Origin of the sequence: Hydrogenophaga sp. PML113, from assembly GCF_001777155.1 — a bacterium.
Classification (GTDB): domain Bacteria; phylum Pseudomonadota; class Gammaproteobacteria; order Burkholderiales; family Burkholderiaceae_C; genus Hydrogenophaga; species Hydrogenophaga borbori.
Genome location: NZ_MIYM01000010.1, coordinates 109,018 through 164,459, shown reverse-complemented (window position 1 = coordinate 164,459; position 55,442 = coordinate 109,018). Strand labels below are relative to the sequence as shown.

49 protein-coding genes (1 of these 49 running past the window's edge) are annotated in these 55,442 nt (G+C 71.3%); 17 read left to right on the top strand and 32 right to left on the bottom strand.

Features of this window, described 5'->3' with window-relative positions; translation table 11 throughout:
- Positions 1-126: 126 nt before the first annotated feature.
- Entirely contained in the window at positions 127-1,848 is a 1,722-nt protein-coding gene (locus BHU06_RS18390) for a hypothetical protein (RefSeq protein WP_070400661.1), read from the top strand.
- A gap of 36 nt (positions 1,849-1,884) precedes the next feature.
- Here the strand turns inward: BHU06_RS18390 and BHU06_RS18385 are convergent, their stop codons facing one another.
- Positions 1,885-4,221 (bottom strand): penicillin-binding protein 1A, encoded by a 2,337-nt coding sequence (locus BHU06_RS18385; protein ID WP_070400660.1) that lies wholly within the window; start codon positions 4,219-4,221, stop codon positions 1,885-1,887.
- Positions 4,222-4,315: 94 nt separating this feature from the next.
- Positions 4,316-5,353 carry a LacI family DNA-binding transcriptional regulator gene (locus tag BHU06_RS18380; protein ID WP_070400659.1) on the bottom strand — a complete coding sequence of 346 codons (1,038 nt, stop codon included), beginning with the start codon at positions 5,351-5,353 and terminating at the stop codon, positions 4,316-4,318.
- Between the two features lie 182 nt (positions 5,354-5,535).
- Here BHU06_RS18380 and BHU06_RS18375 point away from each other — a divergent pair, with 182 nt between their 5' ends.
- From BHU06_RS18375 to BHU06_RS18360, 4 genes are read left to right on the top strand one after another with little or no spacing between them, the layout of a single operon-like run.
- Entirely contained in the window at positions 5,536-6,072 is a 537-nt protein-coding gene (locus BHU06_RS18375) for a gluconokinase (protein WP_070400658.1), read from the top strand.
- A complete protein-coding gene (locus BHU06_RS18370) occupies positions 6,069-6,548 on the top strand; it encodes a TRAP transporter small permease (RefSeq protein WP_070400657.1) in 480 nt (159 codons plus the stop codon). Before BHU06_RS18375 ends, BHU06_RS18370 begins: the two co-directional genes overlap by 4 nt.
- Positions 6,545-7,822: a TRAP transporter large permease gene (locus tag BHU06_RS18365; protein WP_070400656.1), complete on the top strand. Its 1,278-nt coding sequence runs from the start codon at positions 6,545-6,547 to the stop codon at positions 7,820-7,822. Before BHU06_RS18370 ends, BHU06_RS18365 begins: the two co-directional genes overlap by 4 nt.
- Positions 7,823-7,877: 55 nt before the next feature.
- The gene (locus BHU06_RS18360) at positions 7,878-8,894 is read left to right on the top strand and encodes a TRAP transporter substrate-binding protein (protein ID WP_070400655.1); all 1,017 of its coding nucleotides are present in this window, start codon (positions 7,878-7,880) and stop codon (positions 8,892-8,894) included.
- A 59-nt stretch (positions 8,895-8,953) separates the two neighbouring features.
- On the opposite strand, the gene BHU06_RS18355 is transcribed toward BHU06_RS18360, so the two are convergent.
- Complete coding sequence (locus tag BHU06_RS18355) at positions 8,954-9,613, bottom strand: hypothetical protein (protein WP_070400654.1); 660 nt, start codon at positions 9,611-9,613, stop codon at positions 8,954-8,956.
- 227 nt (positions 9,614-9,840) lie between these two features.
- Here BHU06_RS18355 and BHU06_RS18350 point away from each other — a divergent pair, with 227 nt between their 5' ends.
- Positions 9,841-10,338: a VOC family protein gene (locus BHU06_RS18350; protein WP_070400653.1), complete on the top strand. Its 498-nt coding sequence runs from the start codon at positions 9,841-9,843 to the stop codon at positions 10,336-10,338.
- 22 nt (positions 10,339-10,360) lie between these two features.
- Here BHU06_RS18350 and BHU06_RS18345 read toward each other — a convergent pair whose 3' ends face one another.
- The 3 genes from BHU06_RS18345 to BHU06_RS18335 all read right to left on the bottom strand — a co-directional run bounded on the left by BHU06_RS18345 (position 10,361) and on the right by BHU06_RS18335 (position 13,850).
- Positions 10,361-10,789, bottom strand: a complete 429-nt coding sequence (locus BHU06_RS18345) for a VOC family protein (RefSeq protein ID WP_070400652.1) — start codon at positions 10,787-10,789, stop codon at positions 10,361-10,363.
- A gap of 87 nt (positions 10,790-10,876) precedes the next feature.
- Positions 10,877-11,863 (bottom strand): FAD:protein FMN transferase, encoded by a 987-nt coding sequence (locus BHU06_RS18340; RefSeq protein ID WP_070400651.1) that lies wholly within the window; start codon positions 11,861-11,863, stop codon positions 10,877-10,879.
- Positions 11,844-13,850 carry a PepSY domain-containing protein gene (locus BHU06_RS18335; RefSeq protein ID WP_254668200.1) on the bottom strand — a complete coding sequence of 669 codons (2,007 nt, stop codon included), beginning with the start codon at positions 13,848-13,850 and terminating at the stop codon, positions 11,844-11,846. The genes BHU06_RS18340 and BHU06_RS18335 overlap by 20 nt, the downstream gene beginning before the upstream one ends.
- Positions 13,851-13,981: 131 nt before the next feature.
- Between BHU06_RS18335 and BHU06_RS18330 the strand changes: the two genes are divergently transcribed.
- Positions 13,982-14,467: a hypothetical protein gene (locus BHU06_RS18330; RefSeq protein WP_070400650.1), complete on the top strand. Its 486-nt coding sequence runs from the start codon at positions 13,982-13,984 to the stop codon at positions 14,465-14,467.
- Here the strand turns inward: BHU06_RS18330 and BHU06_RS18325 are convergent.
- From BHU06_RS18325 to BHU06_RS18305, 5 genes are all read right to left on the bottom strand, one after another.
- A complete protein-coding gene (locus BHU06_RS18325; RefSeq protein WP_070400649.1) occupies positions 14,436-15,332 on the bottom strand; it encodes a 2-hydroxy-3-oxopropionate reductase in 897 nt (298 codons plus the stop codon). The two genes, BHU06_RS18330 and BHU06_RS18325, sit on opposite strands and share 32 nt — an antisense overlap.
- Before the next feature lie 26 nt (positions 15,333-15,358).
- On the bottom strand, positions 15,359-16,150 hold the full coding sequence (locus tag BHU06_RS18320) for an HpcH/HpaI aldolase/citrate lyase family protein (protein WP_070400648.1): 792 nt from the start codon (positions 16,148-16,150) through the stop codon (positions 15,359-15,361).
- 58 nt (positions 16,151-16,208) lie between these two features.
- The gene (gudD, locus tag BHU06_RS18315; protein ID WP_070400647.1) at positions 16,209-17,564 is read right to left on the bottom strand and encodes a glucarate dehydratase; all 1,356 of its coding nucleotides are present in this window, start codon (positions 17,562-17,564) and stop codon (positions 16,209-16,211) included.
- A gap of 7 nt (positions 17,565-17,571) precedes the next feature.
- Complete coding sequence (locus BHU06_RS18310; protein ID WP_070400646.1) at positions 17,572-18,522, bottom strand: tripartite tricarboxylate transporter substrate binding protein; 951 nt, start codon at positions 18,520-18,522, stop codon at positions 17,572-17,574.
- 124 nt (positions 18,523-18,646) lie between these two features.
- Entirely contained in the window at positions 18,647-19,675 is a 1,029-nt protein-coding gene (locus tag BHU06_RS18305; RefSeq protein ID WP_070400645.1) for a LacI family DNA-binding transcriptional regulator, read from the bottom strand.
- A gap of 97 nt (positions 19,676-19,772) precedes the next feature.
- On the opposite strand from BHU06_RS18305, the gene garD reads away from it, so the two are divergent.
- The gene (garD, locus tag BHU06_RS18300; RefSeq protein ID WP_070400644.1) at positions 19,773-21,404 is read left to right on the top strand and encodes a galactarate dehydratase; all 1,632 of its coding nucleotides are present in this window, start codon (positions 19,773-19,775) and stop codon (positions 21,402-21,404) included.
- 33 nt (positions 21,405-21,437) lie between these two features.
- On the opposite strand, the gene BHU06_RS18295 is transcribed toward garD, so the two are convergent.
- The 12 genes from BHU06_RS18295 to mutL form a co-directional block, all read right to left on the bottom strand.
- Positions 21,438-22,412: a hypothetical protein gene (locus BHU06_RS18295; protein WP_139147110.1), complete on the bottom strand. Its 975-nt coding sequence runs from the start codon at positions 22,410-22,412 to the stop codon at positions 21,438-21,440.
- Positions 22,413-22,558: 146 nt separating this feature from the next.
- Complete coding sequence (locus BHU06_RS18290) at positions 22,559-22,999, bottom strand: hypothetical protein (RefSeq protein ID WP_070400642.1); 441 nt, start codon at positions 22,997-22,999, stop codon at positions 22,559-22,561.
- Positions 23,000-23,130: 131 nt separating this feature from the next.
- Complete coding sequence (gene pgi / locus BHU06_RS18285) at positions 23,131-24,699, bottom strand: glucose-6-phosphate isomerase (protein ID WP_175442880.1); 1,569 nt, start codon at positions 24,697-24,699, stop codon at positions 23,131-23,133.
- Between the two features lie 58 nt (positions 24,700-24,757).
- Positions 24,758-25,396, bottom strand: a complete 639-nt coding sequence (eda, locus tag BHU06_RS18280; RefSeq protein WP_070400640.1) for a bifunctional 4-hydroxy-2-oxoglutarate aldolase/2-dehydro-3-deoxy-phosphogluconate aldolase — start codon at positions 25,394-25,396, stop codon at positions 24,758-24,760.
- A 19-nt stretch (positions 25,397-25,415) separates the two neighbouring features.
- A complete protein-coding gene (gene edd, locus BHU06_RS18275) occupies positions 25,416-27,239 on the bottom strand; it encodes a phosphogluconate dehydratase (RefSeq protein ID WP_070400639.1) in 1,824 nt (607 codons plus the stop codon).
- Positions 27,240-27,365: 126 nt separating this feature from the next.
- The gene (gene pgl / locus BHU06_RS18270) at positions 27,366-28,064 is read right to left on the bottom strand and encodes a 6-phosphogluconolactonase (RefSeq protein WP_070400638.1); all 699 of its coding nucleotides are present in this window, start codon (positions 28,062-28,064) and stop codon (positions 27,366-27,368) included.
- Between the two features lie 4 nt (positions 28,065-28,068).
- Positions 28,069-29,535: a glucose-6-phosphate dehydrogenase gene (gene zwf / locus BHU06_RS18265; RefSeq protein WP_070400637.1), complete on the bottom strand. Its 1,467-nt coding sequence runs from the start codon at positions 29,533-29,535 to the stop codon at positions 28,069-28,071.
- A 121-nt stretch (positions 29,536-29,656) separates the two neighbouring features.
- Positions 29,657-30,319, bottom strand: a complete 663-nt coding sequence (locus tag BHU06_RS18260) for an ABC transporter ATP-binding protein (RefSeq protein WP_070400636.1) — start codon at positions 30,317-30,319, stop codon at positions 29,657-29,659.
- Positions 30,316-31,281 carry a tRNA (adenosine(37)-N6)-dimethylallyltransferase MiaA gene (gene miaA / locus BHU06_RS18255; RefSeq protein WP_070400635.1) on the bottom strand — a complete coding sequence of 322 codons (966 nt, stop codon included), beginning with the start codon at positions 31,279-31,281 and terminating at the stop codon, positions 30,316-30,318. The genes BHU06_RS18260 and miaA overlap by 4 nt, the downstream gene beginning before the upstream one ends.
- Positions 31,282-31,364: 83 nt before the next feature.
- Positions 31,365-32,615 carry a multidrug effflux MFS transporter gene (locus tag BHU06_RS18250; RefSeq protein ID WP_070400634.1) on the bottom strand — a complete coding sequence of 417 codons (1,251 nt, stop codon included), beginning with the start codon at positions 32,613-32,615 and terminating at the stop codon, positions 31,365-31,367.
- A gap of 159 nt (positions 32,616-32,774) precedes the next feature.
- Positions 32,775-33,641, bottom strand: coding sequence for an alpha/beta hydrolase (locus tag BHU06_RS18245; protein ID WP_070400633.1), 867 nt, complete (start codon positions 33,639-33,641; stop codon positions 32,775-32,777).
- A gap of 91 nt (positions 33,642-33,732) precedes the next feature.
- On the bottom strand, positions 33,733-35,631 hold the full coding sequence (mutL, locus tag BHU06_RS18240) for a DNA mismatch repair endonuclease MutL (RefSeq protein WP_070400632.1): 1,899 nt from the start codon (positions 35,629-35,631) through the stop codon (positions 33,733-33,735).
- Positions 35,632-35,669: 38 nt separating this feature from the next.
- Here mutL and BHU06_RS18235 point away from each other — a divergent pair, with 38 nt between their 5' ends.
- Entirely contained in the window at positions 35,670-36,329 is a 660-nt protein-coding gene (locus BHU06_RS18235) for a DedA family protein (protein ID WP_070400631.1), read from the top strand.
- A gap of 13 nt (positions 36,330-36,342) precedes the next feature.
- Here BHU06_RS18235 and BHU06_RS18230 read toward each other — a convergent pair whose 3' ends face one another.
- Positions 36,343-37,158 (bottom strand): mechanosensitive ion channel family protein, encoded by an 816-nt coding sequence (locus tag BHU06_RS18230; RefSeq protein ID WP_070400630.1) that lies wholly within the window; start codon positions 37,156-37,158, stop codon positions 36,343-36,345.
- 76 nt (positions 37,159-37,234) lie between these two features.
- On the opposite strand from BHU06_RS18230, the gene BHU06_RS18225 reads away from it, so the two are divergent.
- From BHU06_RS18225 to BHU06_RS18210, 4 genes are read left to right on the top strand one after another with little or no spacing between them, the layout of a single operon-like run.
- Complete coding sequence (locus tag BHU06_RS18225; protein WP_070400629.1) at positions 37,235-37,987, top strand: spermidine synthase; 753 nt, start codon at positions 37,235-37,237, stop codon at positions 37,985-37,987.
- Between the two features lie 2 nt (positions 37,988-37,989).
- Entirely contained in the window at positions 37,990-39,804 is a 1,815-nt protein-coding gene (locus tag BHU06_RS18220; protein WP_070400628.1) for a GspE/PulE family protein, read from the top strand.
- Between the two features lie 48 nt (positions 39,805-39,852).
- Positions 39,853-40,806, top strand: coding sequence for a DMT family transporter (locus BHU06_RS18215; RefSeq protein WP_070400627.1), 954 nt, complete (start codon positions 39,853-39,855; stop codon positions 40,804-40,806).
- A 5-nt stretch (positions 40,807-40,811) separates the two neighbouring features.
- Positions 40,812-41,609 (top strand): SDR family oxidoreductase, encoded by a 798-nt coding sequence (locus BHU06_RS18210; RefSeq protein ID WP_070400677.1) that lies wholly within the window; start codon positions 40,812-40,814, stop codon positions 41,607-41,609.
- Positions 41,610-41,621: 12 nt separating this feature from the next.
- Here BHU06_RS18210 and BHU06_RS18205 read toward each other — a convergent pair whose 3' ends face one another.
- On the bottom strand, positions 41,622-42,560 hold the full coding sequence (locus tag BHU06_RS18205) for a DMT family transporter (RefSeq protein ID WP_070400626.1): 939 nt from the start codon (positions 42,558-42,560) through the stop codon (positions 41,622-41,624).
- A gap of 125 nt (positions 42,561-42,685) precedes the next feature.
- Between BHU06_RS18205 and BHU06_RS18200 the strand changes: the two genes are divergently transcribed.
- On the top strand, positions 42,686-43,678 hold the full coding sequence (locus BHU06_RS18200) for a quinone oxidoreductase (protein WP_070400625.1): 993 nt from the start codon (positions 42,686-42,688) through the stop codon (positions 43,676-43,678).
- A gap of 4 nt (positions 43,679-43,682) precedes the next feature.
- Here the strand turns inward: BHU06_RS18200 and BHU06_RS18195 are convergent, their stop codons facing one another.
- Positions 43,683-46,847, bottom strand: a complete 3,165-nt coding sequence (locus tag BHU06_RS18195) for an AAA family ATPase (protein WP_217494355.1) — start codon at positions 46,845-46,847, stop codon at positions 43,683-43,685.
- A 118-nt stretch (positions 46,848-46,965) separates the two neighbouring features.
- On the opposite strand from BHU06_RS18195, the gene BHU06_RS22600 reads away from it, so the two are divergent.
- Together BHU06_RS22600 and BHU06_RS18190 are read left to right on the top strand one after the other, a co-directional pair.
- Positions 46,966-47,175, top strand: coding sequence for a hypothetical protein (locus tag BHU06_RS22600; RefSeq protein WP_139147109.1), 210 nt, complete (start codon positions 46,966-46,968; stop codon positions 47,173-47,175).
- Between the two features lie 18 nt (positions 47,176-47,193).
- Positions 47,194-47,553 carry a group 1 truncated hemoglobin gene (locus BHU06_RS18190; protein ID WP_070400624.1) on the top strand — a complete coding sequence of 120 codons (360 nt, stop codon included), beginning with the start codon at positions 47,194-47,196 and terminating at the stop codon, positions 47,551-47,553.
- A 31-nt stretch (positions 47,554-47,584) separates the two neighbouring features.
- Here BHU06_RS18190 and BHU06_RS18185 read toward each other — a convergent pair whose 3' ends face one another.
- From BHU06_RS18185 to BHU06_RS18170, 4 genes are all read right to left on the bottom strand, one after another.
- On the bottom strand, positions 47,585-48,736 hold the full coding sequence (locus BHU06_RS18185; protein ID WP_070400623.1) for an aminotransferase class V-fold PLP-dependent enzyme: 1,152 nt from the start codon (positions 48,734-48,736) through the stop codon (positions 47,585-47,587).
- Between the two features lie 69 nt (positions 48,737-48,805).
- Positions 48,806-49,330: a signal peptidase II gene (gene lspA, locus BHU06_RS18180; protein ID WP_070400622.1), complete on the bottom strand. Its 525-nt coding sequence runs from the start codon at positions 49,328-49,330 to the stop codon at positions 48,806-48,808.
- A complete protein-coding gene (ileS, locus tag BHU06_RS18175) occupies positions 49,330-52,194 on the bottom strand; it encodes an isoleucine--tRNA ligase (protein ID WP_070400621.1) in 2,865 nt (954 codons plus the stop codon). The genes lspA and ileS overlap by 1 nt, the downstream gene beginning before the upstream one ends.
- 117 nt (positions 52,195-52,311) lie before the next feature.
- Entirely contained in the window at positions 52,312-53,376 is a 1,065-nt protein-coding gene (locus BHU06_RS18170; protein WP_070400620.1) for a bifunctional riboflavin kinase/FAD synthetase, read from the bottom strand.
- Between the two features lie 163 nt (positions 53,377-53,539).
- Between BHU06_RS18170 and BHU06_RS18165 the strand changes: the two genes are divergently transcribed.
- Positions 53,540-54,097, top strand: a complete 558-nt coding sequence (locus BHU06_RS18165; RefSeq protein WP_070400619.1) for an HNH endonuclease — start codon at positions 53,540-53,542, stop codon at positions 54,095-54,097.
- An 84-nt stretch (positions 54,098-54,181) separates the two neighbouring features.
- Here BHU06_RS18165 and BHU06_RS18160 read toward each other — a convergent pair whose 3' ends face one another.
- The gene (locus BHU06_RS18160) at positions 54,182-55,297 is read right to left on the bottom strand and encodes an acyl-CoA dehydrogenase family protein (RefSeq protein ID WP_070400618.1); all 1,116 of its coding nucleotides are present in this window, start codon (positions 55,295-55,297) and stop codon (positions 54,182-54,184) included.
- A 10-nt stretch (positions 55,298-55,307) separates the two neighbouring features.
- Positions 55,308-55,442: the end of an acyl-CoA dehydrogenase family protein gene (locus tag BHU06_RS18155; protein ID WP_070400617.1), read on the bottom strand. It continues 1,047 nt past the right edge of the window; 135 of the gene's 1,182 nt are visible here — the last part of the coding sequence; its start codon lies beyond the right edge, outside the window; its stop codon occupies positions 55,308-55,310.

Here is a 55,442-nt window from a genome sequence, read left to right as displayed (position 1 = left end):
GCGTGCGGCAGGCGGGGACGGGTTCTTTGGGTTCGCTCAAGCCGGGCGTGTCGGGGGAACGAACCGCCCACCGCGGCAACGCAGGGCGGGTTCGATTCCCCCCACGCCCGTTCCCCTGCGACCGCCATGCACCGCTTTCAACGATCGCTCTCGTCCGACCGCCTCACGCGCACCACCGATCCGCAGCGCCGAGCGCCCTCCCGCGACGGTCCCTCCCACCCCGGCGCGCAACCGATCCGCATCGACGGGCCGAGCGCGGTCGACGCGCTGGTCCAGTCCCTGCAGCGGGCCGACGCCGAGGTGCCGGCCCTGCACCTGCACCTGTCGGTCCATATCGACGCCTCGGCGCTGGCGCCGTTGCTGGCCACCCTGGACTCCCTGGTGGCGCAAGGCCGGCTGGTGGGTCTCACGGTCACGGTGGACCACGACATCCAGCGGCCGATCCCCGCGCCCCTGCGCTGGGCGCTCGCCGGCTCCAAGGCCTGCCTCGTGTTGAGTGGCGCTTCCGTGCGCCCCTTGATCGTGGGCGACCCGGCCTGGGTCCGGAACCCGCCCGACCCGACGCTCGCCGACTTCTTGAACATGGCGCTGTGCGACGTGCGGGGCCGTGCCCTGGAAATACAGGCGGCCAGCGTGCTGTCGACGCTCGCCATGAAGACCCCCGGCGAAGACGCGCTGCTGCGCGCCGTGGCGGTGCTCAGCCCCGGCCACCAGTGGCGTCTCGCGGCCTTGCCCGATGCGGGGGCGTACACGCGCCTGACGAATGCCCAGGTGCCCCTGTGCCTGAACCTCTCGCTCACCCCCGCCACCATCGGGCCGCTGGCCGAGTGGCTGGCGACGCCCCATCCCCTGCTGCATTCGATCGAACTGCGGGTGAGCGGGCGCCTGGACGGGCAAGCCTGGATGCTGCTGTGGACCCGGGTGGTGGGGCAGCCCTCGCTGCGCCACGTCGAGGTGGAGATCCAGCCCCAGGCGGTGGTGGACGGCTGGGCGGCGCCCGAAGGGCTCCCCCTGCGGCCCATGGCCCGTGTGCCGACGGTCCGGCTGGGCGTGGACGGCGCGGACGAGGCCCCGCTGGCGGCCTGGCTCGTGGAATGGCTGCACCCCCTGAACCTCACCCTGGGCACCCACCGGGTGGACACCACCGTGGCGCTCCTCCAGGCCCTGATGAATCCGGAGCGGCATGACACCTTGCGCGAGCTGAGGATCGTCTGCTGCGGTGGCATGCCGGGGCCGCGCGATGTGGGGCTGGTGAAAACACTCATCACCTTCCTCCAGACCTTCGACCGGGTCCGCGCCGTGTACATGAGCCTGCCCCATCCTTTGCCGGGGGGCGCGACACTGCAGGCCCTGCGCGCGGTGGTCTGTCAGAACCTGCTGCTGGGGAGCACGCACCTGGTTTCCGGCGGACCGTCGCCTTGGTCCGGTCTCAGGGACGTGTTCATCAAGCCCTTGTGGCGTGGCCTGGGCCGGGGCGACTACTTCCTGGCCCACTGCGTGGGCGGGCTCAGGGCCTTCTTCTTCTTCCACCTGCACAACGATCCCGATCTCGCCGACGGCTTCGTGCAGCAGGAGTGGCTGCCCATGAGCGATCAGGTGTCGCTGAGCGGGGTGTCCTTCGCCACGCGCCGCGCGGCCATCGGGCACCGCAGCGAAATCCATGCGCAGGAGATCGTGCGGGTGATGCGCCTGGGGCTGCTCGACCCGTCCACCCTGCGCGAACTGCTCACGGGGCCGATGGAAGAGATCGACCCCGACCTGGTGCTGGCGGTGTTCCTGCAGCTGTGTGACGCGAGGGAAGACCCCGACCTCTGGCGCCTGTTGGACGAGGCCACGACCGTTGGCTGAGCGGCCAAGGCCCCGGTGGCGGGGCCGCGGCCGGTCTCACTCGCCGGGCGGCGTCGGCCGCGTGCCGCTGCGCAGCCAGTTGCCGATGGAATCGAAGAGCTTGCCGATCTCGCCGCCGAAGTTCGTCTTGTACTGGGTGCCGGCGGTGTCCGAGATCTGCGACACCCAGCCGCCGTCGCGCCACTCGGCGTACAGCCAGTCATCGCCTTCGCGCACCAGTCCCTCGGGCGGCGCGGGCACCGGCACCACCGGCTGGCCCTTGAGCGCCGCGCCCATGTAGTCGATCCAGATCGGCAGCGCCGCGCGCCCGCCCGATTCGCTGCGGCCCAGGCTGCGCGGTTGGTCGTAGCCCACCCACACGGTGGCGGCCAGCGTGGGCTGGTAGCCCGCGAACCAGGCGTCCACCGCGTCGTTGGTGGTGCCGGTCTTGCCATAGACGTCGGTGCGCTTGAGCACGGCCTGCGCGCGCGCGGCGGTGCCGCTGCGCGTCACCTCGTTGAGCAGGCTGCCCATCACGTAGGCGTTGCGCGCCGGGATGGCGCGGTCTTCTTCGGCCAGTGGCGCGGCGGGGGGCGCCTCGAACAGCAGCTTGCCCTGCGCGTCGGTGATCTTCTCGATCACCACCGGCGAGACGCGCCAGCCGCCATTGGCCAGCGTGGCGTAGGCCTGCGCCATCTGCAGCGGCGTGACGCTGCCGGTGCCCAGGGCCAGGGTCAGGTCGTCGGGCTGGCGCGCGGGGTCCAGTCCGAAGCGGGCGAGCCACTCGCGCGCGGCCGGCGTGCCGGTGTGCTGCAGCACGCGCACGCTGGCCAGGTTGCTGGAGCGCGCCAGCGCCTCGCGCACGCTGATCGGCCCCTGGTGCTGGCCGTTGCTGTTGGACGGGCTCCAGCCATTGGCGGCGGTGAAGGGCAGGTCGTCCACCACCGTGGCCGGCATCACGCGCGACTCCAGCGCGGCCGAGTACAGCAGCGGCTTGAGCGCCGAGCCCGGCTGGCGCCAGCCCTGCGTCACGTGGTTGAAGGGCTGGCGCGTGAAGTCGAAGCCGCCCACCAGCGCGCGGATGCGGCCGGTGCGCGGGTCCATGGAGACGAGCGCGGCCTCCGCCTCGGGCCATTGCGAAATGGCCCAGACATCGCCCTTCCTGTCCTTGGTCTTGCCGGTGCTCACCACACGCACGATGGCGCCGCGTTCGATCTTGAGGGGTGCCTTGGCCTTGGCGTCGAGCCCGCGCTGCGCCCAGCGCAGGCCCTCGCCTTGCACGCTGATGCGTTCGCCGTTGGCGAGCTGCACCCGCAGGGCCTTGGGGCTGGCCTCGAGCACGATGCCCACGCGCAGGGTCTCGTCGTCGCGGTGGTCCTTCAGGGCCTCGGCGGCGGCGCGTTCCAGCTCGGCGCCATTGCCGGCGGGCAGGGTTTCCTTGTCTTCCGGCCCGCGCCAGGCGCCGCGCCGGTCGAAGGCCAGCACGCCGCGCTGCACGGCCGCGTGTGCCGCGCGCTGATCGGCCGCCAGCAGCGAGGTGGTCACCCGCAGGCCCTTGGAATAGGCCTCGGTGCCGAAGCGCTCCACCACCGCCTGCCGCGCCATCTCGGCCACGTGCGCCGCGTGCACGCTGCGCTGGCCGGGCGTGCGCAGGCGCAGCTTTTCGGCCTTGGCCTGGGCCAGCTGTTCGTCGGTGATGGCGTCGGTGGCGCGCATGCGCTCCAGCACCACGCGCTGGCGCTGCGTGGCGCGCTCCAGGTTGGCCACCGGGTTGGCGTAGTACGGGTTCTGCGGCAGGCCCGCGAGCATGGCGTTCTCGGCCAGCGTGAGCTTGTCCAGCGGTTTGCCGAAGTAGGTTTGTGCGGCGGCGGCGAAGCCGTAGGCGCGCTGGCCCAGGAAGATCTCGTTGAGGTAGATCTCCAGGATGCGGTCCTTGGAGAGCTCGTTCTCCAGCTTGAGCGCCAGCCAGATCTCCTTGGCCTTGCGCTCGGCCGAGAACTGGCGCGTGAGCAGCATGGTGCGCACCAGTTGCTGCGTGATGGTGGAGGCGCCCTGCTTGCGCCCGCCGGTGATGGCGGCCACCAGCGCGCGCGCCATGCCCTTGGGATCCACGCCGGAATGCTCGCGAAAGCGCGCGTCTTCCACCGACAGCACGGCCTGCTGCAGCTGCAGGGGGATGCGCTCCAGCGGCACGTACTCGCGCCGCTCGGCGCCGAACTGCGCGATCTCTTCGCCATCGGCCGTCAGCACCTGCAGGGGCAGCTTGGGCTGGTAGTGGACGATGGGGTCGAGCGAGGGGAGTTCGAAGGCGGGGGCGCTGGCTGGCAGCGCGGCGGCGATCGCGGCGACGAGCGCCAGGGCGAGCGTCGCCCGGCGGGGGAGGGTCGAAAACATGGGCCGGAATTGTCCAATGCCCAGGTTAAGACGGGTTAAGGCGGCCAGCGGCACTGGTTGCGAGCTGTAACAAGGCCGCCGGGCCGCGCCGGGTTCAGCTGCTGCCGCGCACCACCAGCTCGAACCCCAGGTCGGCGCTGTTGGTGGGCACCGCCTCCCCGCGCAGCAGCGACAGCAGCATGCGCGCGCCCGTCTCGCCGATGGCGCGGCGCGGCGTGCGCACGGTGGTCAGCGGCGGCAGCATCTGGTCGCTGCCCGACAGGTCGTTGAAGCCGGCCACGGCCAGCCGCTGCGGCACGCTCACGCCCAGGCGCAAGGCCGCGAGCAGGCCGCCCTGCGCCAGGTCGTCGTTGCAGAAGAAGACCGCGTCCACCTCGGGCCGGGTGCGCAGCAGGTCCTCCAGCAGCTCGCCGCCCAGGCGCATGGACGAGGGCTGGGGGCTCAGCAGTTCGAGCCGGGCGTCGTACAGGCCGGCCGCGCGCAGGCAGCGGCGGTAGCCCTCGGCGCGCTGCAGCACGCGCGGGTCGAGCTGCGCGGCCACGAAGGCGATGCGCCGGCGCCCCCGGTCCAGCAGGTGCTGGGTGATGGCGTGGCCCGCGTCCTGCTGCGAGAAGCCCACGCAGTGCACGCCGGGCGCCTCGGTCAGTTCCATCAGGTACACGCAGGGCATGCCGCTGGCCGCCACCATCTGGCGCGCGGCCTCGGTGCGGTCGAAGCCGGTGAGCAGCACGCCGGCCGGGCGCTGCGCGAGGTAGCTGCGCAGCAGCTGCTCTTCCTCCATTGGGTCGTAGTGCGTCACGCCGATCAGCGGCTGGTAGCCGTGCGGCAGCAGCACGCGGTGCACGGCCTCGATCACGTCCACGAACAGGGCGTTGGACAGCAGCGGCACCAGCACCGGCACCTGGGTGCCGCGCGCCGAGGCCAGGGCGCGCGCGGCCGGGTCGGGCACGTAGCCCAGGCGATCGGCGGCGGTCTTCACGCGCTCCACCAGCTCGGCGGCCACACCGCGCTCGCCGCGCAGCGCGCGCGAGGCGGTGATGGGGCTGACCTCGGCCTCGCGGGCCACGTCCTGCAAGGTGATGCGCCCGCTGGGGCGGCGGCGGCGTTCGGTCGGCGGCGGGGTGGGGGGCAAGGGTTTTCCCTGTCGATGGGTGGTGCGGATCGGCAATAGGATAGCGCTACCATAGCGGCCTTCGCATCCGGATTCGCCCTGATCATCACACAGTTCAGAGCGATCCCCGAGTGAACGCGACACCCGCAGACGGTCCTGTTCCCAGGGCCGTTTCTTTCGGATTCATTGGACAGCGCTACCAAATGGCTTTGAACCCTGTTCCCACCCGCCTCGTCGTCATGGGCGTGGCCGGTTGCGGCAAATCCAGCCTCGGCCAGCAAAGCGCTGCCGCGCTGGGCCTGCCGCTGCTGGAGGGCGACGATTTCCACCCGCCCGCCAACCTGGCCAAGATGCGCGGCGGCATCGCCCTCAGCGACGAGGACCGCGCCGCCTGGCTCGACACCCTGGCCGCCCAGCTCGCCGCGCGCGCCGACGGCGTGGTGCTCACCTGCTCCTCGCTCAAGCGCCGCTACCGCGAGCGCCTGCGCGCCGCGGCCCCGGGCCTGCGCTTCGTGTTCCTGCAACTGAGCCGCGAGCAGGCGCGCGATCGCGTGGCCACGCGCCCCGGCCACCTGTTCCCGGTGAGCCTGGTCGACAGCCAGTTCGAGGCGCTGGAAGATCCTTCGCTGGAGCCCGGCGTGCTGGCGCTGGATGCCATGCGCCCGCTGCCCGAACTCGTGAACGCCGTGGCGGACTGGGTGCGCGCCGTGCCCGCGCCGGACGAGGAGGTGCGCGCATGAAAGCCCTGAACGCGATCAAGCACCTGGCCGAGGGCCTGCTGGCCCTGTGTCTGCTGGGCATGGTGGTGGCGGTGTTCGGCAACGTGGTGCTGCGCTACGTGTGGGGCACGGGCTGGGTGGTGTCCGAGGAGCTGTCCCGCCTGCTGTTCGTCTGGCTGGTCTCCGTCGCGGCCACGCTGACCTTCGCCGAGGGCAAGCACCTGGGCTTCGATCTGGTGACCACGCGCCTGAGCGGCAAGCCCGCGGCGGCCCTGCGCTGGCTCACGCGCGCGCTCATCGGCCTGTCGCTGTACTACCTCATCGCCGGCGCCTGGGCCCAGGTGGTGGTGGGCATGAACAGCCGCAGCCCGGTGATGAACTACCCGCTGTCGCTGGCGGCGGGCGCCATCTTCGTGATGGGCGTGTGCATGGCCCTGCTGCTGGCGCTGCAGGCCGTGAACGAGCTGCGCGGCGGGCGCGAAGGAGGTGCCGCATGACCATCGCGCTCTTCCTGCTGGTGCTGTTCGCCGCCATGACGGTGGGCGTGCCCATCGCCTTCGCGCTCATGCTCACGGCGCTGGCGCTGATGGTGCAGCTCGACTTCTTCGACGCCCAGCTGCTGGCGCAGAACGTGCAGGCCGGCTTCGACAGCTTCCCCCTGCTCGCCGTGCCCTTCTTCATCCTGGCTGGCGAGCTCATGAACGCCGGCGGCCTGAGCCGGCGCATCATCGACCTGGCCCGCGCCTTCGTGGGGCACATCCCGGGCGGCCTGGGTTACGTGGCGATCGCGGCCTCCGTCATGCTGGCCTCGATGAGCGGCTCGGCCATCGCCGACACCGCCGCGCTGGCCACGCTGCTGCTGCCCATGATGCGCCAGCAGCGCTACCCCGAGGGCACCAGCGCCGGCCTCATCGCCTCGGGCGGCATCATCGCGCCCATCATCCCGCCGTCCATGCCCATGGTGATTTACGGCGTGACCACCAACACCTCGATCAGCAAGCTGTTCCTCGCGGGCATCGTGCCTGGCCTGCTGATGGCGGTGAGCCTGGTCCTGGTGTGGCGCCGCGTCTCGCGCAAGGAACAGCTGCCCGTGGCCGAGAAGACCAGCTGGGCGCAGCGTCGCGCGGTGCTGAGCTCCAGCATCTGGGCGCTGTTCATGCCGGTGATCATCATCGGCGGCCTTCGGCTGGGCCTGTTCACGCCCACCGAGGCGGCGGTGGTGGCGGCCGTGTACGCGCTCATCGTGGCCATGTTCGTGTACCGCGAGCTCAGCGTGGCGGGCCTGTACCGCGTGTTCGTGGACGCCGCCCGCACCACCGGCGTGGTGATGTTCCTGTGCGGCGCCGCCACGGCGGCCAGCTACATGATCACCCTGGCCGACCTGCCCAACGAACTGGCCGGCGTGATGGGCCCCCTGCTGCAGAACCCCTACCTCTTCATGGCGGTGGTGGCCGTGTTCCTGCTCGCCGTGGGCATGGTGATGGACCTCACGCCCACCATCCTGATCCTGGCGCCGGTGCTCGCGCCGCTCGCCGCCAAGGCCGGCATCGACCCGGTGTACTTCGGCTTCGTCTTCATCTTCATCGGCTGCCTGGGCCTGCTCACGCCGCCCGTGGGCACGGTGCTCAACGTGGTGGCCGGCGTGGGCGGCCTGCGCATGGAGCCGGTGATCCGCGGGGTGATGCCCTTCCTGCTGGTCTATGTCGCCATGTTGGCCTTGCTGATCGGCTTCCCCGCGATCGTGTTGCAGCCACTCAAGTGGATGTTCTGAACCCCTTCCCGTTTTCACCCGACGGCGCACGCCGCCAACAACCCAGGAGATGACCATGAAATTCAAGCAACTCGCCATCACGCTGTCGGTGGCCCTGGCCACCGTGGCCGGCGGCCTGGCCCACGCGCAGGACTTCAAGCCGCGCATCATCCGCTTCGGCTACGGCCTCAACGAAGACTCCAACCAGGGCCGCGCGGTCAAGCTGTTCGCGCAAGAGGTGGAGAAGGCCTCGGGCGGCAAGATGCGCGTGCGCGCCATCGGCGCCGCCGCGCTGGGCTCGGACGTGCAGATGCAGCAGGCCCTCATCGGCGGCGCGCAGGAAATGATGGTGGGCTCCACCGCCACGCTGGTGGGCATCACCAAGGAAATGGCCATCTGGGACACGCCCTTCCTGTTCAACAACGCCCAGGAAGCCGACGCCGTGCTCGACGGCCCGGTGGGCCAGAAGGTGATGGACAAGCTGCAGGAGAAGGGCCTGGTGGGCCTGGCCTACTGGGAGAACGGCTTTCGCAACCTCACCAACAACAAGCACGCCGTGGCCAAGCTGGAAGACCTGGACGGCATCAAGCTGCGCGTGATGCAGAACAACGTCTTCATCGACAGCTTCAAGACCCTGGGCGCCAACGCCGTGCCGCTGCCGTTCTCCGAGCTGTTCACCGCGCTGGAAACCAAGACCGTGGACGGCCAGGAGAACCCGTACAACACCATCCTCTCCAGCAAGTTCTACGAGGTGCAGAAGTACCTCACCGTGACCAACCACGTCTACAGCCCCTGGATCGTGACCGTGAGCAAGAAGTGGTGGGACCAGCTGAGCGCGGCCGAGCGCAAGGTGCTGGCGGACGCCGCCAAAGTGAGCCGCGACTTCGAGCGCAAGGACACGCGCGCCGAGGCCGACAAGGCCCTGGCCGAGCTCAAGGGCAAGGGCATGCAGATCAACCAGCTCAGCCCGGCCGAGGCCAACCGCATGCGCGAGAAGCTCAGCGCGGTGAACGCCGGCATCGCCAGCAACGTGGGCGAAGACCTGTGGAAAGAAACCCAGGCCGCCGTGGCCAAGGCGCGCGGCGGCAAGTAAGCCGCCTGCCGCAGCAAAAGCCGGCCCTCGGGCCGGCTTTTTTCATGCGTGCGTCGCGCTCATTTCGCGGGCCGTACGCGCGACAGCAGTTCGGCGTCGAGCACACCCGCCCCTTGCGGATGGGTGGCCGGCCGCTCCACATGGCGTTTGATGGTGGCCAGACCGTCCTGGGGCGCGCTCCAGCGCGTCTCGACCTCGCCGAAGCTGTCGGTCCACTGCAACTGCCACGCCTTGAAGGTGCCGGCGGGCACGGTGACGTCGCCATAGGACAGCACCTTCCACTGGATGGTGTTCTTCATCTTGCCGCCCGTGGCAAAGAGGGTCAGCTCGTGGCTGGACGTCCAGGTCTTGCCGACCTCCAATGGCCACCGGTAGCCAATGGGCGGGTTGAACGCCATCAGCGGTGTGCCGTCGGGCCGCAGGGTGGCCAGCTGATCGAAGCTGACCGGGTCGTACAGACCCACCCCCGCCTGTGGCGAGCCGAAGGCCACCACGGGTTGGCCCTGCCAGGTGGCTGGCGCATGGGTCCACACCACCGTGCCGTCAAAGTTGCCCAGGCTGCCCGAGCTCTTGCGGTGGTAGGTGGTGACGGTGCCCATGGGGTCGACCACCATCCTGTCCGCCACGGGCGGCGCGCTGGCGCAACCGGTGGCCAGAAGAATGGACGCCGTCGCGGTGACGGCCAGCAGCGAAACGGAAACGGTGCGTCGGGTGGGCATGGTGCCTCCTGGGGTGGATGGGTGGGGCCGGGATGTCTTTCCTGCCGTGTGCCACTCTAGGTGGGCGTGCACCCGCCAATCTGACGCGCGTCAACGAACCGCACCGCCGTGCGCGCGCAGGCGGGGATCGCCGAGGCGGGTTGATGGGCGTCAAGTCGCGGGCCCTGTAAGCTGGGCCCCGCAACGCCGTGCGGGGCGTGCCCGCTCACAGCATCAGGAGACGCTGAATGCCCGCCAAGAACACCATCTGCCTCTGGTACGAGCGCGACGCGCTCGACGCCGCGCGCTTCTATGCCGCGACCTTTCCCGACAGCGCGGTGGGCCGCGTGATGCACGCGCCCGGCGACTACCCGTCGGGCCAGGCGGGCAATGTCCTCACCGTCGAGTTCACCGTGCTGGGCATTCCCTGCCTGGGCCTCAACGGCGGCCCCGCCTTCCAGCAGAGCGAGGCCTTCTCATTCCAGGTGGCCACCGACGACCAGGCCGAGACCGACCGCCTGTGGAACGCCATCGTGAACAACGGCGGCCAGGAAAGCGAATGCGGCTGGTGCAAGGACAAATGGGGCGTGTCCTGGCAGATCACGCCGCGGGTGCTGACCGAGGCCGTCAACGACCCCGACCGCGCGGCCGCCAAGCGCGCCTTCGACGCCATGATGACCATGCGCAAGATCGACGTCGCGGCGATCGAGAAGGCCTGGCGCGGCGAGGCCCGCCCGGCGCGCTGAAACCGGGCGAGCGGGGCCGGCTTCAGAAGCGGATGCTGACCGAGGCCGCGCTGCGCTCGGCCTCGCCGTGGTACACGGCCTCGATGTTGTTGCCGTCCGGGTCGAGCACAAAAGCCGCGTAGTAGCCCGGGTGGTAGGGGCGCTCGCCAGGGGCGCCGTTGTCGCGCCCGCCATGGGCCAGGGCGGCCTTGTGAAAGGCGTCCACCGCCGCGCGGCTGGCGGCCTGGAAGGCCAGGTGGTGGCGGCCGGTGAGATGGCCTTGCGCGGCGATGCTGTCGGCGGTGGAGACGAAGAGCTCATCGGCCCAGAAGTAGCTGTCGTCGCTGCCGCCGATGGGAATGCCCAGGGTGTCGAGGACGGCGGTGTAGAAGCGCTGCGAGGCCGCGAGGTCGCGCACCACGAGCTGGATGTGGTCGATGAGCCGGCCACGGTGCAGTTGCTGGGTTGCCATGCGGGAAGCCTCCTTGATGGGTTCGGGCGAAGGGGCATTCTGGCGGCACCGGGCCCTGGCGTCATCCCCGCGGGGCGCGCTCGAAGGTCATCCGTTGGCCGGCTCTGCGGATTCGCCCAACCGGCCCAGCCCCAGCGCCACCAAGCCTTCTGCCCTGCGCAGCAGGAACAGCGCATCCAGTCCCATGCGTTGTGCCATGGCCAGACCGTCGTCGGGACCCGCCACCAGCAAGGCCGTGGCCCAGGCGTCTGCGTGCATGCCAGTACGCGCCAGCACGGTGACCGACGCCACCGCGTTGTTCACCGGCGCCCGGCGGCGCGGGTCCATGGTGTGGGCCAGGCGCGCATCGCCCACCCGCAGGAAGCGCCGATAGTCGCCCGAGGTGGCCACCGCCAGGTCTTCCAGCTCGATGACACCGTGCACCGTGCGCAGCCCCACCTCGGGGCGTTCGAGCGCCACGGCCCAGGGCGCGCCGCCGGCCTGGCGACCCAGGGCGCGCAGCTCGCCGTCCAGCGCGGCCAGTGCGTGCCGCACGCCGTGCTGTTGCAGCACCGCGACCATGCGGTCCACCGCGTAGCCTTTGGCAATGCCGCACAGGTCGAGCTGGAGGGGCGTGCTCTTTCGGGCACGGCCGGCGGACCGTTCCAGCTCAAGGCCTGCGTGCGCCGTGGGCGGCCTGGGCTGGCGCGCGGCGCGGATGGCATCCGCGTCGGGTGCGTCGCGCACCGCGCCGAAGCCCCAGGCGTCGACCAGGTCCCCCACGCAGGGATCGAACGCACCCGCACTCAGGCCCTGGACATCGAGCGCGCAGTCCAGCACCTCCAGCATTTCAGCGGGCAGGTCCACCCAGCGGCCCACAGGCGCGCGGTTCAGGCGCATGAGGTCGCTGTCCGGCTTCCAGGGCGACATCTGTTCGTCTACCTGCGCCACGGCAGCCGCAAGGTCCAGGCGCAAGGCCGCCAGGTCCAGGGTGTTGTCGGTGTCGAGCGTGGCCGACCAGCGCGTGCCCATGGTCGGGCCGTGCAGGGTGGTGTGCCTGCCCGTCACAGCCGCTTCAGAAGACGTCTTCGGCATAGCGCTCGCTGGCTTTGAGTTGGGCCACGCTCAGCCGCAGTGGCGCCAGCACCGCGTCCAGCGCCTCGGCGACGCCCTGCGCCATGGCGCGGCCGCCGCAGACGCGCACGATGGCGCCCCGTGCGACCTGCTCGCGCAGCTGTTCGGCGTCGCGTCGCAGGGCATCCTGCACATAGCCCCCACCGTCGGGCACCCGGGAGAAGGCCGTGTGCAAGGTGGTCAGGCGCCCCTCCGCGAGCCAGCGCTGGATGTCGGGGCCGAAGTAGAAGTCCCGCGCCGGGTCGCGCCCGCCAAAGTACAGGTGCATGGGGCGGTGCCTGTGGTTGCGGCGGATGAACCCGGCCAGCGGTGCCACGCCGGTGCCCGCACCGATCAGCAGCACGGGCCGGCGCGTTCGCGGCAACGAAAAACCCGGGTTGACCCGGATGAAGGCGCTGACGCCGTCCCCCAGCTTCAGGCCCAGCAAATGCGTGGAGCACAGGCCGCCGGCCATCTGACGCACGCAGATTTCCAGGAAGCCATCTTGCTGGCCCGAGGCCAGCGAGTAGTAGCGCGGCACGGCCGACCCCGGCGGCAGGATGCCCACGAGGTCGCCCGCTGCAAACCGCGCCAGGCCGTGCCCGCGCAGGCGCTGGCCCAGGCGCTGTGCCGGCCACGCAAAGCGCAGGATCGCCGTGGCCGGCCCGGCGCCACCGTTGTAGTCCCGGCGCTCGATCAGCGTGAGCGTCGTGGTGGGCGGAACGCGCGGCACATGCTCCAGCACCAGCGGTTTGCCCAGCGCCTGTGCCAAGGCAAGGCCCCAGCGCGCGAACTGCTGGCTCGATTGCCGGTGGATGCATTCGAGCGGCAGCAACGAGGGCCAGCCCTGCGCGCGCAGCGTCTGGTCCAGCGCTTGCGCAAAGGCGCAGAAGGCCGGGAACTGCCGGTCGCCAAAGCCCAGCACCGTCACTGGCACGGCGCCGGCCTTGAGCTGGGCGATGCGCGCCAGGGCATGGCTGGCGTGGGTCGGGGCCTGGCCTTCGCCATAGGTGGCCGCCAGCACGAACACCTGCCGCGTGGCGGCGGTGGTTTGAAAGTTCTCCAGCGCGCTGGTGTGCACGCGCAGGCCCAGCTGGCTCAGCGCGTCCTGCAGCGTTTGTGCAAAGCCCCAGGTGCTGCCGCCTTCGCTGGCCACGTAGATCAACACGTCGGCCTGTGCCAGCGGGGTGTTGCCCGTGATCTTTGGCGCCTGGCGGCGGGCTTGCCACCAGATGACCACGCCCGACAGCCAGAACAGCAGCACGCTGGCGCCCACGGCTCCGAGCACCACGGCCCAGGGCCAGGCCGATTCGCCCGTGTGCAGCACCACGGCCAGGTCGTACACGCGCTGCGCCACGGTGGCTTGCTGCCAGGCCAGCATGTGCCCCGAGTACCGGTCGATCCAGCCTTGACCGTGGGCCGTGGCGACTGTCCAGGTGTCCTCTGGGTCGGTGGTGCCGGGAACATTCAGCTTGCGCAGGTCCCGCACGGCCATGGCTTGAAGCGGGGCCAGCTGGGCGGCGGGCAGCGCCGGTTGGCCGGTGGCCACCGACAGCACGTCGGGCTCTGTCCCCGCGTCCAGCGCGACCAAGCCCAGGGTGGACGCGCTCATGGTCAGCGCCGTGAGCGATGTGAGGCTCAGGACCACAAGCACCACCCGGCCGGTGACCACATGAATGCGTTGCGCCAGTGAGCCGCGCACCCGCGCCCCCAGGCGCCGCCAGCCCCCCATGCGGCGCAGCAGCAGCACCAGGGCAGAGGCGCACACCAGGCCCATGGCCAGCGCAACGCCCGCCGCACCCCAGCGCCCCGCATCGCCCAACAGCAGCGAGCGGTGCAGGTTCTTCACCCAGCGCGGCAGCGCCGAGGCTTGCCACGCGCCCAGCACCCGGCCGTCGGCCGGGTCCACGTAAGACGCCTGCGGCTGGTCGCCTGCAAAGCTGAACACCACGATGGCGCCCGAGGGCATCCGCCCCTGGAGAGGCGCTGCTGTCGCCCCACGGTCTCATCTGCAGAATTTCGTGAGCCAGTTGGTTGCTCAAAACATACCAACCCCCCAACTCCCGCTGGCAACACTGGCTGCTCTTTGGGAGTTCGCAAGTGTTCATCACCGCCCCCGGCCTCGTCCAGCACCTCCACCCCTCTCAGGTCGCCCCGCGCCAGACGCACTGGCCGGCCATCACGCTCGCGCTGGAGCGGCCCTGGTACCTGCTGGTTCACCGGGTTTCGTGCAAGGGCCAGACCTTGTCGCAGACCTCGCTGGTGGCCTGGGACACGACGCTGCTGGACCTGCTGGCCCGCATTCCCATGGCCGACCTCAGCGGCATCGCGCGCCTGGAGCGGCGCCACGATGCGGGCCCCAGCTGGGCCCTGGAGTGGATCAGCGCGCTGTGGGCGCCCGCGCCGGGTGAGTCGCCGGCCCTCGGCCCCTTGCTGTTCCAGCTGGGCACCGACCCGCAGCTGCGCACCACCGATCTGCAGCCCGTGGGCGAGGCCGCGGGCCGGCGCCTGCTGTATGAGGCGCCTTCCTCGCCGGCCCCGTTCGGGGGCTGGGTCAGCCCTTCGCCACCGGGTGCTCGGCCATGATCTCCAGCGCCTGCACCAGCGCCGAATGGTCCAGCTCACCCAGGCTGTGCGCGGCGCAGGCCTGCATCAGCTGCGCGGCGTTGGCAGTCTGCGGCAGGGCCACGCCCAGTTCGCGCGCGCCTTGCAGCGCCAGGCCCAGGTCCTTCTGGTGCAGCTTGATGCGGAAGCCCGGGTTGAAGGTGCGCTTGATCATGCGCTCGCCATGCACTTCCAGGATGCGGCTGGAAGCGAAGCCGCCCATGAGCGCCTCGCGCACCTTGGCCGGGTCGGCGCCGGCCTTGCTGGCAAAGACCAGGGCCTCGCCCACGGCCGCGATGTTGAGCGCCACGATGATCTGGTTGGCCACCTTGGTGGTCTGGCCGTCGCCGTTGCCGCCCACCAGGGTGATGTTCTTGCCCATGCATTCCAGCAGCGGCTTCATCCGCTGGAACACGGCCGCATCGCCGCCGCACATGATGGTGAGCGTGCCGGCCTTGGCGCCCACTTCGCCGCCCGAGACGGGCGCGTCGATGTAGTCGGCGCCGAGGGCGTTGATGCGCTGGGCGAAGTCCTTGGTGGCCATGGGCGAGATGGAGCTCATGTCGATCACCACCTTGCGCTCGCCAGCGTGGCCTTTCAGGCCTTCGGCCACGCCGTGTTCGCCGAACAGCACGGCCTCCACGTCGGGCGTGTCGGGCAGCATGGTGATGATGACCTCGGCCTCTTTCGCCACGGCGGCGGCGTTGGCCGCGCGCACGCCGCCGGCGGCGGTGATGGCCTCGGGCACCTGGCGGCGCGTGTGCACGGTGAGCTGGTGGCCTTTGTTGAGCAGTTGCAGGGCCATGGGCGTGCCCATGATGCCCAGGCCGATGAATCCGACTTTCATTCGAGTGTTCCGTTGAAGGGAGGGGGTCAGTAGCCGTTGGCGGGCTTGCTGGTCTTCATGCCGCCGCGCATGGTGGTGACGACCTGCTGCGCGCCCGCGGCCATGAGCCGCGCGTCGGAGCTGACGGTGACGAACTGGAAGCCCATGGCGATGCGCTGGAGCGCGGCCTCGGGCGTGCCGTTGTGGATGCCGGCCACCACGCCGTGCGCCTTGGCGCGCGCCAGGATGTGCTGCACGGCTTCGGCGGCCTTGGGGTCCAGGTCGTCGAAGGTGGGCTTGCAGCCCAGCGCGAGCGAGAGGTCCGAAGGCCCGATGTAGACCGCGTCCAGGCCCGGCGTGGCCAGGATGTCGTCCAGGTTGTCCAGCGCCTGCGCGGTTTCGATCATGGCGAAGGCGACGATGGTGTCGTTGGCGTGCTGGGGGTAGTCGGCGCCGCCGTAGAGCAGGGCGCGCACCGGGCCGAAGCTGCGCGTGCCGCGCGGCGCATAGTGCGTGTAGGCCACCAGCTTCTCGGCGTCGGCGCGCGTGTTCACCATGGGGCAGATGACGCCGTAGGCGCCGGCGTCCAGCGCCTTCATCAGGATGCCGGGCTCCAGCCAGGGCACGCGCACCACGGGCACGGTGTTGGTGGTGCTCACGGCCTGCAGCATGGGGACCATGGCCTGGTAGTCCACCACGCCGTGCTGCAGGTCGATGGTGAGCGAGTCCCAGCCCTGGTGGGCCATGGTCTCGGCCGAGAAGCTGTTGGGGATGGCGAGCCAGCCGTTGACGGCGGCGCCGCCCTGGGCCCAGATCTCGCGCAGTCGGTTCGGTCGCATGCGGTTGCCTTGTGGGGGTGTGGAAAGAACGGGGCGCGATCCGGCGAGGGAATCGGCCTCAGCGGTCCATGCAGGGCCGCTTGGGGTGGAAGGTCCAGTTCGGGATCAGGTACTGCATGGCGGTGGCGTCGTCGCGCGCGCCCAGGCCGTGCTGGCGGTAGAGCTGGTGCGCCTTCTCCACCTCGGCCATGTCGAGCTCGATGCCCAGGCCGGGCTTCTGGGGCACCTGGACGTGGCCGCCCACGATCTTCAGCGGCTCCTTGGTGAGGCGTTGGCCGTCCTGCCAGATCCAGTGCGTGTCCATGGCCGTGACCTTGCCCGGCGCGGCGGCGCCCACGTGGGTGAACATGGCCAGCGAGACGTCGAAGTGGTTGTTGGAGTGCGAGCCCCAGGTCAGGCCCCAGTCGCGGCAGGTCTGGGCCACGCGCACGCTGCCGGCCATGGTCCAGAAATGCGGGTCGGCCAGGGGAATGTCGACCGACTGCAGCGACAGCGCGTGGCTGAGCTGGCGCCAGTCGGTGGCGACCATGTTGGTGGCCGTGGGCAGGCCGGTGGCGCGGCGGAATTCGGCCATCACCTCGCGGCCGGAGAAGCCGTCCTCGGCGCCGCAGGGGTCTTCGGCGTAGGCCACCACGCCGCGCATGCGCTGGCCCAGGCGGATGGCGTCTTTCAGCAGCCAGCCGCCGTTGGGGTCGAGCGTCACGCGCGCGTCGGGAAAGCGCTCGTGCAGCGCGGTCACGGCGTCGACCTCTTCGTCGCCGCGCAGCACGCCGCCCTTGAGCTTGAAGTCGTTGAAGCCGTAGCGCTCGCGCGCGGCCTCGGCCAGGCGCACGATGGCCTCGGGCGTCATGGCGGCCTCGTGGCGCAGGCGGCACCAGGCGTCGGCGTGCGCCGGCTCGCTGGCCGGATCGGTGTAGGGCAGGGGCGTCTTGGTGCGGTCGCCCACGAAAAACAGGTAGCCCAGCATTTCCACCGAGGCGCGCTGCTGGCCTTCGCCGAGCAGCGCGGCCACGGGCACCTCCAGGTGCTGGCCCAGCAGGTCGAGCAGGGCCGATTCGATGGCGGTGACCGCGTGGATGGTGGTGCGCAGGTCGAAGGTCTGCAGGCCGCGCCCGCCGGCGTCGCGGTCGGCGAAGCGCGTGTGCAGTTCGCGCAGCACGCGCTGGTGGTCGCCGATGGAGCGGCCCAGCACCAGCTCGCGCGCGTCCTCCAGCGTCTGGCGGATCTTCTCGCCCCCGGGCACCTCGCCCACGCCCGTGCGGCCCGCGCTGTCGCGCAGGATCAGCAGGTTGCGCGTGAAGAAGGGCGCGTGCGCCCCGCTCAGGTTGAGCAGCATGCCGTCGCGGCCCGCGACAGGAATGGCGATGAGCTCGGTGATGCGCGGCGTGGCGCCGACGGGGACGGGGTTCAGCATGAAACGGTCAATCCGCTTTGATGTTGCGCGACTCGATCAGCTTCTTCCAGCGCGCGAACTCGGCGGCCTGGAACTTGGTGAATTCCTCGGGCGTGTTGGCCACGATCTCGAAGCCCACTTCAAGCAGCTTGGGTTTGATGGCGGGGTCGTTGAGCGCGTCCTTGATGGCGGCCTGCAGCTTGGCCTTCAGGTCGGCCGGAATGCCCTTGGGCGCGGCCACGGCCTGCCAGGAGTAGACGTTGGCGTCCTTGATGCCGAGTTCGTCGAGCGTGGGCACGTCGGGCAGCAGGGACGAGCGCTGGGCGCTGGTGATGGACAGCGCGCGCAGCTTGCCGGCGCGGATCTGCGGCATGGCGGTGTTGATGTTCATGAAGGACGAGTCGACCTGGTTGCCGAGCAGGTCGGTCATGACGGGGCCGCCGCCTTTGTAGGGCACGTGCACGCCGCTGGTGCCGGTCTGCTGCCAGTAGAGCTCGGCGGTGAGGTGGTCGCTGCTGCCGTTGCCGGACGAGGCGAAGGTCATCTTGCCGGGGTTGGCCTTCTGGTAGGCGATGACGTCGGCCATGCTCTTGTGCGGCGAGGCGGCGGGCACCACGAGCACGTTGGGCGCCTGCACGGCGACGGTGATGTAGTCGAAGTCCTTGGTGGCGTCGTAGGTGACCTTGGTGAGGTGCGGCGCGATGACGTAGGGGCCGAGGGAGGAGACGAACAGCGTGTGGCCGTCGGGCGCGGCGCGGGTGACGAGCGTGGCGCCGATGGTGCCGGTGGCGCCGGGCTTGTTGTCGATGACGAAGGTGCCGCCGAACTTTTCCTGCAGCTTGGGCTGCAGGGTGCGGGCGATCATGTCGGTGGAGCCGCCGGGCGGGAAGGGCACCACGATGGTGACGGTCTTGTCGGGCCAGGCCATGGCCGTGGTGAGGGTCATGGTGGCGCCGAGCGCGCACAACAGTTTTTTCATGGTGGCTTGTCTCCTGTTGGGTGGAAAGGGGTCTTCATTTGGTACCGGTACCAAATGAATCCGGTGGGCATGGTACCGGTACCAAAAGGGCCCGTCAACGCCTGTCCGTCGGGGATTTCCCGGCTCAGGTGGTTTCGCGCTCGACGATGGAGAAGCCGACGTCGAACAGCGCGGGCGAGACCTCCCGCCCCTCGGCCCGGTCGATCAGGCAGCGCGCCGCCAAGCGCCCCATCTCGGCGCCGTTGATGCGCACCGTGCTCAGCGCCGGCGCCATGTCGGCCGCGAAGGACACGTCGCCAAAGCCCACCAGCGCCAGGTCGTGCGGCACGGCGATGCCGCGCACGCGAGCCTCGGTGGCCACGCCCAGCGCCAGCAGGTCGGAGCTGCAGAAGATGGCGTCCACGTCCGGCGCCTGCTCCAGCAGACGGCCCAGGGCCTCGCGCCCACTGCGCAATGAGCGTGAGGCGCCCACGTTCACCACCGCCACCGGCCCGTGCCCGGCCCGCTGCACCGCTTCGGTGAAAGCACCGGCGCGGCGCTCGGCGCGTTCGTCCTCGGCGCGGATCAGCGCCAGCCGGCGGCGGCCCTTGTCGATGAGGAAGCGCGCCACCTCGCGCCCGATGTCGGCGTGCGAGAAGCCCACCAGCATGTCGATGGGCGTGGGCGTCAGGTCCCAGGTTTCCACCACCGGAATGCCCGAGGCGAGCAGCCGCGTGCGGCCCTGGCTCGGGCCCAGGATGCCGGTGAGGAAGATGCCGTCGGGCCGCCGGCCGACGATGGCCTCCAGCAAGGCCTCCTCGCGCGCGGCGGAGTAGTCGGACTGGCCGAGCATGAGCTGGTAGCCGGCGTTGAACAGGGTCTCGTTCAAGGCCTCGATGGTGGGCATGAACACCGACATCACCGTGCTCGGCACCACCGCCGCGATCAGGCGGCTGCGCGAGGACGCCAGCCCGCCGGCCATGCGGTTGGGCACGTAGCCGGTTTTCTGGATCACCTCCAGCACCTTCTGGCGCACGTCGGGCGAGACCTGCGCGGGCGTGTTCAGCACGCGCGAGACGGTGATGGGCGCGACGCCCGCGAGGCGGGCCACGTCGCGCACGGTGATGGCCCCGCTGCCGCGTCGGGCGCGCCGGGAGTTGTCGGATTCTTTCATGTGCGGCTTAGAATGGTACCGGTACCAAGCGCTCCGCGCCACGCGTCCGGTCAAGGGGCCGGGGGATGGCGGGTGCGCCGCATCATAGGAGACGCCCATGCCCGATACCCTGGCGAACCCCGCGGCCGTGGCGCCGCTGACGATCCGCATGCACGCCGAGGACAACGTGGCCATCGTCGCCAACGACGGCGGCCTGCCGCCCGGCACCGCGCTGCCCGGCGGGCCGGCGCTGCGCGAGCGGGTGCCGCAGGGCCACAAGGTGGCGCTGGTGGACCTGCCCCAGGGCGCGGCCGTGCGGCGGTATGGCGTGCCCATCGGCTACGCCTTGCAGGACATTCCCGCCGGCAGCTGGGTGCACGAGCGCCTGCTGCAGATGCCCGGCGCGCGCGGCCTGGACGACCTGCCCATGGCCACGCGTGGCGCCGCGCCGCTGCCCCCGCTGGAGGGCTTCACCTTCGAGGGCTACCGCAACCCCGACGGCTCGGTGGGCACGCGCAACCTGCTGGCCATCACCCAGACCGTGCAGTGCGTGGCCGGCGTCACCGCGTTCGCGGTGCAGCGCATCCAGGCCGAGCTGCTGCCCAAGTACCCGAACGTGGACGGCGTGGTGGCGCTGGAGCACGGCTACGGCTGCGGCGTGGCCATCGACGCGCCCGGCGCGGCGATCCCCATTCGCACCCTGCGCCACATCAGCCAGAACCCCAACTTCGGGGGCGAGTTGATGGTGGTGAGCCTGGGCTGCGAGAAGCTGCAGCCCGAGCGGCTGTTTCCCAGCGAGGGGATCCCGATCCAGGACCGCCGTGGAACCGGCTCTGACGGGCCGCTGGCGGTGCCCCCCCTCCCAGGGGGGGAGCCGCGCAGCGGCGCGGGGGGGTTGGTCTGTCTACAGGACGAGGCCCATGTGGGCTTCATGAGCATGGTCGAGTCCATCCTGCGCCAGGCCGAGGTGCACCTGAAGCGCCTGAACGCGCGCCGGCGCGAGACGGTGCCGGCCAGCGAGCTGGTGGTGGGCGTGCAGTGCGGCGGCAGCGACGCGTTTTCGGGCGTCACGGCCAACCCGGCGGTGGGCTTTTGCACCGACCTGCTGGTGCGCGCGGGCGCCAGCGTGATGTTCTCCGAGACCACCGAGGTGCGCGACGGCATCGCCCAGCTCACCGCGCGCGCCGCCACGCCCGAGGTGGCGCAGGCCCTGGTGCGCGAGATGGCCTGGTACGACGAGTACCTGAAGCGCGGCGGCGTGGACCGCAGCGCCAACACCACGCCGGGCAACAAGAAGGGCGGGCTGTCGAACATCGTCGAGAAGGCCATGGGCTCGATCGTGAAGTCGGGCAGCGCGCCGATCGCCAACGTGCTGTCGCCCGGCGAGAAGCTGCGCGCCAAGGGCCTGACCTACGCCGCCACGCCCGCGAGCGATTTCATCTGCGGCACGCTGCAGCTGGCCGCGGGCATGAACCTGCACGTGTTCACCACTGGCCGCGGCACGCCCTACGGGCTGGCGGCGGTGCCGGTGATCAAGGTGGCCACGCGCAGCGAGCTGGCGCGGCGCTGGCACGACCTGATGGACATCAACGCCGGCACCATCGCCGACGGCCAGGCCAGCATCGAGGACGTGGGCTGGGCGCTGTTCCGCTACATGCTCGACGTGGCGAGCGGGCGCCAGAAGACCTGGGCCGAGCGCTGGAAGCTGCACAACCAGCTGGTGCTGTTCAACCCGGCGCCGGTGACCTGAGCGCGCGGCGGCTGGCGCGCCCGGCCGCGTCGCTCAAGGGGTGAGGGCGCGCACGCAGCGGACCAGGGAGAGGGCGGCCGAGGGGACGTCGTGTTGTGCTGCTGTAGGGCCCGGCCCGATGTACTGCGTCCATGTGACACCACCCGCACCGGTCGAGCTCCAGTACTCGTTGTTGCCGACCAGTCCGCCGCTCACGCCCTTGTCCACCAGATGGCTTTGGATGTTCGGCCGGGTGGGCGCGGCGGCGCTGCCGCAGCCGGAGCCCCGGTTGTCCCGGTCGTAGCCCAGTTCGCAGATGGCCGGCAGGTACCAGTCGGTGAAGCCGGCGTCGCTGGCGTCGTCGCAGGTCCAGGCCGCGTAGGGGCTGTTCGGGTCGGGCGGTGGACCGCCGGCGTTGACGAGGGTCGCCGTGTTGGCGGCGCCCTCCGTGGGGCTGGACGCCAGGGGGGCGTCGTTGGCCTGGACGGCGGTCGGCCAGGCGTTGTTCAGCGCCATCACCTTGCCGCCCACGCCGCCCGTGGGGGGCGTGGTGTCGTCCAGGTCGAACACGTAGCCGCCCTGGTACACGCTGCCGAAGCCCAGCACCCGCACCGGCAGCGTCAGGGCTGGCGTGTTGCTGCCGCCGATGCGCAGTTCGGCGGGCGTGGGCGCGGCGTCCCCGGGCGCGGCCGAGGGCGTGGCGCCGGGCGTGACGGTGAGCGTGCAGCTCGCTCCCGGGGCCAGGGTGGCGGCGCAGTCGGTGCCGAAGGCGCTGCCCGCCGGCAGCGCGCTGGCCGCGCCCACCACGAGGTTGAGCGCGGCCTGGCCGCCGACGTTGGTGATGAGAACGTGCCGAGGCTGGCCCGACGCGGCCAGGGCCAGGGCGGGCGCGCTGGCCATCAGGGCGGGTGCGGCTGGTGGCAGCACGACCACGGCGGGCGGCGCGGTGCCGGACGGGTTGCCGCCGCAGGCCGACAGCCCGGTGGCGCAGAGCAGGGCGGGAAGCGTTCCATGTCGGAGAAGGGCCATGTCCGTGAACCCAGGGGAGTACCGAGGGCGCACAAGCTAGCACCGGCCCCGGTGCCGCACGCTGTTGTTTCTCTCACTGGATCGCCGCCCCTGGCCGGCGGGTCGGGTCTACCGCCTTCGCAGCAGGCCCGATCGGGGGCCTGGCCTCACTGCCGCAGCGGCGGCTCGGCCGGCGGCATCGGCGCCGGCACGGTGGTTTCGATCGAGCGGATCAGCCCGCCCCCGCTGACCGAACCCGAGACCTCGCCTTCGCCGCGCACCATGCGCTCGCAGATGGCGCGCTCATCGGCCGCGGTGTGCACCTCGCAGCGCTGCAGGGCGTTGCGCTGCAGCTGTTCCGGCGACACCGGAGCGCGCGGCTGGCTGCGGGCCTGTTGGCGGGCCGCGCCCAGGTCGCGCAGGCAACTGGTGCGCGATTCGGGGTTGCTCATGGCGGCGCAGGCGGCGCGCTCCTGCTGGTAGCGGTTGTCGGTGGAGGTCTTGGCCGCGCCGGCGCCCTGGGCCCAGGCGGGCAGCGCGAGCGCCAGGGCGGCGGCGGCCAGGCAGTGGCGGGTGAAGGCGGTGGGGGAATAAAAGGCTTGGGTCATGGGCGTTCTCCTGAAAGCGCGGGACCGGGGCCCGTCGCGTCCACCCATGCTAGGAAGGGCCCGCGCCGGGCCGTGTAGGACCGGTCCGACCCGCGCGCCGGACGAGGCCCGTCAACGATGGATTGGAGGCTTCAGCCGCCCGCGCGTTCCATGGCCTTGGCCATGGTTTTGCCCAACTCCACGCCCCACTGGTCGAAGGCGTTGATGCGCCAGAGGGCGGCCTGGCAGAACACCTTGTGCTCGTACAGGGCGATCAGCGCGCCCAGGCGACTGGGGTCGAGCCGGTCGAGCCAGAGCAGGTGGCTGGGGATGTTGCCGGGGAACTGGCGGTGCGGCGCCAGGGCGTGCGCGGTCTCGGCGTCGGCGCCGTCCTTCAGCAGCTGCGCCTCGGTCTCTTCGAGCGTGCGGCCCAGGGCCATGGCCTGGGCCTGGGCGCGCAGGTTCAGGTTCACCACGGCGTGGTGCGCGCTGGCCAGTGGCAGTGGTGTGTCTTCGCTCAGGACGCCGATGAAATCGACCGGCAGCGCGTGCCGGCCCTGGTGCACCAGCTGGAAGTAGGCGTGCTGGCCGTCGATGCCCAGGCCGCCCCAGACGATGGGGCCGGTGTCCACCGTGGCCTCGCTGCCGTCCAGGTGCGTGCGCTTGCCATTGGATTCCATGTCCATCTGCTGCACGAAGGGCACGAAGCGCACCAGGCGCGAGGCGTAGCAGGCGATGAGCTGCGTGGGCATGCGCAGGAAGTTGCGGTTCCACACGCCGTGCAGGGCCAGGCGCACCGGCAGGTTCTCTTGCAAGGGGGCGTGCAGGAAATGCCCGTCCATGGCGCGCGCGCCGGCGAGCAGCTCGCGGAACGCCGCCGCGCCGATGCCGATGGCCAGCGGCAGACCCAGCGCGGACCACAGCGAGTAGCGCCCGCCCACCCAGTCCCAGAACAGGAAGGTGCGCTCGGGGTCGTAGCCCAGCTCGGCGGACTTGGCCGGCGTGGCGGTGATGGCCACCAGGTGCCGGGCGATGGCGTCGGCCGGCACGCCCTGGTCGGCCAGCCAGTGGCGCGCGCTGGCGGCGTTGGTGAGGGTTTCCTGCGTGGTGAAGGTCTTGCTGGAGACGATGAACAGCGTGCGTTTCGCATCCAGCCCGCGCAGCACGCTCCACAGCGCCCAGGCGTCGGGGTTGGAGACGTAGTGCACGCGCACCGCGTCGCTGGCCAGGTGGGCGAGCGCGTCGGCCGCCATGCGCGGGCCCAGGTCGGAGCCGCCGATGCCGATGTTGACGACGTCGGTGAAGGCGTCGCCCGCGTGGCCGCGCACGGTGCCGGCGCGCAGCTCCTCGGCGAAGCGGCAGACGCGGTCGAGCTCGCGCTGCACCAGCGCGTGGATGGCGTTGCCCCAGGGACCACCGGCCTCGCCGCCGCGCAGGGCCACGTGCAGCACGGGGCGGTCTTCGGTGGTGTTGATGGCCTCGCCGCGGAACATGGCTTCGCGCTGCTCGGCGATCTGGCTCTGCGCGGCCAGGTCGAGCAGGGCCCGTTCGATCTCGGTGCCGATGGCCTGGCGGCTGGCGTCGAGCGTGAGGCCGGCGGCGGACCAGGTGAGGCGGCGCGCGCGCTCGGGCTCGGCAAGCCGCTCGCGCAGCGGCACCGACGGTTCGTTGGCGAGCGCCTGGAGGTGTTGCCAGGCGGGCAGGGCGACGGGCAGTGGCATGGTGGTCATGGGTGTGGCGGGCGCGCGGCGCAGGCGCCTTTGGGCGCGCCGGTGGCGTTCATTGTCCCTGCGCGAGCGCGGTGGCTTCGCGCGCCAGCCGGGTGATGCGCGCCCAGTCGCCGTCGCGCAGGGCGTCGGCCGGCGTGAGCCAGGAGCCGCCGGCCATGGCGACGTTGGGCAGGGCGAGGAAGTCGCGCAGGTTCTCGGGGCCCACGCCGCCGGTGGGACAGAAGCGCACGTCGGGGATGGGCGCGCCCAGGGCCTTGAGCATGCCGATGCCGCCGGCCTGCTGCGCGGGGAAGAGCTTCATGAGCGTGAAGCCCTGGTCGCGCGCCCGCATCACCTCGCCGGGGGTCATCACGCCGGGAATGAAGGGCAGGCCGGTGGCGCGCATGGCGTCCACCAGCGCGTCGGTGCAGCCGGGCGAGAGCGCGAAGCGCGCGCCGGCGTCGATCACGCGCGGCACGTCGCTGGGCCGTGTGACGGTGCCGGCGCCCAGGTGCATCTGGGGCACGGCCCGGGCCACGGCCTCGATGGCATCGAGCGCCACGTCCGAGCGCAGGGTGATCTCCATGACGTCGATGCCGCCGTCGAGCAGGGCTTGGGCGAGTGGCACGGCTTGCTTCGCGTCGCTGAGCACGATGACGGGCACGACGCGCGACTGGAAGGCGGGGTGGCTGAGGTGCTGGTCTTGCATGGTGTGCGGCGTTGAGGGTTCAGGCGAACAGCGGCGAGGCACCTTGCTCAGCGCCACCGACGTGGGCGCGGAACAGGCCGAAGAGCTCGCGGCCGCTGCCGTGCGTGTTGTGGGACAGGTCGGGGTTGGGCAGGGCGCGCGCGGCCAGCGTGGCCTCGTCCACGTCCACCTTGAGCAGGCCGCGCTCGGCGTCCAGCGTGATGAGGTCGCCGTCGCGCACGCGCGCGATCGGCCCGCCCGCCACGGCCTCGGGCGTGACGTGGATGGCCGCGGGCACCTTGCCCGAGGCGCCGGACATGCGGCCGTCGGTGACCAGGGCGACCTTGAAGCCCTTGTCCTGCAGCACGGCCAGCGGCGGCGTGAGCTTGTGCAGCTCGGGCATGCCGTTGGCGCGCGGGCCCTGGTAGCGCACCACGGCCACGAAGTCCTTCTCCAGCTCGCCGGCCTTGAACTTGGCCAGCAGCTCCTGCTGGTCGTGCACCACCACGGCGGGCGCGCGCACCACGCGGTGCTCGGGTTTCACGGCCGACACCTTGATCACGCAACGTCCCAGGTTGCCGGTGAGCAGGCGCAGGCCGCCGTCGGCGCTGAACGGGTCGCTCGCGGGGCGCAGCACGTTCAGGTCGGCGCTGCGCTCGGGCACGGGGCGCCAGGCCAGGCGCTCGCCGTCCAGCCAGGGCTCCAGGCCGTAGGCGTCCAGGCCCGGGCCCATCACGGTGTGCACGTCGGCGTGCAGCAGGCCGGCGCCGCGCAGCTCGCGCATCAGCACGCCCAGGCCACCGGCCGCATGGAAGTGGTTCACGTCGGCGCTGCCATTGGGGTAGACGCGCGCCAGCAGCGGCACCACGGTCGACAGCTCGGCGAAGTCGTCCCAGTCGATCAGGATGCCGGCGGCGCGCGCCATGGCCACCAGGTGCAGGGTGTGGTTGGTGGAGCCGCCCGTGGCCAGCAGGCCGACGACGCCGTTGGCGATGGCCTTCTCGTCGACGATCTGCCACAGCGGCACGTAGGGCTGGCCGGTGCGCCCGCTGTTGGCCACGGCGCGCTCCACGGCGGCCTTGGTGAGGGCCTCGCGCAGCGGCGTGCCCGGGTTCACGAAGGAGCTGCCCGGCAGGTGCAGGCCCATGATCTCCATCAGCATCTGGTTGCTGTTGGCGGTGCCGTAGAACGTGCAGGTGCCGGGCGCGTGGTAGGCGCGCGCTTCCGATTCGAGCAGGGCCTCGCGGCCCACCAGGCCCTGCGCGTACTGCTGGCGCACCTTGGCCTTCTCGTCGTTGGACAGGCCGGAGGTCATGGGGCCGGCGGGCACGAACACCGTGGCCAGGTGGCCGAACTGCAGCGCGCCCATGAACAGGCCGGGCACGATCTTGTCGCACACGCCCAGCATGAGCGCGGCGTCGAACACGTTGTGCGAGAGCGCCACGGCGGTGGCCAGGGCGATGGTGTCGCGCGAGAACAGCGACAGCTCCATACCGGCCTCGCCCTGGGTGATGCCGTCGCACATGGCGGGCACGCCGCCGGCCACCTGGGCGCTGGCGCCGATCTGCTGCGCGTGCCAGCGGATCAGGCTGGGGTAGGCCTCGAAGGGCTGGTGCGCCGAGAGCATGTCGTTGTAGGCGGTGACGATGCCGATGTGCGGCGCCCGCTCGGCGTGGATGCGCAGCTTGTCTTCATGGGGCAGCGCGGCCGTGGTGTGGGCCATGTTGGCGCAGCCCAGGCCGGCGCGCTGCGTGCCGCGCGTGCGCTGCGCGGCCATGTGCTGCAGGTAGGCGCCGCGCGAGGGCGCGCTGCGCTCGGTGATGCGCCGCGTGACGCGGTCGAGGATGGGGTTCAAGTGATTCATGGCTGAATGGAAGAAGCTGTTCGCATGGGGTGGTCTACCCCAGGGACACCACGGAACCGGCTGTGCCGGGCCGTGGGTGCCGCCCCCTTGAGGGGGTGAGGCGAAGCGGCGCGGGGGTGTTCATCGTTAGGCGAGCCACACCTGCACCGGGGTCTGGTGCTGGTGCAACACGAGCGAGATCGGCAGCGTGTCGTCTTCGGACAGCCGGGCCTGCTGGTACACGCGCAGCTTGGCGGGGCCGATGAGGGGCAAGACCAGTTCCCGCGTGGCCAGCAGCGCGGGCAGGGTCAGGGTCAGGCGCGCGTGCGGCGCGTTCAGCGGGCGCGTCCAGGCCACGGGGCCGCTGGCGTGCAGGGCCTGGCTGAGGCCGCCCGCGTGCGGGAAAAGCGAGGCGGTGTGCCCGTCCTCGCCCATGCCGAGGATGGCGAGGTCCCAGGGCCAGGGCTGGGTCGCCAGGCGCTGGCTGGCGGCGTCGGCGAGCGCCTGCAGCGCGGTGTCGTCCAGCGTGGCGGGCAGCTCGTCGAACCAGGGCACGAAGGTGGCCGCCGCGGCGCCCTGCTGCAAGAGGTGTTCGCGCACCAGGGCGGTGTTGCTGTCGGGGTGGTCGTGCGGCACGCAGCGCTCGTCCACCAGGGTGATGCTCACGCGCGACCAGTCCAGCGGCTGCGCGCGCAGGGCCTGGAACAGCGGCACCGGCGAGCGGCCGCCCGAGACCGCCAGCACCGCATGGCCGCGCCCGGCGATGGCCTGGTGCAGGCGCAGGCCGGTCCACGCGGCCAGGCGCTGCGCGAGTTCGGCGGGCGTGTTGCACGGGTGCTGGTTCATGGGCTCAGGCTTCTTCCGACCAGGTGGAGTCTTCGCGCGCCATGAGGGCGGAGGAGGCGGCCGGGCCCCAGCTGCCGGCGGCGTAGGCGCGCGGCTTCTCGCCCAGGGACTTCCAGCCCTCGATGATGGGCTCGACCCAGGTCCAGGCGGCCTCCAGTTCGTCGCGCCGCATGAAGTGCGTGAGCCGGCCCTTGATGACGTCGATGAGCAGGCGCTCGTAGGCTTCGGCGCGGCGGCCCGCCAGGGCCGACTGCAGGTCCAGGTCGAGCGCGACCGGGCGCAGCTTCATGCCGCTGCCAGGCTGCTTGGCCATCATCTGCAGCTGCACGTGTTCTTCGGGCTGCAGGCGGATCAGCAGGCGGTTCACCGGCTCGCGCGGCGCGTCGGGGAACAGCGAATAGGGCAGGGGCGCGAACTCGACCACGATCTCGCTGCGCCGCTCGGCCAGGCGCTTGCCGGTGCGCAGGAAGATGGGCACGTTGGCCCAGCGCCAGTTGTTGATGTGCGCGCGCAGCGCGACGAAGGTCTCGGTATCGCTGCCGGCGGGGACGTTGTCCTCCTGCAGGTAGCCCACGGCGCGCTCGCCGCCCACGTTGCCCGGGCCGTACTGGCCGCGCACGGTGTCGCGCGCCACGTCGGCCACCGTCATGGGCCGCAGCGAGCGCAGCACCTTGAGTTTTTCGTCGCGCACGGCGTCGGGGTCGAGCGAGACGGGTGGCTCCATGGCCACGATGCACAGCAGCTGCAGCAGGTGGTTCTGCACCATGTCGCGCAGCGCGCCGGTGCCGTCATAGAAGCCCGCGCGGCTGCCCACGCCCACCGATTCGGCCACCGTGATCTGCACGCTCTTGATGCTGGGGCTGCGCCACAGGGGCTCGAAGATGGCGTTGCCGAAGCGCAGCACCATGAGGTTCTGCACCGTCTCCTTGCCCAGGTAGTGGTCGATGCGGAAGGTCTGCGATTCGCTGAAGTACCGGGCCACCTCGTCGTTGATGGCGCGCGCCGAGGCCAGGTCGTGGCCCAGGGGTTTTTCCAGCACCACGCGCGAGCGTGGGTCCACCAGACCGGCGCCGTGCAGGTTCGCGCAGATGGCGGTGAACAGCGTGGGCGCGGTGGCGAGGTAGTAGACGCGGTCCACGCCGGGCCGCAGGGCCTGGCCGAGCGCGGCGAAGTCCTCGGGGCGCGTGGCGTCGAGCGAGACGTAGACCAGGCGCTGCACGAAGCCGCGCCAGCCCGCGTCGTCCAGCGCGTCGGCGGCGATGAAGCCGCGCACCTTGTCGTCGATGAAGGCCGTGAAGGCCGCGCGGTCCCAGGCGTGGCGGCCCAGGGCGACGATGCGCGTGTCGTCCGGCAGGGTCTTGTGCAGGTGCGCCATGTAGAGCGCCGGCAGCAGCTTGCGCAGGGACAGGTCGCCCGCGCCGCCGAAGATGACGAGGTCCAGGGGCGCGTCGGGTGGGGTGCTGGTCTCCATCGTTGGGGCGGTTGGCTTCACGAGTTACGAAGTGGGTCGATCATAGTGAAATAAAGTTACCAACGGGTTACCTTTGGCTGGGTGTGCCCAGGTGCGACCGTGTCGCAGAGCCGGGGTTCCGTCAAGTCGCGGTGGTATCGGCGCGCAGGCCGTCGGCGCTGAGCCGCAGCACACGATCGGCGCGGCGCGCGGCGGCCTCGGCGTGCGTCACCAGCACCAGCGAGGCGCCCTGTTCGCGGGTTTGGGCGCACAGCAGGTCCATCACGCGCGTGGCGGTGGCCGGGTCCAGGTTGCCGGTGGGTTCGTCGGCCAGCACGACGGCGGGCCGGTGCACCAGCGCGCGCGCGATGGCCACGCGCTGCAGTTGGCCGCCCGAGAGCTGCGCGGGCAGGCGCGCGCCCAGGCCCTCGAGGCCGACCGCGTCCATGAGGGCCCGCACGCGCGCGGGGTCCGGGCGGTTCAGCAGCAGCAGGGGCAGGCCGATGTTCTGCGCCACGTCCAGGTGTGGCAGCACGTGGAAGGCCTGGAAGACGAAGCCCAGGTTGGCGCGCCGCCAGTGGGCGCGGCGCGCTTCGTCGAGGGCGCCGAGGTCGGTGCCGCCGTGCCACACGCGGCCCTCGCTCCAGTCGTCGAGCGCGGCCAGGCAGTTGAGCAGCGTGGACTTGCCCACGCCGGATTCGCCCACGATGGCGATGAACTCGCCGGGTTCGACCCGCAGGTCGACGTGGCGGAACACCGGCGTGTCGCCGTAGAACTTGCCCAGGTTCTCGGCGATGAGGCTCATGGCGGGTTCCCCAGCCACTCCCGGACCTGCGCCAGCACCCGCTCCAGCGCGTCCGGCGCGTCGGCCGGCACCACCACGCGCCGGGGCATGGAGCGCAGCCAGGTGAGCTGGCGTTTGGCGAGCTGGCGCGTGGCGAAGACGCCGCGGTCGCGCAGCCCGGCCAGCGCGGCGGCGTCGGGCGTGGGCGAGGCGTCCAGCGTGGCCCAGGCCTGGCGGTAGCCCACGCAGCGCATGGCGGGCAGGTCGGCGTGCAGGTCGCCGCGCGCGCGCAGGGCGCGCAGTTCGTCGAGCAGCCCGGTCGCGAGCATGGCCTCGAAGCGCTCGGCGATGCGCGCGTGCAGCCAGGCGCGGTCTTGCGGTTCGAGCGAGATCAGGTGGGCTTCGTCGAGCGGGCCCCTAGGGTCGCGTCCGCGGCCCGAATGAAAACCCGACAGCGGCCGGCCCGACACCTGGAACACCTCCAGCGCGCGCTGGATGCGCTGCGCGTCGTTGGGGAAGAGGCGCGCGGCGCTGACCGGGTCCACGCGCTGCAGTTCGGCGTGCAGCGCGGGCCAGCCCTCGGCGCGCGCGCGCGCCTCGAGCGCGGCGCGCACGGCGGGGTCGGCGGCGGGCAGCTCGTCCAGCCCGTCGAGCAAGGCCTTGAAGTACAGCATGGTGCCGCCCACCAGCAGGGCGGTGCGGCCGCGCGCGCCGATCTCGGCGATCAGGCGCGTGGCGTCGCGCGCGAAGTCGGCCGCGCTGTAGGCCTGCGCGGGGTCGCGGATGTCGATCAGGTGGTGCGGCACGGCCGCCAACTCGGCCGCCGTGGGCTTGGCGGTGCCGATGTCCATGCCCCGGTACACCAATGCCGAGTCGACGCTGACGATCTCCACCGGCCAGCGCGCGGCGATGGCCAGGGCCGCCGCCGTTTTGCCGCTGGCGGTGGGGCCGGCCAGGGCGATGCAGCGCGGTCGCGAATCCACGCCACGATCCGGCGCCGGGCCGCCCCAGGCCGGATCAGCCCCCTCGGGGGGCAGCGACCCGCGCGGCGGCGGAGCGTGGGGGCTCATATCGTCGCGACACGCGTCGGCGGCGTGTGCGGCTCGCCGTGTCGCTGCACGAGGGTCCAGGCCGTGGTGGCGATGACCACGCACCAGAACCACACGCTGTTGGTGAGGGGGCGCACCGTGCCGGCGCCCAGCGCGGGATCGGACAGCGCCAGCCCCAGCCAGCCGCCGATGCCGAAGGCCACCACCATCATGAGGAAGCCCGCCAGCGCCGAGGCCGCGCCGGCCGCCTGCGGGAAGGGCGCCACCGCGCCGCTCTGGCCGCAGGGCTGGTGCACGCCGTGGCCCAGCATGAACAGGTAGAAGGGCAGCAGCACGCTCCAGAGGCCTTGCACGCCCAGCAGGGGCAGCACGCCGATGAGCGTGCCACCCGTGAGCGTGACGATGGCCGCCAGCCCCACCGTGCGGCGCACGCCCAGGCGCACCAGCAGGCGGCGGCAGATGAAGGTGCCCACGATGTACACCAGCGACATGGTGAACATCACGATGCCGTACTGCGTCTTGCTCAGCCCCAGCACGCCGATCAGCACGAAGGACGAGGACGCGAGGTAGCTGAACAGGCCCGCGTACGACGCGGTGGCCAGCAGCGTCCAGGCCCAGAAGGTGGGGTTGCGCGCGATGGTGGCCCAGTTGCGCAGCAGCGGCCCGGGGCGCAGCGCCTCGGGGTTGAGGCGCGGCACGGTTTCCTGGAAGCGCCACACCAGCAGGGCCAGCGTGCCGGCGCCGAACACCGACAGCGCCAGCAGGGCCACGCGCCAGCCGTAGTGGTCGGACAGCAGGCCGCCCAGGGGCGCGCTGCAGCAGGCGATCACGCCCAGGCCGGTGAGGCCTTTGCTCATCACGCGGGCGCCCTCGCTGGGCGCGTACAGGTCGCGCACGATGGCGCGCGCGCACATCACGGCCGAGCCCATGGCCACGCCCTGCAGCGTGCGCCAGGCGATGAGCTGGTCCATGGACTGGGAAAAGGCCCCACCGGTGGTGGCGGCCATGTACAGCAGCATGCCGCCGATCAGGATGGGGCGGCGGCCGAAGCGGTCGGACAGTGGCCCCCACACCAGCTGCGAGACCCCGAAGGCCAGCAGCAGCGCGGTGAGGGTGAACTGGGCCTGCGCCACGCTGGCCCCGAAGCCTTGGGTGAGCGTGGGCAGGGCGGGCAGGTAGAGGTCGGTGGTGACGGGCTGGATGCCCAGCAGCAGCGTGAGCACGAGCACGACCAGGCCCGGCGACATGGCGGAGGAGGGGGCGGACATCCAATCGAGGGTAGCAGATGCCCGCGCTGGCCCGGGTGCTACGGCGACCCGTGCCGCACGAGGTGGTCGAACCGAGCGGTACCACGGAACCGGCTCTGCCGGGCCGTGGGTACCGCCCCCTTGAGGGGGGCGCGCGCAGCGCGGCGGGGGTGTTTCACGTCAGCGCGCGACGAGGCGGATGTTGTCGTCCAGGCCGAAGAGCTCGGCCAGGGCCGCGCGGTACTGCGCCTGGCCCACCGAGTTGGTGTTGTGGTGCGAGCCGCCCTCCACCAGCACGAAGCGCTTGGGGCCCTTGGCGGCCTCGAACAGGCGCTGGCCGAGCTCGGGCTTGATGAGCTGGTCGGCGCTGCCGTGCACCACCAGCAGGGGCGAGCCGATGTCGGGCACGCGCTGCAGGGAGTCGAAGCGCTGCGTGATGAGCGGCGAGAGCGGCAGCCAACCCCACTTGAAGGTGCTGACCACGTCGGGGATGGAGGTGAAGGTGCCTTCCACCAGCGTGCCCTTCTCGTCGTTCACCTGGGTGGCGAGCTGGATGGCGATGGCGCCGCCCAGCGAGTGGCCGAAGATGTAGCGCGGCCGGTCGGGGTAGCGCCGGGCCAGCCAGTCCCAGGCGGCGCGCGCGTCCTCGTAGGCGGTGTGTTCCGAGGGCAGGCGGTTGGTGCTCTGGCCAAAGCCGCGGTAGTCGATGCCCAGCACCGAGAAGCCCAGCTCTTCCATGCGGCGCATGCGGAAGGCCGAGCCGGTGACGTTCCAGCGCGCGCCGTGCAGGTACAGCAGCACCGGGGCCTGGGGGTTGGCGGCGAAGTTCTCGTGCGGCGCCCACAGGCCGTGCAGGCGCACGTCCTCCTTGTCCTGGGCCGAATGGAAGTCGATCCAGACGTCTTCCATGGACTCGGCGGCATAGGCGCCGCCGCTCCAGGCGCGGTCGGAGGGCTGGAAGATCCAGACGCGCTGCTTCTCGTCCAGCGTGGCGCAGCCGGCCAACAGGGCCAGGGCGGTGGCGAGGCTCAACAGCAGGCGGGTCATGACCGGGGAACAGAGGCGCGGCGCGCCACAAAAGTTCATCTGGCTGGGGTAAATCCCAGGCAAGCAAGGTCGATGCCGGGTCGGGCGGGGCCTACCTTCCGCGCAGGAACAGGGCGTCGAGTTCGCGCAGGCCGAGCTGGCGCCAGGTGGGGCGGCCGTGGTTGCACTGGTCGCTGCGCTCGGTGACTTCCATCTGGCGCAGCAGCGCGTTCATCTCGTCCAGGGTCAGGCGGCGGTTGGCGCGCACCGCGCCGTGGCAGGCCATGGTGGCCAGCAGCTCGTGCTCGGCGCGCTGCAGCACGTGGCTGGCCTCGTGCTGGGCCAGTTCGGCCAGCACGCTGCGCGCGAGCTCCACCGGGTCGCCCTGGGCCAGGGTGGTGGGCACGGCGCGCACCGCCAGGGTGCGCGCGGACAGCGGGGCCACGTCCAGGCCCAGCGCGGCCAGCGCCTCGGCCCGGCTTTCGGCGGTGGCGGTTTCCTCGGGCGTGGCGGCGAAGGTGGCGGGGATCAGCAGCGGCTGGCTGGCCAGCGCGCGCTCGGCCAACTGGCGCTTGAGCCGCTCGTAGACGATGCGCTCGTGCGCGGCGTGCATGTCCACGATCACCAGGCCCTGGGTGTTCTCGGCCAGGATGTAGATGCCCTGCAGCTGGGCGATGGCGCGGCCCAGGGGCCAGTCGCCGTCGGGCAGGGGCGTGTGGGCGGCCGCCTCGGCGGCGCCGGGGCGCGGCGCTGGCGCGAAGCCGCCCTCGGCCAGGGCCGGCGGGCGGGTGGGGGCCGAGGCGAAGGGTCCCGCCGGCGCCGAGGCGGCGGCGCCCCACAGCGCCGACACGTCGCTCACCCGGTGGCCCGGCTCGGGCTCGCGCGGCGGGAAGCTGAAGCCGGCCTGGCGCCCGGGCGGCGCCCAGGCGGGCGCTGGGGCCGGGGACGCGGCGCCGGGCGCCGGCTCCACCGCCTGGCCGGCGCGCGGCACGGCCAGGGCCGACTCCACAGCCTGCTGCACCGCGTGGTGCACCTCGCGGCTGTCGCGGAACCGCACCTCGATCTTGGTCGGGTGCACGTTCACGTCCACGCGCTCGGGCGCGATCTCCACGAACAGCGCGTAGACCGGCTGGCGCTGGCCGTGCAGCACGTCGTCGAAGGCGGCGCGCACCGCGTGCGCGATGACCTTGTCGCGCACGAAGCGGCCGTTGACGTAGGCGAACTGCTGGTCGGCGCGCGTGCGTGCCGCGTCGGGGATGCCGGCGAAACCGCTGACGCGCAGGCCGCGCGCGTCGGAGCCGTCGGCGGGCCACATCAGGGGCACAGCGCGCTCGATGAAGTCTTCGCCCAGTACGTCGGCCAGGCGCCGCGCGATGCCATCCAGGCCCGGCAGCGGCACGGCGCGCCACTGCGCCGCCAGCTTGCCCTCGTGCCAGATGGCGAAGCCCACGTCGGGCCGCGCCAGCGCGTGGCGGCGCACGGCCTCGACGCAGTGGGCGAGCTCGGTGTTGTCGGACTTGAGGAACTTGCGCCGCGCGGGCGTGGCGTAGAACAGCTCGCGCACCTCGATGGAGGTGCCGCGCGAGCGCGCGCCGGGCGCGAGTTCGCCGCTGCGGGCCTCCAGCTGCCAGGCGTGGCCCTCGCCCTCGGTGCGCGAGAGCAGGCCCATCTCGGCCACCGAGGCGATGGCGGCCAGCGCCTCGCCGCGAAAGCCCATGGTGCCCACCGATTCGAGCTCGGCCAGGCTGGCGATCTTGCTGGTGGCGTGGCGCTTCAGGGCCTGCGGCAGTTCGGCGCGCGGGATGCCGATGCCGTCGTCTTCCACCGCGATCAGCCGCACGCCGCCGCCGAGCAGGCGCACGGTGATCTGCGTGGCGCCGGCGTCCAGCGCGTTGTCCACCAGCTCGCGCACCACCGAGGCGGGCCGCTCCACCACCTCGCCCGCGGCGATCTGGCTGATCAGCTCATCGGGCAGTTCGCGGATGGGGCGGCGCGGGGGCAGGGAAGTCATCGCGGGATTGTAGGAAGCCGCGCCGATAATGCCCGCCCATGGAACTGATCACCTTCCTCATCGACTTCATCCTGCACGTCGACCAGCACCTGCAGGCCTTCGTGCAGACCTATGGCATGTGGGTGTACGCGCTGCTGTTCCTCATCATCTTCACCGAGACGGGCGTGGTGGTCATGCCTTTCCTGCCGGGCGACTCGCTGCTGTTCGTGGTGGGCACGCTGTGCGGCGCCGGGCTCATGAGCCTGCCGCTGGCCATGGCGCTGCTGGTCGTGGCGGCCATCCTGGGCGACCAGACCAACTACTCCATCGGCCGCTACTTCGGGCCCAAGGTCTTCCAGTGGGAGAAGTCGCGCCTGTTCAACAAGGACGCCTTCAACCAGGCGCACGCCTTTTACGAGCGCTACGGCGGCATCACCATCATCCTGGCGCGCTTCATGCCCTTCATCCGCACTTTCGCGCCCTTCGTGGCCGGCGTGGCCGAGATGACGCGCGCCAAGTTCACCGCCTACAACGTGATTGGCGCGCTGATCTGGGTGATCGGCCTGGTGGGCGCGGGCTACCTGTTCGGCAACCTGCCCTGGGTGCAGGCCAACCTGAGCAAGATCATCTGGGCACTGATCATCGTGCCGGGCCTGATCGCCATCGTGGGCGCCTGGCGCGCCCGGCGCCAGGCCGAGCGCGACATCGCCGGCACCTGAGGCGGGCCGGACCTCAGGCCGCCACGGTCCGGTGCAGCACCGGCGTTTCGGGCACCGGGTAGCCGGCCGCGCCGAAGGTGCTCACGATGGCGCGGTGCGTGTCGAAGTAGACCTGCCAGTAGTGGTCGGTGTGCGTGTAGGGACGCACGCACAGCAGCGGGCCTTCGGGCGTGAACTGCAGGATCTCCACGTCGGGCGCGGGCGCGGCCTTCACATTGGGGATGGCGGCCACCGCCGTGCGCAGGCGCTGCATGGCGTCGTTCACGTCCACGCCGTTGGCCACCTTGGCCACGCAGTCCACGCGGCGGAAGGCCTCGGTGCTGTAGTTCTGGATGTTGTCGCCGAAGGCCTTGTTGTTGCCCACGATGGTGGTCACGTTGTCCGGCGTGAGGATGGTGGTGGCGAACAGGCCCAGCTCCTTGACCGTGCCCGTGACGCCGCCCGCGCTGATGAAGTCGCCCACCTTGTAGGGCCGCAGCACCTGCAGGAAGATGCCCGCCGCGAAGTTGGCGAGCATGCCGCTCCAGGCCGCGCCGATGGCCAGGCCCGCGCCCGCCAGCAGGGCCGCGAAGGAGGTGGTGCGGATGCCGAAGATGTCCAGGATGGCCATGATCAGCACCACGGTCAGCAGCACGGACAGGATGGACTTGAGGTAGCGGATCAGCGTCATGTCGATGCGGCCGCCGCGCTCCATGGCCACGCCGATCAGGCGCACCGCGATGCCGATCAGCCAGCGCCCGATGATCCAGGCCGCGATCGCGCCCAGCACCTTCAGGCCGAAGTCGGCCCCCTGCGTGACGATGAAGTTCCAGATGACTTCCGTGTTCATAATGGCTCCTGCCTTCCCGGTGGTTGATGGTTCCCTCGCGGCCAGGCCGCGGTCCCGAAGGTAGCGCTGCGCACCGATGAAAAACACGAATCCCCTGCCCGAAGTCAACATCTCCGAAGACGGCGAGGTCCGTTTCCTGCACCTGGGCACCGAATGGGTCCAGGGCTCCATGCTGCTCGACGCGCCCTTCGACATCGAGCTGGAATACGTGCAGCGCATGATGGCCTGGCTGCTGTTCGTCGAGCCCGACTCGGTGGCGCACCGCCGCGCGCTGCAGCTCGGCCTGGGCTCGGCCGCGCTCACCAAGTTCAGCCACAAGCGGCTGCGCATGGACACCACCGCGATCGAGATCAACCCCCAGGTGGTGGCGGTGTGCCGCCGCTGGTTCAAGCTTCCGCCCGACGGCGCGCGCCTGCGCGTGCTGATGGGCGACGCCGGCGAGCTGATCCGCCGCGACGAGCACCGCGCGCGCTACGACGCGCTGCAGGTCGACCTGTACGACCACGAGGCCGCCGCCCCCGTGCTCGACTCGGCCGGCTTCTACGCCGACTGCCGCGACGCGCTCAGCGACGAGGGCTGCCTCACGGTCAACCTGTTCGGTCGCGACTCGAGCTACGCGCGCTCGCTGGCCAGCCTGGCCGAGGCCTTCGGCGAAGACGCGGTCTGGGCCTTCCGGCCCACGCGCGAAGGCAACACGGTGGTGCTGGCCCAACGCCACGCCTCGCGCCCTTCGCGGCTCGAACTGCTGGCGCGCGCCGAGGCCGTGCAGCAGCGCTGGGGCCTGCCCGCCGTCAAGTGGATGCGCCTGTTCAAACCCGTTCGCGAATAAGCATGAAGACCGCCTCCGCTGCCGCCGCCGCGACCACCGCCCCCAACGGCCCGCTCGACTGGCGGCTGGTGCTGCGCTGGCTGAAGGAGGACGGTGTCATCGGCGAAGACGAGGCGCGCCGCACCGAGGCGCGCATCTCGTCCGCCCACAGCGCGCAGCACCCCCTGCAGCGCCTGGCCGTGGTGGGCATGGCGCGCGCGGCCGACGGCCATGTGCTCGACGCCGAGGCCCTCACCCAATGGCTGGCGCAGCGCTGCGGCCTCACCTACCTGCGCATCGACCCGCTGAAGGTGGAGGTGGGCAAGGTGGCCGACGTGATGAGCGCGGCCTACGCCGAGCGCCACAAGGTGCTGCCCGTGCAGGTGGGGCCGGCCGAGGTGGTGGTGGCCACGGCCGAGCCCTTCATCACCGACTGGGTGGGCGAGGTCGAGCGCCAGACGCGCAAGACCGTGCGCCTGGTGCTCTCCAGCCCGGCCGAGATCACGCGCTACACGGCCGAGTTCTTCGCGCTCGCCAAGTCGGTGCGCGCGGCCAGCAAGACCGGCGGCGCCGCGGGCTTCCAGAGCTTCGAGCAGCTGGTGGAGCTGGGCAAAGGCAACAAGCAGATCGACGCCAATGACCAAGGCGTGGTGCAGGTGGTGGACTGGCTCTGGCAGTACGCCTTCGACCAGCGCGCCAGCGACATCCACCTGGAGCCGCGCCGCGAACAGGGCGTGATCCGCTTCCGCATCGACGGCGTGCTGCACCCGGTGTACCAGCTGCCGCTGGGCGTGATGAACGCGATGACCGCGCGCATCAAGCTGCTGGGCCGCATGGACGTGGTGGAGCGCCGCCGGCCGCAGGACGGCCGCATCAAGACGCTCAAGCCCGGCATGGGCGGGGCCAAGGGCGACGAGGTGGAGATGCGCCTGTCCACCCTGCCCACGGCCTTCGGCGAGAAGCTGGTGATGCGCATCTTCGACCCCGAGTCGACGGTGAAGGACCTGGCGGCGCTGGGCTTCAGCGCGCACGACGCCACGCGCTGGGAAGGCCTCACGCGCCGGCCGCACGGCATCGTGCTGGTGACGGGGCCCACGGGCTCGGGCAAAACCACCACGCTGTACGCCACGCTCAAGCGCCTGGCCACGGAAGAGGTGAACGTGAGCACGGTGGAGGACCCGATCGAGATGATCGAGCCGGCCTTCAACCAGACGCAGGTGCAGCCGCACCTGGACCTGGATTTCGCCCAGGGCCTGCGCGCGCTGATGCGGCAGGACCCGGACATCATCATGGTGGGCGAGATCCGCGACCTGGCCACCGCCGAGATGGCGGTGCAGGCGGCGCTCACCGGCCACTTGGTGTTCTCCACGCTGCACACCAACGACGCGCCCTCGGCGGTGATGCGCCTGATGGAACTGGGCATTCCGCCCTACCTCATCAACGCCACGGTGCTGGGCGTGCTGGCCCAGCGCCTGGTGCGCACCCTGTGTCCCGCCTGCAAGACGCGGGTGGAGAAGGACGAGGCGGCCCAGGCGCGCGAGCAGCTGGCCGAACTGGTGAAGCCCTGGCAGATCACGGGCGGCTACCGGCCCTACCAGCCGGTGGGCTGCGTGGACTGCCGCATGACCGGTTTTCGTGGGCGCATGGGCCTGTACGAGCTGCTCACGGTCAGCGAGGCCTTCAAGAACCAGGTCATCCGCGAGCCGCGGCTGGAGGCCCTGCGGGTGCAGGCGGTCACGGACGGCATGCGGCCCCTGCGCCTGGCCGGCGCGGCGCGCGTGGCCGAGGGGCTGACCACCCTGGACGAGGTGCTGGCCTGCACGCCGCCGGTGCAATAGCCCACGGTCCCCGGCGCCCATGGGCCGGGATCGATAATCGGCGGCTTCATGTCGCGCGCCGCCCCCCACCCCCACCTGGCCTCCGGCCTCACCCTCGCCATCCTCGGCTCCATCGCCTTCAGCGGCAAGGCCATCATCGTCAAGCTGGCGTACCGCTACGGCGTCGACGCGGTCACGCTCATCATGTACCGCATGCTGTTCGCGCTGCCGCTGTTCCTGGCGCTCACCTGGTGGTCCACCCACCGCCCCGGCCTGGCGAAGCGGCCCGAACCCCTGACGCGGCGCGACTGGCTCGGCGTGCTCGGCCTCGGCCTCACCGGCTACTACCTCGCCAGCTTCCTGGACTTCTGGGGCCTGGAGTACATCACCGCCAGCCTCGAGCGCCTGATCCTCTACCTCAACCCCACCCTGGTGCTGCTGCTCGGCTGGTTGCTGTACCGGCGCCGCATCGGCGCGCTGCAGGCCATCGCCATGGCCGTGAGCTACGCCGGCGTGCTGCTGGTTTTCGGGCACGAGCTGGGCGAGCAGGGCCCCAATGCCGCCCTGGGCGCCTTCCTGGTGTTCGCCAGCGCCATCAGCTACGCCATTTACCTCGTCTACAGCGGCGAACTCGTCAAGCGCCTGGGCTCCACGCGCCTGGTGGGCCTGGCCACCAGCGTGGCCTGCGTGCTGTGCATCGCGCAGTTTCTGCTGCTGCGCCCGCTGTCGGCCGCCACGGTGGCGCCCGAGGTCATCTGGCTGTCGCTGCTCAACGCCACCCTGTGCACCTTCGCGCCGGTGCTCATGGTGATGATGGCCATCGAGCGCATCGGCCCCGGCCTGGCCGCGCAGACCGGGATGCTCGGCCCCATGTCGACCATCCTCATGGGCGTGTTCATTCTGGGCGAACCTTTCAACGGCTGGATCGTCGTGGGCACGGTGCTCGTGCTCTCGGGCGTGTTCCTGGTGACGCGCTTCGGCACGCCCCGGGCGGCGGCCAAACCCATCGACACGGGAGATTGATCGACATGGATCTGGGCATCAAAGGCAAATGGGCGCTGGTCGGCGGCGCGAGCAAGGGCCTGGGGCTGGGCTGCGCGCAGGCGCTGGCCGCCGAGGGCGTGAACCTGGTGATGGTGGCGCGCGGCGCCGAGGCGCTGCAGGCCGCAGCCCAGGCCATCCGCGCCGCGCACCCGGGCGTGGCGGCCTTGCCCGTGGCGGCCGACATCACGACCCCCGAGGGCCGCGCGGCGGCCTTCGGCGTGGCCGGCGGCCCCGGCAAGGCCTTCGACATCGTGGTCACCAACGCCGGCGGCCCGCCGCCCGGCGACTTCCGCCAGTGGGACCGCGACATCTGGATCGCCGCGCTGGACGCCAACATGCTCGCACCGATCGAACTCATCAAGGCCACGGTGGACGGCATGGCCGAACGGGGCTTCGGGCGCATCGTCAACATCACCTCGGGCGCGGTGAAGGCGCCGCTGCAGGTGCTGGGCCTGTCCAACGGCGCGCGCAGCGGGCTCACGGGCTTCGTCGCCGGCCTGGCGCGCAGCGAGATCGCCGCGCGCGGCGTGACCATCAACAACCTGCTGCCCGGCGCCTTCGAGACCGACCGCCTGCGCACCACACTCGGCGGCCTGGCGCACAAGCAGGGCAAGAGCTACGAGGCCATCGCCGATGGCCGCCGCCAGGCCGTGCCCGCCAAGCGCTTCGGCGAGCCGGCCGAATTCGGGGCGATCTGCGCCTTCCTGTGCAGCGCGCAAGCCGGCTACATCACGGGCCAGAACGTGCTGGCCGACGGCGGCGCCTACCCGGGCACGTTCTGAGCGCCGCCGGGCTCAGCGCTTCGCGCGCGGTGTCGACACCAGGATGCCGCCCACGATCAGCGCGAAGCCCAGTACGTGGTGCCAGCGCGGTGGCTCGCCCAGCATCGCGGCCGACAGCACGGCCGCGAACAGCGGCGTGAGGTTGGTGAAGAAGCTCGCCATGGCGGGCCCCACGCGCGCCACGCCCGCGCCCCAGCAGCGGTAGGCCAGCACCGAGGGGAACAGGGCGAAGTAGGCCAGGGCGGCCACCAGCGGCCAGCCCCAGCGGATGTGCAGATCGGCCGCCGGCAGGTAGACCCATTCGAGCGCCGCCAGGCCGCCCGACCAGACCAGGCCCAGGGCCACCTGGGCCATCAGGAAGGCGGCCCAGTCGCCTTTGATGTCGGGCGGGTCGCCGCCCTCGGGCGGGCGCACCAGCAGCCAGCTGTACCAGGACCAGACCAGCGCGGCCAGCAGGATCCAGCCGTCGCCCGGCACGAGCTGCACGGCCAGCAAGCGGGCCAGGCTGCCGCCCGACAGCACCACGGCCACGCCGCAGAGCGAGAGCGCGGCACCGGCGGCCGCGCGGCGCGACACCGGCACCCCATAGAGCACCCGCCCCACGAGCAGCATCCACACCGGCATGCTGGCGGCCACCAGGGTCACGTTCAGCGGCGTGGACGTGCGCAGCGCGAGGTACTGCAGCGCGTTGTAGCTGCCCACGCCCAGCGCGCCGAGCAGCGCGAAGCGCCGCCAGTTCGGCCACAGGCTGCTGCCCGGGCGCAGCACCCAGGCGGCCAGGGGCAGCAGCACCAACAGCGCCAGCGCCCAGCGCATGAAGTTGAGCGTGCTCGGCGGAACGGTCTGGTTCATCAGCCGCCCCACCACCGCGTTGCCGGCCCAGAACAGCGGCGGCAGAACGAGCAGGGCGACGGTGGACGGCGTCAACCGGCCGTTGGATGCAGCGGACATGGGGCGCGACTGTAGCAAGCGGACGAAGACCTGCCCTGGCGCGGGGCCGCCCGCGCGCCGGCGCGGAGGCCGAGGGGATTCGTGGCAGCATCGCCCCCGACCGAACCCCCAACGAGGAGACCCCCATGAGCACCAGCAGCCGCGCCGTCCGCATCCACGCCACCGGCGGCCCCGAGCAACTCGTGATCGACACCGTGGCGGTGGGCGAGCCCGGCCCGGGCGAGATCCGCATCCGCCACCACGCGATCGGCCTGAACTTCATCGACGTGTACCAGCGCACGGGCCTGTACCCCTTCCCCCTGCCGCTGTCGCTGGGCATGGAGGGCGCGGGCGTGGTGGAGGCCGTGGGCGAGGGTGTGACGCACCTGAAGGTGGGCGACCGCGCGGCCTACGCGGCCAACCCGCCCGGCAGCTACAGCGACGCGCGCGTGATGCCGGCGATGAACGTGTGCAAGCTGCCCGATGCCATTGACTTCGAAACCGGCGCGGCCATGATGCTCAAGGGCCTGACGGCGCAGTACCTGCTGCGCCGCTGCAAGCCGGTGGAGGGCCTGGAAGCGGGCGACTTCGTGCTGTTCCACGCCGCGGCCGGTGGCGTGGGCCTGATCGCCTGCCAGTGGGCCAAGGCCCTGGGCCTGCGCCTGATCGCCACCGCGGGCTCGGCCGAGAAGTGCCAGCTGGCGCTGGCGCACGGCGCCGAGCACGCGATCAACTACCGCACCGAGGACTTCGCCGCGCGGGTGAAGGCCATCACCGGCGGGCAGGGCGTGAAGGTGGTGTACGACTCGGTCGGCAAGGACACCTGGGACAAGTCGCTGGACTGCCTGCGGCCCTTCGGCCTGATGGTGAGCTTCGGCAACGCCTCGGGGCCGGTGCCGCCGTTCGCGCCCGGCATCCTGGCGGCCAAGGGCTCGATCTACGTGACGCGCCAGACCTTGTTCACGCACATCAACAACCGCGAGCGCACGCAGCAGATGGCCGACGAGCTGTTCGAGGTGGTGGCGAGCGGCCAGGTGAAGATCCGCATCGACCAGCGCTTCGCGCTGACCGATGTGAAGAAGGCCCACGAGAGCCTGGAAGCCCGCGCGACGACGGGCTGCACGGTGCTGCTGCCCTGAGCGCTCAGCGCCGCAGCGCGGCGAGCTTGTCGGCGCAGCGGGTCGCGTCCAGGGCATGGCCCGCGTCGCGAAAACCCGCGGCCGCCGCCGCGAAACGCGCGCGCGCGAGGTCGGGCGCCTGGCCGCGCGCCAAGGCCATATGGCCTTGCACCTCGGCGTGCGCGGCGTGCCAGGCCGGCAAGCGCATGACCACCTGCGCCAGGTAGGCGCTCTGCGCCTCGAACCGCTCGGCCTGCGCCAGTTCGCCCGTGCGGGCGGCGGCGATGGCCGCCGGCACGGCGAAGGTGATGCGACAGCCAGGGCAGGTCTCCAGCGGTCCACGCACAGACTCGACCGCGTCCTCCAACGCCCAGCTGGCGTCGCCCTCGAGATCGGCCAAGGCGATGCGTGTGCCGTAGATGCGGTCGAGCAGGTGAAAGCCGACGTCGGTCTGGCGCGCCAGGTCCAGCGCGAGCGACAAGCGTTCCTGGGCCTGGTCCAGGCGCCCCCGGTGCATGGCCGCCTCGGCCAGGCGCTGCAAGGCGAAGGATTCGCCGGTGGCCGCTCCCAGGTCGCGGTGCATGTCGCGCCCGCGCGTCAGGTGGTGCTCGGCAGCGTCGATGTCGCCCGACAGCAATTCGGCCTCGCCCCGGATGGTGATGCCAAACGCTTCGCCGCGCGCCGAGCCCAGGTGGCGCGCCTCGTCGGCCAGTGCCTGCGCGAAGGCGATCACCTCTGGATAGGGGCGCGCGCCATAGAGAAAGCGCTGCACCATGCAGAGTTGGCCGTCGAACACCCGCACCGCCAGGTGCGGCAACTGCGCCGTGTCGCGCAGGTTCAACCGCACGGCCTGTGCCAGTTCGCCGCGCGCATGGGCCGCCGCCGCATGCGCCCAAGACGCGATGACCAGGGCGGCGGTGTCGCCCGAGGCCAGCGCCAGCCGCCTCGCCTCGGCCGACTTCGCGCTGCCGATGGTCGGGTCGATCGCCCCCAGCGCGGCAGCGCCACTGTAGGCCAGGGCCTCGCACAGCCGGCCTTCGTCGGTGCTGGGCGACAGCCCTTGCAGTGCCTGCACCCCGCCCTTGGGGTCGCCTTGTTTGATCTGCGCCAGCGCGGCCTTGGCGCGCAGGTCATCGGCCAATGGACCGCCATCGGCTTCGGCGGCCGCCCGAAATGCAGCCACCGCCCGCGGATCGCCCAAGGCGTCGAGCGCCTCGGCGCGCAGCCGCAGCGCCAGGGCGTGCTGGCTGTCGTGCGCCAGCACGGGCTCCAGGTGGCGCAGCGCGTCGCCGAAGGCGGCCAGCCGCAGGGCGGCCTGCGCGGCCTTGAGCAACCAGGGCTGGGCTTCGCGCAAGCTGCCCCCGGCGAGCCAGTGGCGCGCCACCAGCGCGGGCGGCAGGTCCAGCCCGGTCAGGCGCTGGGCGATCTCACGGTGCAGTTTGAGGCGGCGATGCGGCGCGATGCGGTCCACCAAGGCCTGTCGCACGAGTTCATGGCGGAAGCGGTAGCGCGTGTCGTCCACCACCAGGGTACCCCGCGCCAGAGCGAGGTCCAGCACCGCGAAGGCCTGCGCCTCGCCCGCGGGGGCGAGGGCGACCGCCGTGGCCGCATCGATGCTGTCGCCGGCCAGCGCCAGCCGGCTCATGAGGTCCAGCGAAGCGTCGGGCACGTCGCACAGGCGCTGCGTGATGGCCTCGGCCACACTGGCGGGCAGGCGCGCCGGCGCGGGCTGGGCGCAGTGCAGCAGTTCCAGGGCCACGAAGGGGTTGCCCTCGGCCAGCGCGACGATGCGGTCGATTGAGGCATCGGCGATGGGCCCGTCGGCGGCGGCCGCGAGGAGGCGGCGCTGGGCTGGCGCCTCAAGGGGCTCCAGCGCGAGCCGCTGCAGCCGCCCGAGCGCGATCAGGCGGGCGGCCCGCCGCGCCAGCGGCGCGCTGGGCAGCAGCGGCCGGGCGGACAGCCAGACGAACACCGGCGGGCCGTCGGTCACCAGATGCAGCACCGCATCGGCCTCGGCGTCGTCGAGCAGGTGGGCGTCGTCGATGTGCAGCAGCACGTCGCCACCTTGCGCGGCGGCCAACAGCAGCCGCCGCAACGCGCCGATGACCTGGTGCCGGCTCAAGGGGCCGGGCAGCGCGTCGGCTGGTCCGGCCCAGGGCAGCAGCAGGGTGAGCACGGCGCGTGCCGGGCCGCCGATGGCATCGAGCAGGGAGCGGCGCTCGCGCAGCAGTTGCTCGGCCGCCGCGGCGAGCGTGCCGTAGGGGCGCCCGGTCAATGCCGCGTTGGCGCTGACCACGACCCAGCCTTCGCCGGCCCGCTCGGCGGCGAGGGCACGGGCCAGTGCCGTCTTGCCGATGCCGCCGGGTCCCTGCAGCAGCACGCCGCCAGGGCGTTGGCTGGGCGTTTGCGCCATCCAGGCGTCCAGGCGCACGCGCACCGCCTCGCGGCCCACCAGCACAGGCTCGCGCGCCGGCAGGCCCTGCGCGGCCCGTCGGTACAGGGCCAGGGTGGCGGCGTCGGGCGCGATGCCGAGCGTGTCCTGCAGCGCATCGCGCAACCGCGCATACCAACGCAGGGCGGCCGCGCGGTTGCCGTGTTCGAGTTCGGCCGCCATCAGGGTGCGGTGCGCGTGTTCGTCGGTGGGCTCGAGTTCGGTCAGGGCCTCCCATTGACCGGCGGCGCGCAGCAATTGCAGCTGCAGTCCGTGTAGACGCTCCCGCGCCGGGTCAAGCCAGGTGTCGTACGGCGCCCCGGGTAGCAGGCCGCCCGTGTACAGCCTGGCGGCGGCGGCGCAGGCTTGTGCATCGCCAGCGGCCAGTGCCGCACGCGCCTGCCGCTCGTAGTCCAGGGCATCGACCCGCAGCGCCAGTGTCGGGCCCAGCAACACCTGGCCACTTTGCAGGACCACGCTGTCCCGGCGCCCAATCGCCTGGCGAGCATGGTGCGCCGCCTTGCGCAGGTTGGCGGCCCCCGCGTCGGGCTCCAGATGCGGCCAGAGCCGATCGATCACCTGCTCGCGCGCGAGGCGATGACCGTCGCTGAGCGCCAGCAGCTGCACCAGGTGCATCGCTCGCAAGCTGGCCCAGCGCTCGCCCGACAGGCTCGTGTCGCCGAGCGCGACGCCAAAGCCGCCCAGCAAGCGGATGGACAGGGTGCTGGCGGCGGACCTGGCGACGGGGTCGGGCTCCATGTCGGGCATTGTCCGAGGGGCCCCGCCGGTCTGCAATGACAGACCGGCGCAGGAACGTTCCAGGAACGCCGGGTCGCCCATGCTGGCAACTCCCTTTTTTCACTGCACAGGAGGTGCCATGAGTTCCGATTCTTCGATGCCCGCCAAGCCCGCCGAGCGGTGGCCCGACGCCAGTCAGCGTCCCACGCCCGCGACAACGCCCATGAGCACGGCAACGCCCAAGACGACGCCCACAGGCAGCGCCCGACCCGCCGCGCAGGCCGCCGCACCCGACGCTGCCTGGGCCGGCATGGTCGAGTACGCGTCCTGGTGGCCCCACCTTCACTGAACCGTCGAGGAGAACGATATGAACGCTTCGCTGTATGACCGCCTCGGCGGTGCCGGGAAGATCGCCGCGATCGTGGACGACTTCGTCGATCGGCACGCCGTCAATCCCCTCATCGGCCCGCGCTTCCAGGGGCGCGACCTGCCCCGGCTCAAGCAGTTGGGCACGCAGTTCTTCTGCATGGGCGCGGGCGGGCCGCAGGCCTACGAAGGCCGCGACATGCGCGGCGCCCACGCCGGAATGAACATCAGCGAACAGGAGTTCATGGCCGCCCTCGACGACATCGTGGCCGCCCTGCAGGCCCAGGGCGTGGGCGTACCCGAGGTCAATGAGGTCGTGGGCGTCCTCTACTCGATGCGCGGCGAGGTGCTGCGCACCTGAGACGCGCCGGCACGGTGTCGACGCGACCCGCTCAGGCCGCGCGCACCTCGCGCAGAGGCGCGATGCGATCCAGCGCGGCCTCCAGACGCGCCACCGTGGCCGGCACGTCGTGCCACTTGTCCAGGCCGAACAGGCCAAGGCGGAAGGTTTTGAAGTCCGGGCCTTCGTCGCACTGCAGCGGGACGCCGGCGGCGGTCTGCAGGCCCAGGGCCAGGAAGGCCTTGCTCGATTGCACCTCGGCGTCGGTGGTGTGGCTCACCACCACGCCCGGGGCCTTGAAGCCCTCGGCCGCCACGCTGGGAAAGCCGTGGTGCTCCACCAGCTGGCGAACGGCCTGGCCGAGCGCGATCTGCTCGTCTCGCACGCGCGCGAAGCCGTAGGCCTCGGTCTCCAGCATGGTGGCGTGCAAACGCGCCAGCGCGTCCGTGGGCAGGGTGGCGTGGTAGGCGTGGCCGCCGCCCTCGTAGGCTTCCATGATCTGCAGCCACTTCTTCAGGTCCATGGCGAAGCTGGTGCTCTGCGTGGCGTCGATCGCGTGGCGCGCGCGCTCGCTGAGCATCACCATCGCGCAGCAGGGCGAGCTGCTCCAGCCCTTCTGCGGCGCGCTGACCAGCACGTCCACGCCGGTGGCCTTCATGTCCACCCACATCGCGCCCGAAGCGATGCAGTCGAGCACGAACAGGCCGCCCACGGCGTGCACCGCGTCGGCCACGGCCTTCAGGTAGCCGTCGGGCAGGATCATGCCGGCCGCGGTTTCCACGTGCGGGGCGAACACCAGCGCGGGCTTTTCGCGCGCGATGGTGGCCACCACCTCGTCGATCGGGGCGGGTGCCCAGGGGGCCTGCGGGCCCTTGTGCTGCGGGCGCGCCTTCATCACGGTGTGGCTCGCGGGGATCGCGCCCATCTCGAAGATCTGGGTCCAGCGGTAGCTGAACCAGCCGTTGCGGACGACCAGCACGTGTTTGCCGTGCGCGAACTGGCGCGCCACCGATTCCATGCCGAAGGTGCCGCTGCCGGGCACCAGCACGGCGGCGTGCGCGCCGTACACGCGCTTGAGCAGGGACGAGATGCCGGTCATCACGCCCTGGAAGCGCTTGGACATGTGGTTGAGCGCGCGGTCGGTGTAGACCACCGAGAACTCGTACAGGCCGTCGGGGTCGACGTCGGGCAGCAGGCCGGGCATGGGTGTCTCCTCGGATGACGAATGAGCGGGCATTCTGTCATCGCGCGGCCGAGGCCGCGAGCGCCGGCCTCAATGGGCCTGGGCGGCGCGTGACTTCCGCACGCGCAGGACCTCGTCGAGGATCAGGCAGGCCGCGCCGATGGAAATGAAGGTGTCGGCCAGGTTGAAGGACGGGAAGTGCCCGCCCGGGAACAGGCCGGCGAGGAAGGACCAGTGGAAGTCCAGCCAGTCCACCACGTAGCCGTGCACCAGGCGGTCGATCACGTTGCCGATGGCGCCGCCCAGGATGCAGGCCAGCGCGAAGGCGAACAACTTCTGTCCCGGGTGGCTGCGCAGCATCCAGACGATGAAGACCGAGGCGGCGACGCCGATGCCGGTGAAGAACCAGCGCTGCCAGCCGCTGGCGCCGGCGAGGAAGGAGAAGGCCGCGCCCTCGTTGTGCACCCGCACCACGTTGAAGAAGGACGTGACCACGACGCTGTCGCCCAGCGCGAACGTGGCCAGGATCAGCCACTTGGTGAGCTGGTCCAGCGCGAAGGCCACGGCGGCCAGGCCGAGCCAGGGCGCGATGGCGCGCAGGCTGGCGCGTGCCATCAGGCCACGGTGCGGGTTTCGCCCGCGCCGAACAGGTTGCTGGTGCAGCGGCCGCAGAGCGTGGGGTGGGCCGTGTCATGGCCGACGTCCTCGCGGTAGTGCCAGCAGCGCTCGCACTTGGGCGCGGTGGCCGGGGTGACCTTCACGGCCAGTTCGTCGCCGTCGACAACGTCGGCGGCCGAGGTGATGGTGACGAAGCGCAGGTCGTCGCCCAGCGAGCGCAGCAGCGCGGCGTCGTCGGCCGGCGCGGTGATGCTGAGCAGGGCCTGCAGCGAGGACCCGACGGCGCCCTGGGTGCGCAGGTTCTCGATCTCCTTGTTGGCGAGGTTGCGGATCTCGCACAGGCGCGTCCATTTGGCCAGCAGGCCTTCCTCGGGCGGCGGCAGGTCGGCCCAGGTCTCGAAGAAGATGGAGCCCTTGTTGGCCGCGCCCGCGAGCACCGGCCAGGCCTCCTCGGCGGTGAAGCTCATGAAGGGCGCCATCCAGCGCAGCATGGCGTGCGCGACCAGGTGCAGCGCGGTCTGCGCGCTGCGGCGGGCGTGGCTGCCGGCGGCGCTGGTGTAGAGCCGGTCCTTGAGCACGTCGAGGTAGAAGGCGCCCAGGTCCTCGGAACAGAAGACCTGCAGCTTGGCCACCACGGGGTGGAACTCGTAGCGGTCGTAGTGCGCGGTCACCTCGGCCTGGAACTGTGCGGTGCGCGCCAAGGCCCAGCGGTCGATCTCCAGCAGGTCCTTCAGCGGCACGGCGTGCTTCGCGGCGTCGAAGTCGCTCAGGTTGGCGAGCAGGAAGCGCAGGGTGTTGCGGATGCGGCGGTAGGCGTCGACGACGCGCGCGAGGATCTTGTCGTCGCCCGCGATGTCGCCCGAGTAGTCGCTGGCGGCCACCCACAGGCGGATGATCTCGGCGCCCAGCTTCTTGTTCACGTCCTGCGGGTCGATGCCGTTGCCCAGCGACTTGCTCATCTTGCGGCCCTGGCTGTCCACCGTGAAGCCGTGCGTGAGCAGGCCGCGGTAGGGCGCGCGGTCGAACAGGGCGCAGCCCAGCAGCAGCGAGCTGTGGAACCAGCCGCGGTGCTGGTCGTGGCCTTCGAGGTAGAGGTCGGCCTCGGGGCCCTGCGAGTGACAGGCGCCGTTGGGGTAGGCGTGCGCGTGGCTGCCCTCCTTCGCGTTGAGCACGTGCCAGAAGGTGGAGCCGGAGTCGAACCAGACCTCGAGGATGTCGCTGCTCTTGTCGTAATGCGGCGCGTCCTCGGCCCCCAGGATTTCTTCTGTGGTGGCGCGGCTCCAGGCCTCGATGCCGCCTTTTTCGACGATGGCGGCGGCCTGGTCGAGGATCTCCATGGTGCGCGGGTGCAGTTCGCCCGTGGCCTTGTGCAGGAAGAAGGGGATGGGCACGCCCCAGCTGCGCTGGCGCGAGATGCACCAGTCGGGCCGGTTGGCGATCATGTCGCGCAGGCGCGCGCGGCCGTTCTCGGGGTAGAAGCCGGTGTGGTCGATGGCCTCGAGCGCGGTCTGGCGCAGGGTCTTGGGCGCCTTGTCCTTGGTGAACACGCCCTCGCCCTCGTCCATGCGGATGAACCACTGCGCGGCGGCGCGGTAGATCACCGGCGTCTTGTGGCGCCAGCAGTGCGGGTAGCTGTGGGTGATGCCCACGGTGCTCATGAGCCGGCCGGCGGCCTTGAGCGCCGCGATGATGTGCGGCACGGCCTTCCAGATGTGCTGGCCGCCGAACAGCGGGAAGTCGGCCGCGTAGACGCCGTTGCCTTGCACGGGGTTGAGCACGTCCTCGACCTTGAGGCCGTTGCTGATGCAGGAGTTGAAGTCGTCCAGGCCGTAGGCGGGCGAGGAGTGCACGATGCCCGTGCCGTCGCTGTCGCTCACATAGTCGGCCAGGTACACGGGCGACAGGCGCCGGTAGCCCTTGTCCGCCTCGTACAGCGGGTGGCGGAAGTTCAGGCCGCCCAGTTGTTCCCCCTTGGTGACGGCCAGGACCGTGCCTTCCAGCCCGAAGCGCTCCAGGCACTTCTCGACCAGGGTTTCGGCCAGCACCAGGCAGCCCTTGGGCGTGTCGACCAAGGCATAGCTGAGCTCGGGGTGGGCGTTGAGCGCCTGGTTGGCCGGGATGGTCCAGGCGGTGGTGGTCCAGATGACGGCGAAGCCGCTTTTGCCGGGCGGCAGGGCGGCCAGGCCGAAGGCGGCGGCCAACTGGCCGGCGTCGTCGGTCTCGAAGGCCACGTCCAGCGTGTCGCTCTGCTTGTCGGCGTACTCGATCTCGAATTCGGCGAGCGAGCTGCCGCAGTCGAAGCACCAGTACACGGGCTTGAGGCCCCGGTAGACGAAGCCGCGCTCGATCACGCGCTTGAAGGCGCGGATTTCGCCGGCCTCGTTGGCCGGGGCCATGGTGAGGTAGGGGCGCTCCCAGTCGCCCAGGATGCCCAGGCGCTTGAAGTCAGCGCGCTGCTGGTCGATCTGCTCGGTGGCGTAGGCGCGGCTCTTGGCCTGCATCTCGTCGCGGCTGAGGTGGCGGCCGTGCTTCTTCTCGATCGCGTTCTCGATCGGCAGGCCGTGGCAGTCCCAGCCCGGGATGTACTGCGCGTCAAAGCCGGCCAGCTGGCGGCTCTTCACGATCATGTCCTTGAGCACCTTGTTGACGGCGTGGCCCATGTGGATCTGGCCGTTGGCGTAGGGCGGGCCGTCGTGCAGCACGAACAGCGGGGCGCCGCGGCGTGCGTCGCGCAGGCGCTGGTACAGGCCCTCGTCGTTCCACTGCTTGACCCAGCCCGGCTCGCGCTTGGGCAGGTCGCCGCGCATGGGGAAGGGCGTGTCCAGCAGGTTGACGGGGTAGGCGTTCTTCGTCTCGGACATGGTGTGTGGCGTGATCGCAGGGGCCAAGCTCGGCCCACGGGGCGTGGGCGGGAAAAGGGAGACGACGGGCGCGTGCCCCGAGCCTGTGGAAGGGCAACCACCGCCAGGGGGCGGTCGTCAAATTCGGTCGCGTGTGGTCTGCCGGTGGGTGCGACCGTGCATGGCCTCGAAGAACGCGCGGGCGTCGGCGACGTCCTTGGCGATGCCTTGCGTGAGGGCATCGAGGCTGTCGTACTTCAGCTCGTCGTGCAGTTTGTGCAGCAGTTCCACGCGCACGATTTTACCGTAGGCCTCCCCGCCGGGCAGGCGCTGGGACAAGGCCGCGGGCCAGTCCAGGCAATGGGTTTCCAGCAGCACACGCCCGCCGTTGACGTCGTTCGGGTCCAGCGAGGGCCGCACGCCCAGGTTGGCCACGCCGCGCAGGGGCTCGTCCCACAGGCCGTGCACCAGCACCGCGAAGATGCCGCTGGCGGCCGGCTTCCAGTGCGCGAAGCGCAGGTTGAGGGTGCGAAAGCCGTCGTGGCGGCCTGGGGCTGACTCGGCCAGCGCCCGGCCCAGCTGGCGCCCATGCACCACGTGTCCGCTGATGGCGTAGGGCCGGCCCAACAGGGCGGCGGCGTCGTCCAGGCGGCCTTCGGCCAAGGCCTCGCGCACGGCCGAGCTGGACACGCGCAGGCCGTGCACCTCGTAGCTCTGCATGCGCGCCACGTCGAAGCCCTGGCGCGCGCCGGCCGCGTCGAGCATGGCGTAGTCGCCCGCGCGCTGGGCCCCGAAGCGGAAGTCGTCGCCCACCAGCACGTAGCGCACGCCCAGGGCTCCGACCAGGGTGTCCTCGATGAAGGAGGCGGCGGTCTGCGAGGCCAGGCGCTCGTTGAAGGGCAGGATCACGCAGCGGTCCACCCCGCAGCGCTGCAGCTCCTCCAGCTTGTCGCGCAGGGTGGCGATGCGCGCGGGCGCCAGCTCGGGCTTGCGGTGGCGGGCGGCGAAGTAGTCGCGCGGGTGCGGCTCGAAGGTCATCACGCAGCTGGGCACGCCGCGGTGGCGGGCCTCGTTGCGCAGCAGCGCCAGCATGGCCTGGTGGCCACGGTGCACGCCGTCGAAGTTGCCGATGGTGAGGGCGCAGCCGCGCACGCCGTCGGGCGTGCCGTGGGGGCGGTTCCAGAGGCCGCGGAGGATTTGCATGGGGAAGGGCGGGGCGGGAAGGTTTGTCACATCGCGGGGGCTTGTCCCGCATGGACGCGGATTCGTCGTCGAAGGTTGTTATATTGGCACACGAAAACGCAGGCCCCGGGCTCCATGCGGGTTCCGGGTCTTTCCGGTGTCTTGACGCACGAAGGAGCCCGTTTTGAAGGTCTTGAAACTCTCGGCGCAGGGACTGCCCCAGTCCTGGATCAGCCTCGAAGAAGCCGTGTTGCACTACGCGGCCGAGGAGGTGCGCTGGGAGGCGGGTGCCGAGATCGCGGTGTTCCACGGCGGCCACAACGCCGTCACGGGCCTGCAGTCGGTGATCACGGTCAATTCGATCATCGGCACCCAGGGCGTGCCGCGCATCAACCCCTTCGAGCTGCGGCCCACGCTCACGAACCAGAAGCTGTTCTCGCGCGACCGCAACGTCTGCGCCTATTGCGGCCACCATTTCCACGAGGAAGACCTGACGCGCGAGCACATCGTGCCCTTCGGCCAGAACGGGCGCGACACCTGGATGAACGTGGTGACGGCCTGCAAGTCGTGCAACCACCGCAAGGGCAACCGCACGCCCGAGCAGGCGCACATGCCGCTGCTGTATACGCCCTACGTGCCCAGCCTGTGGGAGGACTTCATCCTGCGCAACCGCCGCATCCTGGCGGACCAGATGGAGTTCCTGATGGCGCACCTGCCGAAGTCGTCGCGCCTGCATGCCTGACCCAGAAACGCCGCGGAACCGGCGTTGCCGGGCCGCTGGCGTTGCCCCCTTGAGGGGGTGACGCGCCGCAGGCGCGGCGCGGGGTCAGGCGAACACGCCAGCGGTGTCCTGCATGCGCCCGGACACCTCGCCCAGGTGGTGCAGGGTGTCGCCGAACGTCATTTCCAGCTGGGTGAGCTTCTTGAAGTAGTGGCTGCCAATGTACTCGTCGGTCACGCCGATGCCGCCGTGCAGCTGCACCGATTGCTGGCCGATGAAGCGCATGGCGTTGCCCAGCTGCACCTTGGCGCGGGCCATGGCGGCGCGGCGCTCGGCCGCGGGGGCGTTGAGCTTCAGGCTGGCGTAGTAGCTCATGGAGCGCGCCAGCTCCAGCTGCATCTTCATGTCGGCCACGCGGTGGCGCAGGGCCTGGAAGCTGGCGATGGCCACGCCGAACTGCTTGCGCGTGTTCATGTAGTCCACCGTGAGCGCCAGCGTCTGCTCCATCACCCCCACGCCCTCGGCGCAGGTGGCGGCGATGCCCACGTCCACCGCGTGCTCCAGCGCGGCCTGACCATTGGCGGTGACCAGCACGGCCGGGGCCTTGTCCAGCGCCAGGTCGCCGGCGCGGCTGCCGTCCTGCGTGGGATAGCCGGTGGTCTTCACGCCGCTGGCGTCGGCCTCCACCAGGAACAGGGCGGGTTGGCCATTGGCCACGGCGGGCACCAGGAAGGCGTCGGCGCGGTCGGCCGCCGCCACGAGGTGCTTGTTGCCGGACACGGTCCAGGCGCCGCCCGCCTGGCTGGCGGTGGCGGCGAGGCGGTCGAGCCGGTAGCGCGCGCCGCGCTCCTGCAGGGCCAGCACCACCAGGGCCTCGCCGCTGGCGATGCGGGACAGCCAGCCGGCCTTCACGTCGTCCGCGCCATAGGCGCCGATGACGCCGCTGACGAGCAGGGTCTGCGCGAGCGGCTGGAGCACCAGGCCGCGGCCCAGCTCCTCCATCACCACCATGGCCTCGACCGGGCCCATGCCCAGGCCGCCGTTGGTTTCATCGACCAGCAGGCCGGTCAGGCCCAGGTCGGCGAGTTCCTGGTAGACGCCGCGGTCGAATCCGCCGGCTTGCACGATGGCGCGCCGGCGCTCGAAGCTGTAGGCCTTCTCCACCCACTTCTGCACGGCGTCGCGCAGCGCGACCTGGTCGTCGGAAAAATCGAAGTCCATTCTTGTCTCCTCAGCCCAGCACGGTCTGCGCCACGATGTTGCGTTGCACCTCGTTGGAGCCGCCGTAGATCGTGGTCTTGCGCATGTTGAAGTACGTGGAGGCGAGCGGCGCGTTGGCCAGCACGCCGCCGGGAAAGTCGCCCTG

Excerpts from the sequence above, each read along its gene's own strand:
- eda (WP_070400640.1), bottom strand. The coding sequence starts at position 25,396 with ATGCAAGACCAGCACCTCAGCCACCCCGCCTTCCAGTCGCGCGTCGTG.
- BHU06_RS18360 (WP_070400655.1), top strand. The coding sequence starts at position 7,878 with ATGAAATTCAAGCAACTCGCCATCACGCTGTCGGTGGCCCTGGCCACC.
- BHU06_RS18215 (WP_070400627.1), top strand. The coding sequence starts at position 39,853 with ATGTCGCGCGCCGCCCCCCACCCCCACCTGGCCTCCGGCCTCACCCTC.
- pgl (WP_070400638.1), bottom strand. The coding sequence starts at position 28,064 with ATGAACCAGCACCCGTGCAACACGCCCGCCGAACTCGCGCAGCGCCTG.
- BHU06_RS18340 (WP_070400651.1), bottom strand. The coding sequence starts at position 11,863 with ATGCCGAAGACGTCTTCTGAAGCGGCTGTGACGGGCAGGCACACCACC.
- BHU06_RS18235 (WP_070400631.1), top strand. The coding sequence starts at position 35,670 with ATGGAACTGATCACCTTCCTCATCGACTTCATCCTGCACGTCGACCAG.
- BHU06_RS18375 (WP_070400658.1), top strand. The coding sequence starts at position 5,536 with ATGGCTTTGAACCCTGTTCCCACCCGCCTCGTCGTCATGGGCGTGGCC.
- BHU06_RS18205 (WP_070400626.1), bottom strand. The coding sequence starts at position 42,560 with ATGTCCGCTGCATCCAACGGCCGGTTGACGCCGTCCACCGTCGCCCTG.
- gudD (WP_070400647.1), bottom strand. The coding sequence starts at position 17,564 with ATGCTGAACCCCGTCCCCGTCGGCGCCACGCCGCGCATCACCGAGCTC.
- BHU06_RS18310 (WP_070400646.1), bottom strand. The coding sequence starts at position 18,522 with ATGAAAAAACTGTTGTGCGCGCTCGGCGCCACCATGACCCTCACCACG.
- BHU06_RS18390 (WP_070400661.1), top strand. The coding sequence starts at position 127 with ATGCACCGCTTTCAACGATCGCTCTCGTCCGACCGCCTCACGCGCACC.
- zwf (WP_070400637.1), bottom strand. The coding sequence starts at position 29,535 with ATGGAGACCAGCACCCCACCCGACGCGCCCCTGGACCTCGTCATCTTC.
- BHU06_RS18370 (WP_070400657.1), top strand. The coding sequence starts at position 6,069 with ATGAAAGCCCTGAACGCGATCAAGCACCTGGCCGAGGGCCTGCTGGCC.
- BHU06_RS18210 (WP_070400677.1), top strand. The coding sequence starts at position 40,812 with ATGGATCTGGGCATCAAAGGCAAATGGGCGCTGGTCGGCGGCGCGAGC.
- BHU06_RS18220 (WP_070400628.1), top strand. The coding sequence starts at position 37,990 with ATGAAGACCGCCTCCGCTGCCGCCGCCGCGACCACCGCCCCCAACGGC.
- BHU06_RS18190 (WP_070400624.1), top strand. The coding sequence starts at position 47,194 with ATGAACGCTTCGCTGTATGACCGCCTCGGCGGTGCCGGGAAGATCGCC.
- BHU06_RS18355 (WP_070400654.1), bottom strand. The coding sequence starts at position 9,613 with ATGCCCACCCGACGCACCGTTTCCGTTTCGCTGCTGGCCGTCACCGCG.
- BHU06_RS18195 (WP_217494355.1), bottom strand. The coding sequence starts at position 46,847 with ATGGAGCCCGACCCCGTCGCCAGGTCCGCCGCCAGCACCCTGTCCATC.
- BHU06_RS18345 (WP_070400652.1), bottom strand. The coding sequence starts at position 10,789 with ATGGCAACCCAGCAACTGCACCGTGGCCGGCTCATCGACCACATCCAG.
- BHU06_RS18320 (WP_070400648.1), bottom strand. The coding sequence starts at position 16,150 with ATGCGACCGAACCGACTGCGCGAGATCTGGGCCCAGGGCGGCGCCGCC.
- pgi (WP_175442880.1), bottom strand. The coding sequence starts at position 24,699 with ATGCCACTGCCCGTCGCCCTGCCCGCCTGGCAACACCTCCAGGCGCTC.
- BHU06_RS18335 (WP_254668200.1), bottom strand. The coding sequence starts at position 13,850 with ATGCCCTCGGGCGCCATCGTGGTGTTCAGCTTTGCAGGCGACCAGCCG.
- BHU06_RS18160 (WP_070400618.1), bottom strand. The coding sequence starts at position 55,297 with ATGGACTTCGATTTTTCCGACGACCAGGTCGCGCTGCGCGACGCCGTG.
- BHU06_RS18230 (WP_070400630.1), bottom strand. The coding sequence starts at position 37,158 with ATGAACACGGAAGTCATCTGGAACTTCATCGTCACGCAGGGGGCCGAC.
- BHU06_RS18250 (WP_070400634.1), bottom strand. The coding sequence starts at position 32,615 with ATGTCCGCCCCCTCCTCCGCCATGTCGCCGGGCCTGGTCGTGCTCGTG.
- BHU06_RS18350 (WP_070400653.1), top strand. The coding sequence starts at position 9,841 with ATGCCCGCCAAGAACACCATCTGCCTCTGGTACGAGCGCGACGCGCTC.
- BHU06_RS18185 (WP_070400623.1), bottom strand. The coding sequence starts at position 48,736 with ATGCCCGGCCTGCTGCCCGACGTCGACCCCGACGGCCTGTACGAGTTC.
- BHU06_RS18200 (WP_070400625.1), top strand. The coding sequence starts at position 42,686 with ATGAGCACCAGCAGCCGCGCCGTCCGCATCCACGCCACCGGCGGCCCC.
- mutL (WP_070400632.1), bottom strand. The coding sequence starts at position 35,631 with ATGACTTCCCTGCCCCCGCGCCGCCCCATCCGCGAACTGCCCGATGAG.
- BHU06_RS18290 (WP_070400642.1), bottom strand. The coding sequence starts at position 22,999 with ATGACCCAAGCCTTTTATTCCCCCACCGCCTTCACCCGCCACTGCCTG.
- BHU06_RS18245 (WP_070400633.1), bottom strand. The coding sequence starts at position 33,641 with ATGACCCGCCTGCTGTTGAGCCTCGCCACCGCCCTGGCCCTGTTGGCC.
- lspA (WP_070400622.1), bottom strand. The coding sequence starts at position 49,330 with ATGGCACGCGCCAGCCTGCGCGCCATCGCGCCCTGGCTCGGCCTGGCC.
- BHU06_RS18260 (WP_070400636.1), bottom strand. The coding sequence starts at position 30,319 with ATGAGCCTCATCGCCGAGAACCTGGGCAAGTTCTACGGCGACACGCCG.
- BHU06_RS22600 (WP_139147109.1), top strand. The coding sequence starts at position 46,966 with ATGAGTTCCGATTCTTCGATGCCCGCCAAGCCCGCCGAGCGGTGGCCC.
- BHU06_RS18170 (WP_070400620.1), bottom strand. The coding sequence starts at position 53,376 with ATGCAAATCCTCCGCGGCCTCTGGAACCGCCCCCACGGCACGCCCGAC.
- BHU06_RS18365 (WP_070400656.1), top strand. The coding sequence starts at position 6,545 with ATGACCATCGCGCTCTTCCTGCTGGTGCTGTTCGCCGCCATGACGGTG.
- garD (WP_070400644.1), top strand. The coding sequence starts at position 19,773 with ATGCCCGATACCCTGGCGAACCCCGCGGCCGTGGCGCCGCTGACGATC.
- BHU06_RS18225 (WP_070400629.1), top strand. The coding sequence starts at position 37,235 with ATGAAAAACACGAATCCCCTGCCCGAAGTCAACATCTCCGAAGACGGC.
- BHU06_RS18385 (WP_070400660.1), bottom strand. The coding sequence starts at position 4,221 with ATGTTTTCGACCCTCCCCCGCCGGGCGACGCTCGCCCTGGCGCTCGTC.
- edd (WP_070400639.1), bottom strand. The coding sequence starts at position 27,239 with ATGAATCACTTGAACCCCATCCTCGACCGCGTCACGCGGCGCATCACC.
- BHU06_RS18305 (WP_070400645.1), bottom strand. The coding sequence starts at position 19,675 with ATGAAAGAATCCGACAACTCCCGGCGCGCCCGACGCGGCAGCGGGGCC.
- BHU06_RS18325 (WP_070400649.1), bottom strand. The coding sequence starts at position 15,332 with ATGAAAGTCGGATTCATCGGCCTGGGCATCATGGGCACGCCCATGGCC.
- ileS (WP_070400621.1), bottom strand. The coding sequence starts at position 52,194 with ATGTCCGAGACGAAGAACGCCTACCCCGTCAACCTGCTGGACACGCCC.
- BHU06_RS18295 (WP_139147110.1), bottom strand. The coding sequence starts at position 22,412 with ATGGCCCTTCTCCGACATGGAACGCTTCCCGCCCTGCTCTGCGCCACC.